Source organism: Allobosea sp. BK604 (assembly GCF_004341515.1).
Lineage (GTDB): Bacteria > Pseudomonadota > Alphaproteobacteria > Rhizobiales > Beijerinckiaceae > Allobosea.
The window spans coordinates 446403-504073 of sequence record NZ_SLZF01000006.1; the positions used below are offsets into that span (position 1 = coordinate 446403).

The following is a 57671-nucleotide window of genomic DNA, read 5'->3' on the forward strand; positions in this document are numbered from 1 at the left end:
GCGGATCGGCCTCAGCTTTGCCGACCACGCCGGGGCTGGAAACGAGGTCATCCCGCTCGATATCGCGCGGCGACTGAAGCATTGCGAGCAGAACAACGCGCAGCTCAAGGCGCGGATCGCGCAGCTGACGCAAGCGGGCTGAATCCAGCCGAAATTCCGCCAGCTTCCTCCCCGACATCGCGCCGAGGAGGAAGCGATGAAACGATTCGCGCTATACGTGCTTATGGCGCTCGGCCTGATTGCCGGGCTCGCGGCCTTCCAGAACAGCTCCGTGCTGGCACCGAAGCTGACCGAACGGCCGGTGTTGCTCGCCCATCGCGGCCTGGCCCAGACCTATTCGGCCGAGGGCATCACGGCCGCGAGCTGCACGGCGGCGCGGATCGACCCGCCGGAGCATCGCTACATCGAGAATACCATCGCCTCGATGGAGGCGGCTTTCGCCGCGGGCGCCGACATCGTCGAGATCGACGTCCACCCGACGCGCGACGGGCAGTTCGCGGTGTTCCACGACTGGACGCTGGAGTGCCGCAGCAATGGCTCCGGCACCACGCGCGACAAGACCATGGCCGAGCTTAAGGCGCTCGATATCGGCTATGGCTACACCGCTGATGGCGGCAAGAGCTTCCCCTTTCGCGGCCAGGGCGCCGGGCTGATGCCCTCGCTCGACGAGGTGCTCGGCCGGTTCCCGGACCAACGCCTCCTGATCCACGTCAAGAGCCGCGACGCGCAGGAAGGGCGCAGCCTCGCGCAGCGGCTTTCGCAGTTGCCGCCGGAGCGGCTCGCCCTGCTGATGGTCTATGGCGGAGAACCGCCGGTCGCCGCCCTGCGCGAGGCCCTGCCCTCGCTCGTCACGATGTCGGCGCAGGCCGAAAAGCGCTGCCTCATGCGCTATCTCGCCATGGGCTGGATCGGAATCACGCCGGATGATTGCGCCGGGCAGTTGCTGCTCATCCCCAGCAACTATACCAATTGGCTCTGGGGCTGGCCCGAGCGCTTCACGGCGCGCATGCGCGCCGTCGGCAGCGTCGTCATCGTCGCCGGACCACTGGTCGGCAGCGAGGTCTCGACCGGGATCGACCGGGCCGACGATCTCGCGGGCCTGGGCCAGCCGCTCCCCGGCATCTGGACGAACCGGATCGACCGGATCGCCCCGCTGGTGAAGGCGGCGAAGCCTTAGGGCATTCTCGAGCGAGGCGAAAATGCTCTATCTATTTGTTTTGACGCATTTTCTTTACGCGAACCGGCATCCACTTCGCTCGAAAATGCTCTAGCGACGCTTCGCCAGCTGCTCCGGCGCGAATGCGGCCTTGCCGGCATAGGATTTCACGATCGCCTCGCGCCTGGCATAGCTCATCACCCGCTCGACATCGTCGAAGCCGTTGGGCGCCAGTTCCTCGATCGCGTCGATGACCCGCTCCGGCCCGCCGACGCGGTTCATCGCCACGATCTCGGCCGTGGCCGGCAGGCGCTCTGCCTCATAGGCGGCGAGCGCCTGGCGCGGATGCTCGGCCCGCACCAGCGCATCGGCAAGGCAGCGCGCGTCGAGGATCGCCTGCGAAGCACCGTTCGAGCCGACCGGATACATCGGATGGGCGGCATCGCCGAGCAAGGTGACGCGGCCATGGGTCCAGCGCGGCAGCGGGTCGCGATCGCACATCGGATAATCCCAGAAGCCGGGCGAGGCCTGGATCAGGGCGAGGATGTCGACGCCGGGAACAGTGAAGCGCCGGGCATAGGGCAGCACGTCCTCGAGCCGGCCGGGCTTCGACCAGGCTTCCTTCGGCGGCGGTTTCGCGGGATCGCCGGTGCGGATATTCACCACCCAGTTGGTCAGGCGCGTGCCGGGCTTCGAGCCGGCCGCGATCGGATAGAGCACCAGCTTGCCGGCCATGCCGCCGGCGATGATCATGCTCTCGCCGTCGAGGAAGCTCGGCCAGTCGCAGGCGCCGCGCCACATCTGCACGCCGTTCCAGCGCGGCGAGCCCTGGTTCGGGAAATAATGGCCGCGCACGGTGGAATGGATGCCGTCGGCGGCGATCAGCACATCGGCGCGCGCCGTCTCGCCGGACTCGCCGCGGCGGGAATCGGCGAAATAGCCGGTGACGCCGCCCTCGTCCTGCATGAAGCCCTGCAGGCGGCGGCCGCAGCGCAGCGCATGCGGTCCCAGTCGTTCGATCACGGCATCGCGGATCACGCCCTGCAGCCGGCCGCGATGGATCGAGAACTGCGGCACCGGCGCGCCGGCATGGAGGCCGCGCGGCTCGCGCCAGACGGTCTGGCCGAAGCGGTTCATGTAGATCAGCTCGCGGGTGCGGATCGCGACCGCGTCGAGCGCCGGCAGCAGGTCGAGCCCGGCCAGTTCCTTGATCGCATGCGGCAAGGTGTTGATGCCGACGCCGACCTCGCGGATCTCGCTCGACTGCTCGTAAACCGTGGCGGCGATGCCGCGCGCATGCAGCATCAGCGCCAGTGTCAGGCCGCCGATACCCCCCCCTACGATGACAACCTTCATCTCGCCTCCGCCCCTATATATTTTAAACTTGAAATAACGGGCAGAGGCTTGTCAATCGCCCGCCGACCGCGCTGGGCACGGCATTTTACTGTTATCTCCGGCGGAACGAAGCGGTTTGCTGTGCGTATCTAGGGCCGGCGCCCTCGATTTTTGCGTAACAGCCATGTCAATCGGCGCTTTCGCGTGTAACGGAGTCGTGACCGCCACCGATTCGTGGCCGGTCGCGCACAGGCTCCGCCCGACGCGAGGCCTGTCCAAACACCGTTCTTCAGGAGAATCACAAATGACCAAGAACGAACTGATCGCCGCCATCGCCGACGAGACCGGCAAGACCAAGACGGACGTCAGCGCTATCCTGGGTTCGCTCGCCACTGTCGTCGCCAAGACGCTGAAGTCGGGCGGCGAGGTCACCCTCGGCGGCGTCGGCAAGCTGGCCGCTGCCAAGCGCGAGGCCCGCGAGGCCCGCAACCCCTCGACCGGCGCGACGATCAAGGTGCCCGCCAAGACCGTCGTCAAGTTCAAGGTCACCAAGGACCTCGCCGACGCGGTCGCGTAAGGCGCCTTCTCAAGCAGCATCTGGCCAAGAGGCGCCACGCCCGCGGCCGATGCTGCTTGACCCCCGCCCCGCCATCCGCAGACTGGGGCGATGTTTCTTCGGCTCTTCACCGACCTGCGCGCCGCCAGGGTTCCCGTCACGTTGCGGGAATATCTGGCCTTGCTCGAAGGCGTCGAGGCCGATCTCGCCGAGCACCGCGTCGACGAGTTCTACTATCTCGCCCGCACCTGCCTGGTGAAGGACGAGCGCCATCTCGACAAGTTCGACCAGGTCTTCGCCCAGGTGTTCAAGGGCATGGAGACGCTCGGGCAGGCGATCGAGCAGGCCGGCATTCCCGAGGAATGGCTGCGCCGGCTCGCCGAGAAATACCTGACCGACGAAGAGAAGGCCCAGATCGAGGCGATGGGCTGGGAGAAGCTCTGGGAGACGCTGAAGCAGCGGCTCGATGAGCAGAAGGGCCGGCATCAGGGCGGCTCGAAATGGATCGGCACGGCCGGCACCTCGCCCTATGGCGCCTATGGCTATAATCCCGAAGGCGTCCGCATCGGCCAGGACAAGAACCGCAATTTCCGGGCGGTGAAAGTCTGGGACAAGCGCGAGTTCAAGGATTTCGACGACACGCGCGAGCTCGGCGTGCGCAACCTGCGCGTCGCGCTGCGGCGCCTGCGCCGCTTCGCCCGCACCGGCGCGGCCGAGGAGCTCGATCTCGACAACACGATCTCCGAGACGGCCAAGCACGGCTATCTCGACGTCAAGCTGCGGCCGGAGCGGCGCAACGCGGTCAAGGTGCTGCTCTTCCTCGATGTCGGCGGCTCGATGGACTGGCATGTCGAGCTGGCCGAGGAGCTGTTCTCGGCGGCGCGGGCCGAGTTCAAGCATTTCGAGCATTTCTACTTCCATAACTGCCCCTATGAGCGGGTCTGGAAGGAGAACCGCCGCCGCCACGACCAGATCATCCCGACCTGGGACGTGCTGCGGACCTACCCCGCCGATTATCGCGTCGTCTTCGTCGGCGACGCCTCGATGAGCCCCTATGAGGTCGCGATGCCCGGCGGCTCGGTCGAGCATTGGAACGAGGAGGCCGGCGAGGTCTGGCTGAAGCGGCTGACGGAGCGCTTCCCGAAATCGGTCTGGCTCAATCCGGTCGAGCAGAAGCTCTGGAGCTACACCCAGTCGATCCGCCAGATCGGCGGGCTGATGGGCGGGCGGATGTTCCCGCTGACGCTGGACGGGCTCGACGGCGCGATGAAGGTGCTGGCGCGCTAGACTAGACCATCGGACCGGCCGGTCCGATGATCTAGATCGCCGCGCGTCCTTTCGGACGCGAAGTGGCGATCTATCCCTTTGATATGGCATCGCATTTACCCGAAAAGTGGATTCCACTTTTCGGTCCGATGCTCTAGCTCCTTGTTTCCGCATCGGCTTCTTCCGAAAGCCGCAAGCCACTTTTCGGGCCGATGCGCCAAGCCAGCGGTCGGGATGCCCGCCTATGAGAACGCCGCCAACCGGTCGAGCGCCTGGTCGCGAGACATCACGTCGTCAGCCGTCACCGGCACCGTCCGGCTGGTGATGTAATCCTGGGCGCCCGTCGTCAGCTTGCCGTTCTGCAGCGTGACCTGTCCGTCCAGTCGCTGAATGTCGTTCGCGCGCGTCAGGAAGCGCGTATTCGCCTCTTGGGTCTCATCATCGTTGCGAGCCGCCTTCTTTTCCCGTGCGAGCGCCTCCAGGGCCTGCTGCGTTGCCTGCAGCGTCCGGTACTCGACGATGGCCCGGAGTTCCTTGGCGTCGGCGTTATCCGCGAAATACTCCTCGATCTTCTTCTTGTAAGGGCCGTCGGCCGTGACGCGGCCGAACTTGTCCACCTTCAGCGATATCGTCTCATCGGCCGGGATCCCGGCACGCTTGAGGACATCGGTCAACTTGCCGGCGAGAGCCTCGGTCCGCTGCTGGATATCCTCTTCCGGAGTCTTGAACAGTTGCGGGGTGACGCCGGCAGTCGCAAGCGCCTTCGCTTGCGCCGAAAGCTCGACGATCACGGCCGAACCGAGCGCAGCAGTTGCCCGGGCAGGCTTGGGAGCCGTGTCGTTCCCCGTCGCGGCATCGGATTTCGCCGAGGCCGCCGTGGACGACGCTCCCTGAAAATCCTTCGACAAACCGGAAATGCTGGCCATGTCGCTCCCCCGACGCAGGTCGCGCTCGAAGCATCCCTGCCTCTCGGAGCGTAGGCTGCAATTGCAAATATTCCTTGCAACGATGGCACGGGAGACAAGGGACGTATGAGCCGCTATGGCTCGGGCATGGACAACGCCGAGGATATCGACACTCCCCCGCCCTATTGGCGCCAGCGGCCGCGACCTGTCGGCTTCGAGATCGTCTATCGCATCAAGGGCGACACGCTGGAGATCGACTCGACCCGCAAGGTCGACACGGTCGCGCTCGCCGCGATCGATCAGGTGCGCTTCATCTATGCCCCCAGCAATATTTCCGGGAAGGGCTTCAAGACGCAGCTCAGGCTCAAGGACGGCAAGAGCGTCAGCTTCGGCAACCTGTCCTGGCGCTCGGTCACCGACATGGTGCGCGACGATGCCGGCTATCGCGCCTTCGTCGAGGCGCTTGCGGCCGGCGTGGCGAAGGCGAACCCGCAGGCTCGCTTCGTCGCCGGCAAGCCGCGCTGGCTCTGGCTGGTGCTGAGCGTGGTCAGCGCGGCGCTGCTGGTGATGGTGGCGCTGTTCACGCTTAGGGCTTTCCAGCAGGGCGCGAACCCGGCCGGCTGGCTCGGTATCGCGCTGGCTGCGGCCTCGGTCTGGCAGGTCTGGCCGATGATCAGGCTCAACCGGCCGCGCGAGCTGCGCAGCGGCGAGGCGCCGGACGATCTGGTGCCGCGGCCGTCGACCTGAGCCTCAGGCCTCTAGAGCATTTCCGCGTTTCTTCGAATCGCGAAAACTCTCTAGTCCTTTGTTTTATCGCATTTTCTTCACGCGAACCGGCGTCCACTTCGCTCGAAAATGCTCTAGGCGCCGCGCACGACCAGCACCGAGCATTTCGCGCGGCGCACGATGGTCGAGGCGTTGGAGCCGATGACATAGGCGAGCATGCCGGGCTCGTGCGAGCCGATCACGATCAGGTCCGTGCCGCTCGCCTCGGCTTCGGCCAGCACCTCGCCATGGATCGAGCCGACCAGCACCTTGGCCGAGACGCGCTCCGGCGGCAGCGCGACGCCGGCGGCGATCTCGGCGAGCTTGGCCTCGGCCTCGCTCTGCTGCTCGGTGTCGAACTCGGCCGGCACGAATTCCATGTAGGTGATCGGCACGAGCGAGCGGACATAGACCAACCGGACGGTGCCGCCGGATGTTTCCGCGAAGGAAATGGCGGCCGTGATGGCGGGTGCTGCGAGGTCGGCCTCGGCGAGATCGACGGGAACCAGAATCGACTTGTACATCGCATCCTCCGGCTATGAGCTCAGTCACATCCTGCTTATTCGCGTCCTATTCTCGGTTCCCGTTGCGCTTGAGCTGATCATATCACGAACCGCGCCGCAGCGCCCGGCTGCATGGGCGCCATGAAACCGCCGGAATTGACGCGGCCGCGCCCGGCTCTAAGAGTGCCCTCAATCCAGCCCAAGATGAAGCCGTAGCGGCGGCTGATGATTTCTCCCGCCCGGTAACCCGATGAGCGCCAACCCGCCTGCTCCGCGCGCCCCTAGAGCGCTGCTGCGTTCTCCTGCTGCCTTCCTGATGGTGCTCGCCTTCGTCAACTGGCTCGGCTTTGCGAGCTGGAACGCGCTGCTCAACAATTTCGCCAAGGAAGCGGCGGGCTTCACCGGCCAGGATATCGGCATCCTGCAATCGGTCCGGGAGATTCCCGGCTTCCTTGCCTTCACGGCCATCATCCTGTTCTGGCTCATCCGCGAGCAGATACTGGCCTATCTCAGCCTGATCACGATGGGGCTCGGCGTCGCCATCACCGGATACTTCCCGAGCCTCGGCGGCCTGCTGCTGACGACGATGATCATGTCGCTGGGCTTCCATTACTACGAGACGGCGCAGCAGGCCCTGCAGCTGCAGCTGTTGCCGAAGGCGCAGGCGCCGCGGCTACTCGGCCGGATCGCCGGCGCCTCCGCCGCCGCGCAGCTCATCGCCTTCGGCTCGATCGCGCTGATCTGGAAGCTGTTCCAGCCCGGCTATGTCACCGTCTTCCTCGTCGCCGGCCTGGTCTCCGTCACCCTGACACTCGTGGCCTGGGCGGTCTTTCCGCGCTTCCAGGGAGCGGTGCCGCAGAACAAGGGCTTCGTGGTTCGCAAGCGCTACTGGCTCTATTATGCGCTGACCTTCATGTCCGGGGCGCGCCGGCAGCTCTTCATGGCCTTCGGCGGCTTCCTGCTGGTCGAGCGTTTCGGCTATGACGTCTCGGCGACAGCGACGCTGCTGCTCGCCACCTATGGCATCAACACCTTCGTCGGGCCGATCCTGGGACAGATGATCGGGCGCGTCGGCGAGCGGTTCACGATCCAGATCGAGAATATCTCGCTGATCGTGGTCTTCGTCGGCTATGCGCTGGCGAGCCATGGCCATTTCGGCGGCTGGGGCGCTTCCGTTGCCGGCGCCCTGTTCATCGTCGACGGCATCTTCTTCACGCTGACCCTGGCTCAGCGCACCTATTTCCAGAAGATTGCCGATCCCGCCGATATCGCGCCGACCTCGGCGGTGGCCTTCACGATCAACCATATCGCGGCCGTGTTCCTGCCGGTCACGTTCGGGCTGATCTGGGTGAGCGACCCGGCGATCGTCTTCTATATCGGCGCGGCGGTGGCGACGGTCTCGCTGAGCCTGGCCTTCCTGGTGCCGCGCCATCCGGAGCCCGGCCAGGAGACGGTGCTGTCGCAGCCCGTGCCGGTCGCGGCCGAGTAAGGCGCCGGCTCAGCCCTGGCGGGCCGGGGTGCGGACCACGAGCCCGTCGAGATCGTCGCGGACCCTGATCTGGCAGGAGAGGCGCGAGGTCGGGCGTACGTCGAAGGCGAAGTCGAGCATGTCCTCTTCCATCGATTCCGGCTCGCCCGTCTTCGCGGCCCAGGCCTCGTCGACATAGACATGGCAGGTGGCGCAGGCGCAGGCGCCGCCGCATTCGGCCTCGATGCCGGGAATACCGTTGCGCACGGCGGTTTCCATCACCGTGGAGCCGGTTTCACCCTCGACGGTGCGGCTTTCTCCCTGGGCGTCGATATAGGTGATCTTCGGCATCATGAGCTCCGGCGGGCGATTATGGCCCCGCTTAGAGGAAGCGCGCGGAAAGGGGAACGCCCTTTCCGTCCGGCCAGGTTCGATTTTATCGAATGAGAGGCCAGTGCCGGCGAGAGTCCAGTTCGCTCCAAAATGCTCCGGGGCTCAGGCCGCCAGCTCGAACTTGGAGATCGCCGCACGCGCCTGGGCGGCGGCGAGCGTCAGGGCGTCCATCGCATCTTCGGTGCGGCCGGCATCGTCGGCGGCGAGCTGACGCTCGATCGCATCCGCCGCCTCGGCCACCTGCCAGGCGCCGATCGCGCGGGCGGCGCCCTTCAGCGTATGGGCAGCGTCCATCCGGGTGCGGGTGTCGGCCCCGGCGTGGATGGTCCGCAAGTGGCGGACGCATTGCTGGGCGAACAGGGCCAGCAACTCACGTTCGAGATCATGGTCGCCGCCGGTCTGACGGGCGAGATGGACGAGATCGATTGCGCTCTGGGGCATGGGCAGACTCGAAATACTAGGGTCGCGCGCCGCCATAAGGGCGGCTCTCCGGCCTCTTACAAGCGTCGTCATGGTGAACGAGGCGTTAACGACGTTTGTGAATCAGCCACTCAAATGGGTTTCCATCACAGAGTCGCTCCACTACCCTTCAAACTGGTAAATGATGGGCGCATTGTCTCCCGTCACGCCGGGGGCCAGAGGCGGCTTGCGGCGCGGCGAGCGACTTCAATGACTGCGTCCCATCACGAGTAGCGTTGCGAGGCGGCATCATGACCCGGCAGAACAAGCTCCAGGATCCAACCGAGGCGGCCATGTCCGCAATCGAAGAGGCTCTGCGGCTCGACCAGCCCAAGCCTGAGGCCGAGGCCTCCCCGCCTCCGGACATCAAGCTGCCGTCCACCACCGAGAACGACCTGAAGCTCGACCTTCCGCGCGTCGAGCAGCCGGCCCCGAAGCCCGAGCCGGAAACGCCGCGCGCTCCCGCGCCCCGGGCGGCGATCGCGCCCGACACCAGCCGCGTCGCCAATGACGACCGCCGCGATTCCAGCTCGCTCGTGCAGGCCTTCTCCGCCCGCCCCTCGGGCCGGCCCTATTGGCTCGCCGCGCTCGCCTCGCTCGCCTGGCTCGGCGGTGCCGGCTTCGTGCTGGTCAGCCGCTTCGGCTCCTTCGTCAACGGCCTGCCGCCGGGCCTCGCCGCCTTCGGCCCCGGCGAATGGACGCTGCTCACCCTCGCGATCGGCGCGCCCATCGTCTTCTTCTTCGTGCTCGCGGCGCTCTATCGCCGCACGCAGGAAATGCGCCTTGTCTCGCGCGCCATGACCGAGGTCGCGCTCCGGCTCGCCGAGCCCGAGGTGGTCGGCGCCGATTCCGTGCTTTCGCTGAGCCAGACCATCCGCCGCGAGGTCGCGGCGATGGGCGACGGTATCGAGCGCGCCGTGGCGCGCGCCGGCGAGCTCGAGACGATCGTGCGCGGCGAGATCGCAACGCTCGAGCGCGCCTATGCCGATAACGAGATCCGGCTGCGCTCGCTGATCGACGAGCTCGTCACCCAGCGCGAATCCGTGGTCGGCAATGCCGAGCGCGTGAAATTCGCGATCAGCGGCGCGCATGAAGGGCTCGCCAAGGATCTCGAGAATGCCAGCCGCTCGATCGCCGAGGCGGTTTCGCAGGCCGGCGACCGCGTCACCGGCTCGCTCGGCGAGAAGGGCGACCAGATCACGATCGCGCTCGGGCGCGCCGGCGAGCGCATGATCGACGAGATCAGCGGCCGCGGCCATGAGCTGGTCGAGCGCCTGCAGGTGACCTCCGGCGAGGTCAGCGAGCGGCTCTCCGGCGCGAGCACCAACCTCTCCACCCTGCTCGACGGGCGCGCGCACGAGATCGCCGCCTCGCTGGAGCAGACCGGCTCCGTGCTGACTCAGGGCCTGACCACCAATGCGCGCGAGGTGACGCGCGCGATCAGCGAGATCGGCTCGCAGGTCGCCGACACGCTGGCGGCGCGGGTCGAGACCGTCAACGATACCCTGCGCATGACCGGCGAGAGCCTCGCCCAGGAGATCTCGGCGCGCGGCGCCAATGTGGCCGAGCGCTTCGAACAGAGCAGCAAGACCATGGTCGAGCTGATCGACGGCCAGGGCGAGACCCTGACCAAGCAGCTCGCCGAGACCGGCGAGACCCTGCGCAAGACCATTTCCGAGGAAGGCGAGAGCGTCACGGTGCGCCTCGCCGAGGTCGGCCGCGGCGTCCACGGCCTGCTCAACCGGCAGAACGAGCTGATCGCCACGCGCCTGCAGGAGGTCGGCGACAATGTGCACGGCCTGATCGGCAGCCAGGGCGACAGCGTTATCGGCCGCCTGACCGAAACGGCGCGGACGGTCGAGGACGTGCTGCGCGAGCGCAGCGACGCGATCGTGGTGCGCTTCGACGAGGCGAGCAAGTCGCTCGGCGACACGGTCAGCCGCCATGGCGAGGACCTGACGACCCGCATCACCGAGGTCGGCGCCAGCGTCCACAGCCTGTTCACCGAGCAGGGCGGCAATCTGGTGAGCCGCCTCTCCGAGACCGGCGAGACGGTGCATGTGCTGCTCGACCAGCAGACCGAGAAGCTGGTTTCGCGCCTCGCGACCGCCGGCAACGACGTCGAGAGCGTGCTCGGCCGCCAGGCCGAGACATTGATGTCGCGCGTGACGCAGACCGGCCAGGAGGTCGAAGGCCTGCTCGGCCGGCAGGGCGACACGCTGGTCAGCCGCCTCGGCCAGACCGGTCAGGAGGTCGAGACCCTGATCGGCCGCCAGGCCGACACGGTGGTCGCGCGCCTCGGCCAGACCGGTCAGGAGGTCGAGACCCTGATCGGCCGCCAGGCCGACTCGGTCGTCGCGCGCCTCGGCCAGACCGGCCAGGAGGTCGAGACCCTGATCGGCCGCCAGGCCGACACGGTCGTCGCACGCCTCGGCCAGACCGGCCAGGAGGTCGAGACCCTGATCGGCCGCCAGGCCGACTCGGTGGTCGCGCGCCTCGGCCAGACCGGCCAGGAGGTCGAGACCCTGATCGGCCGCCAGACCGACACGATGGTCTCCCGCCTCGGCCAGACCGGCAAGGACGTCGAGAACCTCGTCGGACATCAGGCCGATACGCTCGTCGCCCGCCTCGGCCTTGCCGGCCAGGAGGTGCAGAGCCTGATCAGCGAGCAGCGCGAGACGCTGGTCAACGGCCTCTCCGAGACCGGAGCCAAGGTGAGCGCCCTGCTGGAGGAGCAGGCCGGCGCCATGACCGTGAAGGTCTCGCAGGCCGGGCTCGAGATGCAGGATCTGCTCAGCGGCCAGAGCCAGGCGCTGGTGACGCGCGTCGCCGATGTCGGCCGCTCCGTCCACAATCTCCTGGCCGAGCGCGGCAGCGCGCTCATCGCCAAGCTCGACGAGACCAGCGAAGCCGTCCACATCAGGCTCGGCGAACAGGGCGACACGCTCGCCGCACGGGTCAGCCAGAGCGTCGAGGGCGCCCGTACGGCGCTGGAGGAGCAGCAGAGCGGCTTCCTCAGCAAGCTCGGCGAGACCAGCGGCCAGGTTGCCGGCCTGCTCGGCGAGCAGCGCGAGAGCATGATCCGCGATCTCGTTACCGCCGGACGCGAGGTCCACAGCTTGCTGGGCGCGCAGAGCGAGGACCTGGCGCGGCGCATGACCGACGCGACCAAGACCCTCACCGAGACGATCAATGTCGACGGCCGCCATGTCGCCGACCGCGTTTCCGAGGCGACGCTGGGGCTGCGCGAGACCTTCACCACCCATGCCGAGGAGGCGCGCACGATGCTCGCCGGCACCGGCAAGGAGATCGTGCTGGCGCTGACCCAGCAGGGCGGGCGCGTCAACGAGGCGCTTGCCGCCAATGCCGAGTCGATGCTGCGCTCGGTCGAGAGCCGCGCCCAGGCGCTCAATGAAGCGCTGGCCGGCCGCCACGACGCGCTGAACCAGCTCTTCGACACGCAGGGCCGCCAGATCGAGATGACGCTCGGCGACCGGCTCAACGCCCTCACCGGGCTGTTCGACACGCAGGGCCGCGATATCGAGAGCGCGCTCGATGGCCGCCTCATCGCGTTCACGAGCCTGTTCGCGACCCAGGGCCGCGACATCAGCGCCAGCCTCGACGAGCGGCTCGCCGCCTTCACGCAGCTCTTCGACACGCGCGGCGGCGAGATCGGCAGGGGCCTCGACGAGCGCCTGGCCGGTTTCACCCAGCTCTTCGACGCGCATGGCAACGAGATCGGCAGAGGCCTCGACCAGCGCCTGGCAGCTTTCACGCAGCTCTTCGATGCGCGCGGCGGCGAGATCGGCAAGGGTCTCGACGAGCGGCTGGCTGCGTTCACCGCATTGTTCGACACGCAGGGCAGCGGGCTCGGCAGCAGCCTCGACGAGCGGCTCGCCGCCTTCACCACGCTGTTCGAGAATCGCGGCCGCGCCGTCGAGACCGGGCTGGATGAGCGGCTCGCCGCCTTCACCAGCCTGTTCGACCGGCAGGGCCGCGAGATCGAGGGCACTCTCGGGGAGCGTCTCGGCACCTTCACCCAGCTTGTCGAAAGCCATGGGCGCGAGATCGACGGCAACCTCGCCGCACGGCTTGCCGCCTTCACGACCCTGTTCGACACGCAAGGGCGCGAGATCGACACGACGCTCGCGGCGCGGCTTGCCGCCTTCGAGGAGATCGTGGTCCGCCAGGGCGGGTCGCTCACGGCCAAGCTCGCCAATGACGCGCGCAGCTTCACCGATGCGGTCGGCATCCGCCTGACCCAGGTCGAGAAGCTGCTGACCGAGGATGGCCACGCGCTCGCCGAGAAGGTCGGCACGCGCGCCGCCGAGGCGGCCGAGATCCTGGCGTCACGGACGCAGGAAGCGGCTGAGGCGATGGAGAGCCAGATCAAGGTGTTCGAGGAGCGCTCCGGCGCCAAGAGCGCCGAGATCGCGACCTCGCTCGACGGTCTCATCGCCCGTATCGACGGCAATCTCGGCTCGCGCGCCACGGCGCTCAACGAGGCGCTGGTCGAGCGCACGGTCGATATCGCCCGCGTGCTGGCCGAGGGCGGCCGCGAGGTCACCCGCGCGCTCGCGGCCAAGGCCGACGAGATCGGCGAGGTCGTCACCTCCAAGAGCGAGTCGCTCACCCGCACGCTCGGCGAGAAGGCCGACGCCATCAACGCCACGCTGGGCGGCCGCGCCCTGCAGATCGCCGATACGCTCGACCAGAGCGTCGCACGCTTCGAGGAGCGGGTCGTCAACCGGCTCGACACGGTCTCGGGCTCGCTCGACACGCGCGGCCAGCAGATCGCCGATACGCTCCAGCTCAAGTCGGAGGCCATCGCCGAAGCGCTCGGCGTTCGCGCCGAGGAGCTCCGTGCCCTGTTCGACGACAAGGGCGGCGGCATGGTCGCGGCCCTCGGTCAGCGCGGCGAGGCCATCGCCCAGGCGCTCGGCGTCCGCGCCGAGGAGCTGCGCGCCCTGTTCGACGACAGGGGCGGCGGCATGGTCGCGGCGCTGGGCCAGCGCGGCGAGGCCATCGCCAACGAGGTCGCCATGGTCGGCGAGACCGTGGTGCGCGCCATCGAGAGCCGCGGCTCCTCGATCGTCCAGGGCCTGCGCGAGCGCGGCGGCGAGATCACCACGGCGCTCGACGCCTCCTCCGCCGGCCTGCGCGAGACGCTGGAGAGCGGCGCACGCCAGTCGGTCGATTCGCTGGTCGCCACCAACGAGCAGCTGCGCGGCGAGCTCGGCGGCATGCTCGGCCGCCTCGGCGAGGCCAACAAGCTGATGCAGCAGATCGTCAGCGGCGCGAACAAGAACCTCGCCGCGATCGAGAATGGCCTCTCGGCCCGGGTCAACGAGCTGCAGACAGTGCTCCACACCGTCATGGACGAGACCAAGAGCGCCTCGCAGCAGGTCTCGGCCCAGGTCGAGGAGCTCAAGGCCTTCTCCGAGGGCACCTTGCGCCAGACCACGGCGCTGGTCGGCCAGCTCGACGGCCAGGGCGCCTCGCTCGGCGAGGTCACGCAGGCCAGCACGGCGGCGCTGCATGCGGTCGCCTCGCGGCTGGAGCAGGTCGAGGCCCGCGTCGGCAAGGCGCTCAGCGACCGCAAGGACTCGCTCGAGGAGCTGCACGGGCTGATCGCCAACCGCACCGACGACATCGAATCGATCACCCGCTCCTTCGCGGCCCTGATCGACGAATCGCTCAGCTCGGCCGAGGCGCGGGCGCGCCAGATCGGCGGCGTGCTGTCCGACTCGGCCGAGGCGACCACGAACGCGATCTCGCAGCAGTTCGAGACGATCCGCTCCACCACCGGCAAGGAGCGCGAGCGCACCGCCCACGCCCTGCGCTCGGCCTATGAGCAGGTCACCAGCGAGGTCGGCAACGAGCTCGCCAAGGTGATCGAGCGCTTCCAGAACGCGGCGCAGGACATGCGCGGCGTCTCGAGCGAGATCCAGCGCGAGCTGGAGACCACCCGCGCCGAGCTGAAGCGCGGCGTACTCGACCTGCCGCGCGAGACGCAGGAATCGACCGCCGCGATGCGCCGCGTCGTCGCCGAGCAGATCAAGGCGCTGAACGACCTCACCGAGATCGTGACGCGCTCAGGCCGCAGCAACGATATCGCCACCCCGGCCGACACGGGCCGGCGTGCCGCTGCCGCCGCACCTGCCGCACCGGCCTACGCCACCGCAGTGACCCAGGCGCGCGTCTCGCCGCCCCCGGCCGAGCAGCCGCTGCTGCGCCCCTCGCTCGACGCCACGCCTGAGCCGGAACGTCCCGAGCCGCCGCGGACCGAGACCCGGCCCGCCCCTGCCCCGCGTCCCGCCCCCGCGCAGGAGGCCCCGCGCCGCGGCAGCCAGCCGGAGACCACGCCGCCGGCCAAGGCCGGTTGGCTCTCCGACCTGCTCAACCGCGCCTCGCGCGAGGACAGCAAGGTCACGGAAGCGACCAAGCCGACCGCGCATTCGATCGAGCGGCTCGACTCGCTCTCGGTCGACATCGCCCGGATGATCGACCACGACGCCGCGGTCGAGCTCTGGGACCGCTACAAGCGCGGCGAACGCAACGTCTTCACCCGCCGGCTCTACACCCTGCAGGGCCAGCAGACCTTCGACGAGATCCGGCGCAAATACCGCCGCGATGCGGAGTTCAAGGAGACGGTGGACCGCTATATCGACGAGTTCGAGCGCCTGCTCGGCGAGGCGGCCAAGGACGACCGCGACTCGATGGTGGCGAAGACCTATCTCACCTCGGAGACGGGCAAGGTCTACACGATGCTCGCCCATGCGAGCGGGCGCTTCGAATAGGCGCCCGCCGGTTCAGACCGGCGTTGGATGATGCTTACGAAAACGGGCACCGCGAGGCGCCCGTTTCTTCATAGGTGCGGCCTGCGCGCCTATGCCCTCCGTGACGCTCGGCTCGCGCCGCGCCCCACGTCCTGAACACAGCCCTTCACCCGGGAAGACGTGGATGGTCGGGACGGGCCCGGCCATGACGGTGCAAGATCGTCCGGGAAACTTACGCGGGGCGTTCCTCGCCCGTTGCCGCGGCCTCAGGCGGCCCAGCGCACGATCTGGATCAGCACCTGCGACAGCGCCTGGTCGAGCGCCTGCGCCGCGCCGGAACCATCGACCGCACCTGCGGGGACGCGCGCGCTGAAGAGCTTCGCCCGCTGGATATGGCCGGTACGGTCGGTGACCAGCTTGGCGGTGATCTCGACCACCGCGCTGCCCGAAGCGGCATCGATATTGAAGGCGCGGATATCGGTGTTGAGCTGGTAGTCGGGGACGATCCGCTCGCCAGGCCGACTGACCGAGGCGATGCGGCTGCCATTCTCGAAGGTCTGGATCAGCCTGATCTGGACCAGCTTGGGCACCCGGTCCGCCCATTGCGCGCCGCCGAGGAAGGAGAGCGAGCCGCTCGAATCCTTGACGATCATGCGGTCGGAATCGAGCGTCTGCACCGTCGTCGGCTCGTTGACGACGATGGCCGCGCGCGACCCTGTGAGCTTGCCGAAATCGCGCGGCGCCGAAAGATCGAAGGTGGTCGGCGTCGGGCCGCCGCCGCACCCGGCCAAGGCCAGCGAGACGGTCAGGACGAGCGACACGGCAAATGGCGTGGAAGGCAGGAGGCGGGGCGACATCGGCATCTGACTAGCGCGATCCGCTATATTGAGGAAGCGAAGGCTTGGCACCGAGGAGGAATTGCTGCGGATTGCGCTCGATATTGCGCAAGGTGCGGTTGAAATCGCCCAGCGTGCGGCGGCCTTCCGCCGCCAGGTTCTCGATGTCGCGCAGGCCGGGACCGGTGAAGCGGTTGATTCCGGTGGTGATCTCGGCGGTGCGCTTGTCGAGATTGTCAGCCAGCGTGCGGACCGAGCGCGCGGCATTGGCGACCTCGGCGAAGGCGCCCTGCCCGTCCTCGCTGTTGAGGAAGGATTGCGCCGCCTTCAGCACGCCTTCGACCTGGTCGGCCGCGCGGTTGAGCTTGTCCGTGATCGAGGCGACGTCCTTGACGACCTTGCCGACATCGTCGCTGGTGCCGCCCAGCGCCGCGGTGAACTTGTCGACATTGTCGACGATGCTGGCGACCTTGCGCCGGTCGACCGAGCGCACGACCTCGGTGAGCTCCTCGCTGAGCACGCCGAGCTTCTGCGAGAGCGGCGCGATCGTATCGGCGATCTGGCCGAAGCTCGCCAGAACCTTGTCGACATTGCCGGAATTGTCGCCGAGGGCGGCCGAGAATTTCTCGACATTCCTGACCGTGTTGCTGAGCGGGCCGGCATTCTCCTTGACCAGCTGGTCGATATTGCCAAGCACCGTGTCGGCCCGGCTGGCGACGGTGCGCACCGTCTCCAGGATGTCCTGGAATTCCGATTTCTCGGCGATGATCGTCGGCATGGGCTGGCCCGGCTGGGCGGTCAAGACCGGGGAGCTCGGATCGCCGCCGAGGAGCTGGACCGCGACGACGCCGGCCAGGCCCTGGGCCTCGATGCGGGCGCGCGTGTCGACGCGCAGCGGCGTCGTGTTGTCGACCTGGACCACGGCATAGATCCGGCGCGGATCGTCCGGCTGCAGCTCGATGCGCGTGACCTCGCCGACGCGCAGGCCATTGAAGAGCACGCTCGACCCGCGGCCGAGGCCGGTCACGGTGCCGCTGAAGATGATCCGGACATCCTGCTTGCGCCCGGCCCCGCCGCTGTTGAACCAGTAGACGAAACCAAACGCCGCCGCGAGCACGGCAAGCGTGAACAGGCCGACCAGAGCATAGTTGGCGCGCGATTCCATGGTTCTGACGCTAGAGCATCAACTCGGACATTCGAAGCTGTATTCTGGCAACATCCTGCGCCAAACCGCTGGCGAAAAGATGTTTTACCGGCCTGCCAGCAGCTTTTTGCCGACCTGCCGGCAGCCTGTTAATGGCCTGACGGCAGCTTGTTAATGGCCTGACGGCAGCCTGGCCCGGGCACGCTGGCCGCCGAAATAGGCCTTCAGCCAGGGATGGTCCGAGGCCAGCATCGTCTCGAGCGTGCCAACCGCGATGACGCGCTTGTCGGCCAGCGCCGCGATCCTGTCGCAGGCGGAATAGAGGCTGTCGAGGTCGTGCGTGACCATGAAGACGGTGAGGCCGAGCGTGTGCTTCAAGGTCATGATCAGTTCGTCGAACTCGGCGGCGCCGATCGGATCGAGCCCCGAGGTCGGCTCGTCCAGGAAGACGATCTCGGGATCGAGCGCCAGCGCCCGCGCCAGGGCGGCGCGCTTGATCATGCCCCCCGAGAGCTCGGACGGCGCCTTGTCGGCGGCATCCGGCGGCAGCCCGACCATTTCGAGCTTCAGCATCGCCATCTCGTCGAGCAGGGCCGGCGAGAGCTTGAGATACTCGCGCATCGGCACCTGGATGTTCTGCTTGACGCTCAGCGCCGAGAACAGCGCGCCCTGCTGGAACATCACGCCGAAGCGGCGCTCCAGGGTGCGCTTCGCCGCCTGGTCGAGATGGTCGATATCCTCGCCGAAGACCTCGATCGTGCCACGGCTCTTGCGGACGAGCCCGAGGATCGTGCGGGTCAGGACCGATTTGCCCTGGCCCGAGCCGCCGACGAAGCCGAGGATCTCGCCGCGGAACACGTCGAGATTGAGCCCGTCCATGATCACCTTCTCGCCGAAGGCGACCCTGAGATCGCGCACCTTGATGACGGCGTCCGGCTCGTCACTACGATGCTGGCCGCCCGGCCGCTGCTCCAGCTCCGTGCTCATCGCCGCCCTCGCCCTCAGAACTCGATCGAGGCGAAGAACATGGCGAAGAGCCCGTCGACGACGATGACCATGAAGATCGATTTCACCACCGAGGCCGTGACCTGGCGGCCGAGCGATTCGGCCGAGCCCTTGACCGCCAGCCCCTCGATCGAGGCGATCAGCCCGATGACGAAGGCCATGAACGGCGCCTTGATCAAACCGACCGCGAAATGCTTCCAGGTGATCACCGATTGCAGGCGGGCCAGGAATGTATCCATGCCGATACCGCCATAGAGCCAGGCCACGAGCCCGGCGCCGGTGAGGCCCGCCATGGCCGAGATGAAGGTCAGGATCGGCAGCGAGATGATCAGCGCCAGGATGCGCGGTACGACCAGGACCTCGATCGGGTCGAGCCCCATCACGCGCAGCGCGTCGATCTCCTCGCGCATCTTCATCGAGCCGATCTCGGCGGTGAAGGCCGAGCCGGAACGGCCGGCGATCATGATCGAGGTCAGGAGCACCGAGAGTTCGCGCAGGATCAGGATGCCGGTCAGGTTGACGACGAAGACCGTCGCGCCGAATTGCTGGAGCTGGAAAATGCCTTGCTGGGCGACGATGCAGCCGACCAGGAACGAGATCAGCATGATGATCGGCGCGCCATTGAAGGCGATCAGCTCGATCTGATTGACCAGCGAGGGGCCGCGGAACTTGCGCGGCCCGAGCACGACGCCGAGCGAGCCGACCACGACCTCGCCCAGGAACATCGCGCCGCCGACCATGTCGCGGCCGAAGCGCACGACCGCCTTGCCGATATTGACCAGCACGTTGACGATGCCGAAATGCCGCACGGTCGGCACGACCGAGCAGTCATGGACATCGACCTCGGCGAGCAGGACCGTGTGCTCCGGCTTCTGGCTGACGAACTCGATCGCACCGCCCGCCTCGGCGCGCTGCGTCTTCAGGCGGCTGAGGACATAGGCGCCGAGCGTGTCGAGCCGCACCACCGCGGAGAGGTCGAGCGTCGCCCGCGAGACTTTTGCGATGCGCTCGCCGATTTCATGGGCGAGTTCCTCGACCCGCGGCGCGCGGTCGGCGCTCCACGAGCCGGCGAGCACGACGGCCAAGGTGCCGGCATCGTCGCGAAAGACCGCTTGCGGTTCGGCGCTGTCGAGGCTCGCCATGATCCTCAGTGATATCCTCTCGGCGGCCGCGCCGCGGCCCGCCACCTGCAACCTGTATCGCCGTGTGCCCTGGGCTTGGCAAGCACCGGCGCAATCCGTGCCGTTGCGGCAGCAATTCCTTAAGCACTCCCGCGGCACGATTTCGAATCACCACCGCGATTGATAGCGTGCTGCATCCGGCGAGCTATCGGAACAGGTTCGTCATGAGCGACGCGCGTTCGCTGACACCGCTGAGCGAAACCGACTACGAGGCGATCGCCTCGGCAGTGATGGAGACCGCGCGCGGACGCTGGTTCATGGCCGAATATGCCAAGCGCAACCGGCAGGCGGACACGGGGCAGGTTCTGGCCGCGATCAACAAGTTGCAGCGCGTGCTGCACGCCGCCCCTGTCGAGCAGCCGGTCGGCGGCGCGAATCTGCGCGATGCGATCGCGCTGATCATGGATCTGCGCACCGATCTCGAGCGGATCGGCGGCGGGCCGGGCGAGCCATCCTCGCGCCTGGCTGCGCGGATCGAGACTGCGGCGAGCAGCATCATCGGCGCCACCGAAAGCATCCAGGAGGCCGCCTGGGGCCTGCGCGAAGCCGGCGCCAGCGATGCGCTCTGCGACACGCTCGACCGGCGCGCGACCGAGATCTACGGCGCCACCGCCGTCGTCGAAGGCACGGCGCAGCAACTCGGCAAGATCGCCGATACGGTCGCGATGCTGGACAGCAGCCTGCGCGCCTTCGCCGAGGGGGCGCATGACACGTTCAACCTCGACGTCCCCGCCGCCGTGCCGCCGCGGCCGGCCTCCACGAGCTTCGAGCTGCGCGAGGCCGCGCCGCTCTCGAGCTACGACGATATCGAGATCGTCGAGATCGAAGATAATCGCTCGGTGATCGACAATCCGAGCCGCATCCGGACCGAGCCTGCCAAGCACCGGCGCTTCAGCTCGATGCAGGTGCTCGACGAGGATCTCGTCTTCGCCGAGACCGGTGAGGACAAGGCAGCGCGGACTCCGTCAGGCACCTCGGAAGAGGATCTGCGCGCCATCGACGCGCTGCCGGCCAGCGGCAAGCTCGCCTATTTCGCCTAGGCTCCGTCATTGCGAGCGTAGCGAAGCAATCCAGGGCCGCCGTGCGCTACGTCCCCTGGATTGCTTCGTCGGCTACACCTCCTCGCAATAACGTTTTGCGTCAGCGCTTCGCGACGAAGCTCGCCATCTTGCCGGGGTTGAGCAGGCCGTAGGGATCGACCTCGTGCTTGAAGCCAAGCTGGTCGGCATCGGCGCGCTTGTGGCGGCTGCCACCTTCCAGCGAGACCACGTGCGGATTGGCGATCATCACGCCGGCCTCTTCGTGCATGGCGATGAGCTCGTTCAGCCGCTCGGGCGTCGTATAGCGCAGGATCGGCAAGGCGCTCGCCGTGACGCGGCCACCGAAGCGGATGAACTCGTGATGCGCCAGCACCTCGTCGGGGAAGCGCGCGATCATCTCCTTCACGCTCGCCATCAGCCGGTCATGCGGGAAAAGGCACTGCAAATAGGTGATCGAGCGGTCGCTCTTCAGCCATTGCAGCGTCGTGTGGTTCCAGGTGTATTCGTAGAGCGGCACCGTGCCCGGCCCCTCCTCCGAGGGAGCCTCATAGGTCACCGTGCCGCGCGAGCCGATGATCGCCTTGAACGGGCCGAGCGAAGCTTCCGCGATCATGCAGATCAGGATGCTCTTGCCCTCCGGGCAATGCTTCTTCAGCGCGCCGAAATAGGGCGTGATCGGCGCCGAGACCGGCGTCACCAGCTTCTTGACGATACCGTCGGCCAGCGCGACCTCGTAGCCGGCCTGGAAGGCGTCCACGTAATCGTCGAAGGCGACGATGACGTCGATCCAGGGCCAGGCCGGGGCGAGCGGCATCTCCAGCGCGGTGATGATCCCGGTCGTGCCATAGGCGCGGTTGACCTTCTGGGCGGCGTCGTCACGCAGTTCGAGGATGCGCGGCTCCTCCTCGACCGTGACGATGCGGGCGGCGAGGATGTTGCCGGGCTCGCGCAGGCCGCCATAGGTCACCGAGCCGACGCCGCCGGAGCCGCCGGCGACGAAGCCGCCGATCGTGGCGGTGCGCTTGGTCGAGGGGTGCATGCGCAGCTCGTAGCCGGAGGGCCGGATCGCCATGTCGATATCGACCATCCTGGCACCGGGACCGACGCGGATCGCGCCGGGCTTCTGCCATTCGGTGGCGGAGAGCGCGGTGATGTCGAGCAGCACGCCGCCTTCGAGCGGCACTGCCTGGCCGTAATTGCCGGTCGCCCCGGCACGCACGGTCAGCGGGATGCGGCGCCTGGCGCAGGCGGCGGCGACGCGCACAACCTCGGCCTCGTCGCGCGGGCTGACGAGGATATCGGCCGACTTGTCCGCCAGTTCCTTGTTGAGGATCGGCGAGTACCAGAAGAAGTCGCGCGAGCGCTTGCGCACGACCTGCGCCTCCGCGATCACCGGCACGCCGTCGATATCGGCGAGAAGGCCGGCAATGTCGTAACGGGAGGGCTGGGACTTGCGGTCAGGTACTGCGCTCATGTCACACCATGCTCTTTGCCGCTCCACCGTCATGCTCGCCCTTGTGGCGAGCATCCACGTCTTGGCCACGGTCCTCGAACAGCGAAGACGTGGATGGACGGGACAAGCCCGACCATGACGTGGCGTTTTGCGACCCCGGGTTGTTTCGTCGTCACGCTCCTCGCAATGACGACGAGGTTCAATTCTCCCGCTTCAGCGCGCTCTCGTGCCAGCGGCGAAGCAGCAGATGCGAGATCCAGCTCGTCGCCAGGAAGATCGCGATGCCCGAGAGCGAGATCATCAGCAGCGCAGCGAAGACGCGCGGGATCTTGAGCTGGTAACCCGCCTCCAGGATGCGGTAGGCGAGCCCGGACTCGGTGCCGCCGGTGCCAGCGACGAATTCGGCCACTACAGCGCCGATCAGCGCGAGGCCGCCCGAAATCTTCAGGCCGGCGAGGAAATAGGGCAGCGCCGCCGGCAGCTTGAGATAGCGCATCGTCTGCCAGCGCGTCGCGCCGTAAAGCTGGAAGAAATTGATCAGGTTGTGATCGGCCGAGTTCAGCCCGAGGATCGTGTTCGACAGGATCGGGAAGAAGGCGACGATCCAGGCGCAGATCAGCAGCGAGAGATTGATGTCGCCGGCCCAGATAATGATCAGCGGCGCGATCGCGACGATCGGCGTCACCTGCAGGATGACCGCATAGGGCAGGAGCGACATCTCCAGCCATTTCGACTGGGTGAAGAGCACGGCGAGCGCGACGCCGACGACGACGGCGGCCGTCAGCGCCATGAAGGTGATGCGCAAGGTGATCAGCAGCGAGCCGGAGAGCGTGCCCCAGTCGGCGATCAGCGTCTGGCCGATCAGCAGCGGGCCGGGCAGGATATAGGGCGGAATCCCTTTCCAGCGGACGACGAACTCCCAGAGCGCCAGCGCCAACGCCCCGATGGCGAGCGGGGCCAGAATGCGCGGCCAGGCGCTTGCCGGCAGGCCGAGGATGCGCTGCTCGGTCAGGAAGACCGGGCGGGCCTCGGCGTCGGTTCCGTCATGGGCGGGATGCGCGGTGTCGAGCGAGGAGCTCATGAGCCGATCGCCTCCTTGAGCTTGCCGGAGACGACACGGCAGAGATGGGCGTAATCCGAGGAGGTGCGGAACAGCTCGTCGCGCGGATAGGGCGCCTCGACGTCGAGATCCGCCATCACGCGGCCGGGCCGGGCCGCCATCACCACGATGCGCTTGGAGAGATAGACCGACTCGAAGACGGAATGGGTGACGAAGACGGCGGTGAACTTTGTCTTCCACCAGAGCTCGAGCAGGTCGTCGTTGAGGCGGTGGCGGGTGATCTCGTCGAGGGCGGCGAAGGGCTCGTCCATCAGCAGGATCTTCGGCCGCATCACCAGCGCACGCGCGATCGAGACGCGCATCTTCATGCCGCCGGACAGCTCGCGCGGATAGGATTTCTCGAAGCCCTTGAGCCCGACAAGCTCGAGCATCTCGGCGCTGCGCGCTTCCGCCTCGCGCTTGGGCACGTGCTTCAGGATGAGCGGCATCATCACGTTGGCCAGGGCGTTCGCCCAGGGCATCAGCGTCGGGTCCTGGAAGACGAAGCCGAGATCGCGCTCGGGCTTGCCGGCGGCGTCATGACTCGTGGTCGGCCACTCGATCGTGCCGGTCGAGGGCGCGCCCAGGCCGGCGATCATGCGCAGCAATGTCGACTTGCCGCAGCCGGAGGGGCCGAGCAGGCTGATGAACTGGCCGGTGCCGAGGTCGAGATTGACGTCGCGCACGGCAATGGTGCCGTTGGCGAACTGCTTGGAGACATGGCGGATGGAGACAAGCGGCTTGCCGCCTCCAGCCCGCTCCTCATGGGGTCTGCTCAGATAGGCCGTGTCCAAAGCCTGATGATCCGTTCTCGTCTTCAGCCGCAACGGTAGACGTCATCCCGGCCGAAGCGCCGGGATCCATCGTAACGTGCGGCGTCCTACGATGGACCCCGGAGCGGCGCGGCTTCGCCGCTTGTCCGGGATGACGGCGGGTCGGCCTTAAGCCTTGCCGACGCCCTTGTTGATGAATTCGAGGCTATAGGCCTTCTTGATGTCGATGCCAGCCGGGAAAACGCCTGCCTCGGTCATCTGCTTGTAGAATTCGTTCCAGCGCGCGTCGGTCATGGCGCCGATGCCGAGCGTCAGCGCATCGCCGGAGAGCACGATGCCCTTCTCGTTCATGACCTTGTGGGCGTAGTCGAGCTTGGCCTGATCCATGTCCGGATTGTCCTTGAGGATCAGCTTGTTGGCCGCCTCGATCGCCGGGCCGCCCTTCATGTATTCGGCCCAGCCCTCGAGCGTCGCGGTGACGAAGCGCTGCACCACGTCCTTCTTCTCGGCGACCATCTTCTGGGAGATGTTGATCGTGGTGTTGTAGTTGGCGAAGCCGGCATCGGCGAGGAGATGCACGACCGGGTTCACGCCGGCCTGCTGGATCGCGAAGGGCTCGGAGGAGAGGAAGCCCTGCTGCGAGATGTTCTTGTCGGCCAGGAACGGCGCCATGTTGAAGGTGTAGGGCCGGATCTGCTCGTCGGTGAAGCCGAACTTGGCCTTGAGGAAGGGCCAGTAGCTGGTGCGGCCGCCGGCGCCGACCAGGATCGGCTTGCCCTTCAGCGCCGGGAGCGAGTCGTTGCCGACGCCCGGATGCGAGATCAGGACCTGCGGGTCCTTCTGGAAGATCGAGGCGATGCAGAGGAAGGGCAGGCCTTCCTGGGCGTAGCGGATGGCCTCGAAGGAGTTCGACATGACCATGTCGACGCGGCCGCCGAGCAGGAGCTGGGACGGGTTCTGCTGCGGACCGCCCATGCGGATATCGGCGTCGATGCCGTGCTTCTTGTAGATGCCGTTGGCGACCGCGAGATAGAAGCCGCCATGCTCGGCCTGGGCGCGCCAGTTGGTCTGGTAGCTGACCTTGTCGAGCGTCTGCGCGCTCACGCGAGCGCCGGGAACGGTGATGAGGGCCGAGGCGGCCGAGCCGCCGATCAGGCCGAGCGCGGCACGACGGCTCACGCGATATTTCATCGACGACATGGACGAGATCTCCCTGGGACGGCGCTGGCCGGCGGCATCCGGCGCCGCGCGTTGCCCACCTGCGAGCAACATATATGCCATGCGGGGCGAAGTCGTGGAAATGCCGCGCAACCCGTTTACGCACAGGGATCAGGCAATTGCCTCAATTGCAGGCAGATGCCTCGACGGCGGGCAATCCCCTGTGATCTTGCCGCGGCGCTTGGGCTTTGACGCTTCGGGGCGCTATGCAGTTCGAACGCTTCCGCATCCGGCGCGTCCGGATATGCTGCAGCCGACGAAAAGATCTGGAAAACGCATGACCCGCCCTGCCCTCGCCGCCTTGCGCGCCGAACTCGCCGACCTGACCATCTATGACGACGCGGCGTCGCTCAGGATGCATAGCCGCGACTTCTTCTGGTTCTCGCCGGTGCTGAAGCCCGATCTCGAGGGCAAGCAGGCGGAGCTGATCATCCTGCCCAAGACCAAGGACGAGGTCCGGCGCGTCGCGTCCGCCTGCGCGCGCCATCGCGTGCCGCTGACCGTGCGCGGCGGCGGCACCGGCAATTACGGCCAGGCCGTGCCGCTGGAGGGCGGCGTGGTGCTCAACCTGACGCGGCTCAACCGCGTGGTCTCGACCACGCTGGGAGCGGGTCGGTTCGAGGCCGGCGCCAATCTGCTCGACATCGACAAGGCGCTCTGGCCCCTCGGCCAGGAGTTGCGCATGCACCCCTCGACGCGGGCGCAGGCGACGATCGGCGGCTTCGTCGCCGGCGGCGCGGCAGGCGCGGGCTCCTGCACCTGGGGCCAGATCGACAATCTCGGCGCCGTCATCGCGCTGGAGGTGATGACCGTCGAGCCCGAGCCACGGCTGATCGAGCTGCGCGGCAAGGAGATCCTCAAGGTGATGCACGCCTATGGCGTCAACGGCATCATCACCGAGGTCGAGGTGCCTCTGGCCCCGGCCCATGCCTGGGCCGAGCGGATCGCGACCTTCGATACGCTCAAGCAGGCGGCCGCCTTCGGCCAGGCCTTCACCGAATGCGACGGCATCGCCAAGAAGCTGGTCAGCATCCATGACCCGCGCATCGCGCCCTATCTGCGCCGGCTCGGCCCCTATCTCGGCGAGAACAAGGCCTTCGCCATCCTGATGGTCTCGGAGCCGCAGGGCGACGAAATCGACCGGCTGATCGCCGAGATGGGCGGCAGCGTCACCTTCTCGCGCGGCGCCGAGGCCGCTCGGCTCGCGGCCTTCGGCGAGCATCGCGAGAAGGGCGCCCCCGGCCCGCTCTACGAATACACCTGGAACCACACGACCCTGCATGCGCTGAAGGTCGATCCGACCATCACCTATCTGCAGCTGCGCTTCCCACCTGTCCGGAATCTCGAACTTCTCGACTGGGCCGAGCGCGAGTTCAATGACGATGTGCTGTTCCACATCGAGTTCCAGCGCCGGCAGGGCAAGGTCTACCATTCCAGCCTGCCGCTGGTGCGCTACAGCACGGCCGAGCGGCTGCAGGAGATCATGGCCAAGGCCGAGGAAGCCGGCATCCAGGCCTCGAACCCGCATACCTGGGTGCTGAACAATGCCGGCTGGAAGCGCACCGACGCGCCGCAGCCGGAGTTCAAGCGCCTCGCCGATCCGCTCGGCCTGATGAATCCCGGCAAGCTGCTGAACTGGCAGGCCGAGGCCGCGGAAGCGGCGGAATAGCAGCTCCTCCGCGGAGGACACGCCGATGAGGGTCCTGATCTTCGGTGCGACCGGCATGGTCGGGCAAGGCGCCTTGCGCGAGTGCCTGCTCGATGATGGCGTGAGCGAGGTCGTCACGCTCGGCCGTTCGGCCACCGGGCAGCGCCACCCGAAGCTGCGCGAGATCGTCCATGCCGATCTGCTGGACTACAGCACGATCGAGGGAGAACTCGCCGGCTTCGATGCCTGCTTCTTCTGCCTCGGCGTCGCTTCGGCGGGGATGAGCGAGGCGGATTACAGCGGCATCACCTATGACATCCCGCTCGCGGCAGCGCAGGCGCTGCTGCCGCTCAATCCTGGCATGACGTTCGTCCACGTATCCGGCGCCAGCGCCGATAGCAGCGAGCAGGGCCGCGTCATGTGGGCGAGGGTCAAGGGCAGGACGGAGAACGCGCTGCTGCGCCTGCCCTTCAGGGCGGTCTATGTCATGCGACCCGGCGCGATCCGGCCTCTGCATGGCATCAAGTCACGGACCATGGCCTACCGAGTGCTCTATGGCGCGCTGGCGCCGATCCTCCCGGCGCTGCAACAATGGCTGCCGCGCTGGGTGACCTCGACCGAGCAGATCGGCAAGGCGATGCTGGCGCTGGTCCGCAAGGGCTGGCCGAAACGCATCGTCGAATGCGACGACATCAACCGACTCTAGCGCATCTCCGCGTTCTCCGAATCGCGAAAATTCTCTATCTCTTTGTATTGACGCATTTTCTTCACGCGAACCGGTCTCCACTTCGCTCGAAAATGCTCTAAGTTTCTGTTTTATCGCATTTTCTTGACGCGAACCGGTCTCCACTTCGCTCGGAAATGCTCTAGAGCCCCTGGGGCACTGCGACCACGACGACAACAAGGACTGATGATATGACCGCGCGTTTCTGGGGCGATCTCAAGACCACCGAATTCGAGGGCCTCTCGGCCGAGAAGACCGTCGCGGTGCTGCCGCTGGCGGCGATCGAGCAGCACGGCCCGCATCTGCCCGTCTCGGTCGACACCACCATCATGAACGCTATGCTCGGCCTGGCGATGCCGCTGGTGCCGGCCGATCTCGACGTGCTGGTGCTGCCGACGCTCGCGATCTGCAAATCGAACGAGCACCTGCACTCGCCGGGCACGCTGACGCTCTCCTGGGAAAGCGCGACGCAGAGCTGGATCGAGATCGGCGAGAGCGTGCTGCGCGCCGGCCTGCGCAAGCTCGTCATCATCACCTCGCATGGCGGCAATATCGACCCGATGAAGGTGGTCTCGCGTGAATTGCGCGTCCGCCACGGCATGCTGGCGGTGACCACGGCCTGGCGCGCCTTCGGTCTGCCGCAGGGCCTGTTCGCCGATCTCGACGCCAATCATGGCATCCATGCCGGCGATATCGAGACCTCGCTGATGCTGCATTTCCGGCCGGATCTCGTCGACATGAGCAAGGCCGGGCGCTTCGAGCCGTCGACAGTCGCGATGGCCGCCGAGGGCTACAAGTGGCTGCGGCCGACCGGGCTGCACGCCCATGCCTGGATGGCGCAGGATGTCCATTCCTCGGGCGCCGCCGGCGATGCCAGCCTCGCCACCGCCGAAAAGGGCAAGGCGACGGCGGCCTTCCAGGCCAAGGGTTTTGCCGAGCTGCTGGCGGATGTGGCGAAGTTTCCGCTGGCGAAACTGCACAAGGCGGGCTGACGAGAGCAACTCCCGGTCTTGCCTTTGGCAAGCCCGGGTACAGGCTGACGCGAAGGCGCATGCCGGCGTTTCACCCGGTCCTCCTGGATTGCTTCGTCGCTGCGCTCCTCGCAATGACGGCTCCGGGGGCTCGATACGGCGCTCAATCCGGATCGAGCAGGCGCGGCCCCGGCCCCTGCTCGCCGAGCTGATCCCAGGGATTGTGCAGCGGGCAGCTCGTCACCGAGAGGCAGCCGCAGCCGATGCAGTCCTCCATATGGTCGCGCAGGCGCGTCAGCCGGTCGATGCGCCGCTCCAGCTCGGCCTTCCATGAGGCCGAGAGCTTGCGCCAATCGGCGACGGTCGGCGTGCGCTCGGCCGGCAACGCCTTGAAGGCCTCGCGGATCGTCTTCAGCGGGATGCCGGTGCGCTGCGCCACCTTGATAATCGCGACACGCCTGAGCACCTCGCGCGGATAGCGCCGCTGGTTGCCGGCGCTTCGGCCGGCACGGATCAATCCCTTCGCCTCGTAGAAATGAATCGCCGAGACGGCGAGGCCGCTGCGCCGCGCGACTTCGCCGACACTCAACTCTCCGCCCAGGCCCGCTCGAACCGTCTCGCTCACTGCCCTTGACCTTAACTATGGTTGAGGTTCTATACAGCCTGCTCCCGATTTGGCCAAATGGCAGGAGCGCCTTCATGCATCGCAAGCTCGACCCCAGGATCAACCTCGCCGTGATCTATGGCAGCACGCGCGAAGGCCGGCTCTGCGAGACGATCGCGGCCTGGACAATCGCGCAGATCGAGGGCGATGGGCCGTTCGCCGTCGATGCGATCGACCCGGCAGAGCTCGGCTCGCCGACGCGGCATCCGCCGCGCGACGACGCCGCCCTGCTCGCGCTCAAGGAGCGTATCGCCCTGGCCGACGGCTTCATCGTAGTGACGCCGGAATATAATCGCGGCTATCCGGCGCCGCTGAAGCTGCTGATCGACTCGGTCGGCAGGGAATGGCGCGGCAAGCCCGTGGCCTTCGTCTCCTATGGCGGCATTTCGGGCGGCCTGCGCGCCGTCGAGCAGCTGCGGCTGGTCTTTGCCGAACTCCATGCCGCGACGATCCGCGACGGCGTCGCCTTCACCAATGCCTGGGATCAGTTCGACGCGTCCGGCCAGCTCGTCGACGCCGACCGGGCCGAGCGGGCCATGGCGACGATGCTGGCGCAGCTGCACTGGTGGGCGAGCGCACTGCGCAATGCACGCGACAGCGTGCCATACGGACAATTCGCCGCGTAATTCCAGCTATTTAGCTCGGATATCGGAGGGGTCATCAAATGGCCCCTTTCGCATGATTATTTATAAGACGGCTAATGAAATTCGGCCTAAGATCGCCGCTTTCGCAGCCCCCTCCCCCAAGCCCGGAGTCTCCCCAGCGGAATGAACGCAGCCGACAGCACCACCTCGATCCTGATCCATCTCGCCGGCGCGGTGGCGCTGCTGATCTGGGCGGTACGGCTGGTCCGGACCGGCGCCACGCGGGCATTCGGTCCCTCGCTGCGCCAGGCGCTCGGACGCTTCACCCGTAACCGCCTCTCGGCCATGGCGAGCGGCACGGTGGTGACGCTGATCCTGCAGAGCTCGACGGCGACGACGCTGCTGATCTCCTCCTTCGCCGGACAGGCCATGATCGCGCTGCCGATGGCGTTCGCGGTTCTGCTCGGCGCCAATATCGGCACGGCTCTTGCCGCCTTCATCGTCTCGCTCGATCTCGGCTGGCTCTGGGGCCTGCTCCTCGCCGTCGGCGTCGCGCTCTATCTCGCCAACGAGGCGATGGACAAGGCGCGCAATATCGGGCGGCTGCTGGTCGGGATCGGGCTCATCCTGCTCTCGCTGGTCGAGCTGAAGACGGCATCGGAGCCGTTGGCGCAATCGCCGACCTTCCGCATCGTGCTCGAGGCCCTGGCGGGCGAGCCGGTCATCGCTGTCGCGGTCGCTGTGGCGGCGACTTGGCTGACCCATTCCAGCCTCGCCATCGTGCTGCTGATCGCCTCCTTCTGGTCGGGCGGGCTGCTCTCGCCGGCCATGGCGCTGACGCTGATCGTCGGCGCCAATCTCGGCAATGCGCTGGTGCCGGTCGTCGACCAGCTCGCCGCGCCGGTGGCGCAGCGGCGCGTCGCTGTCGCCAACCTCATCACACGCGCCGTCATCACGCTCGCGGTGCTGCCTTTCGCCAAGCCGCTGGCGGGCTGGATCGCGACCCTGTCGAGCGATCACGGCCGGCTCGCGGTCGAGATCCATCTCGGCCTCAACATCCTCGGGGGGCTCGTCTTCCTGCCCTTCGTGACGCCGATCGCCAATCTGGTGGTGCGCCTCATGCCCGCCGCGCCGGCGACCGAGCGGGTGACGCGGCCGCTCTATCTCGACCCCGGCGTGCTCGACAGCCCCTCGGAAGCATTGGCCTGCGCCATGCGCGAGACCCTGCATCTCGGCGACCGCGTCGGCGAGATGCTGAAGGATTCGCTGACCCTGCTCGATGGCGACAAGCTCAAGCTCTCGCGCGAGATCGCCCAGGCCGATGACGGCGTCGACGCGATCCACGAGGCGATCAAGCTCTATCTGGTCAAGCTGTCGCGCTCGGAACTCAGCGAGGAGGAAGGCAAGCGCCTCGTCGAGATCATCACGCTCAACACCAATCTCGAGCATATCGGCGACATCATCGACAAGAACCTGCGGGAGCTCGCCGAGAAGAAGATCCGCAGGGGCTATCGCTTCTCGCCGGAAGGGCTCGCCGAGATCAGCGCGCTGCACGGCAAGGTGATGCACAGCCTACGCCTGGCGCTCAACGTGCTCGCCACCCGTGACATCGCGCTGGCGCGCCAGCTCTTCGACGAAAAGCCGGCGATGCGTTCGGCCGAGCGGCAGGCGACAGAGAACCATTACGAGCGGCTGCGCAGCGGCGTGCCCGAGTCGATCGAGACCTCCTCGATCCATCTCGACGTCCTGCGCGACCTGAAGCGCATCCACGGCCACATCACCTCGATCGCCTATCCGATCCTGGAGGCGGCGGACGAGCTCAGGGAGACCCGGCTGAAGCAGGCGGAAGCGCCGGCGCAGGAGGCGAATTTCAACCTGGCGCTGCCGCAATCGAAGGCCTGAATCCTGAGCCGGCAGGCAACGCGGCGGTTATGGCCTCCTTCACAAACCGGCATTGGTCGCTAGCGCCCGGGCGCGGCATGATCGGCACCCGATCAAGCCAGAGAATTTCCGCGCTTCTCCGAAGCGCGAAAATTCTCTACCCCTTTGTTTTGACGCATTTTCTTCACGCGAACCGGTATCCACTTCGCTCGAAAATGCTCCAGCGTCCGGGTTATCCCATGCAGCTCCAGCTCCTGCGCAACGCCTTGCTCAAGCTCGTCTATGGCGGGCGCACGTTGCTGATCGACCCCGATCTGGGGCCGAAGCACAGCCGGCGTTCCTTCACCGGGCGCTCGGAAAATCCGATGGTCGGCCTGCCGGAGCCGATCGAGACCATCCTTGCGGGCGTCGACCAGGTCATCGTCTCGCATCTGCATGCCGATCATTTCGACGAGACCGCCAAGGCGCGACTCTCCAAGGACCTGCCGCTCATCTGCCAGCCGGGAGACGAGGAGACGATCGCGGCCGCGGGCTTCGCCGCGGTGACGCCGTTGCAGAATTTCCTGCGGCTGGGCTCGATCGTGCTCAACCGGCACCCGGCCCAGCACGGCACCGGCGCGGTGGTGGAGAAGATGGGCCAGGTCATGGGCTTCAGCCTGGAGGCGCCCGGCGAGCCGGTGCTCTACTGGTGCGGCGACAGCGTACTCTACCCGCCGCTGCTCGACGCGGTCGCGGCAACGAAGCCGGACGTGATCGTGACGCATTCCTGCGGCGCGAAATGGGACGACACGCTGATCGTGATGGATGCCGAGCAGACGCTCGATCTCTGCGAGGCCGCGCCCGGCGCGACCGTGATCGCCACGCATATGGAGGCGCTCGACCACGCCACCGTGAGCCGGGCCGCACTGCGCGCAGCGGCGGAGGCGCGCGGCATTGGGCCGGACCGGCTGCTGATCCCCGCCGATGGCGAGACGATCGACCTCAGGCTACCGGAGCGGGCCTGAGGGCTGGAGCATTTTCGAGCGAAATGGATACCGGTTCGCGTGACGAAAATGCTCTATTCCGCCCGCTTCGCTTCGAGGCCGAACGAGCGGATCGTGTCCTTGTCGACGATGGTGACGGTCGAGCTCGAGCTCATCGAGCCGAACGCCCCGGTGCTCAGCCGCTCGATGACGCATTGGTCGGCATTGTCCCCGGGCTTCGCCGACCATTTGCCGGAGGCGGTCTGCGTCTCCCACTTGCCTTCGAGGTTGACGAAGCGCCGGATCGCCTTGAACGAGCCATCGGCGTCGTAGCTGTCGCGATTATCGACCTTCACCTTGATGAAGCCCGCATTGACGTCGCCCTGCGTGACCCATTGCCCGGCCAAGGTCGCGGCGCAGTCGGCCGCGATTGACGGGCCGGCGGCGCAAGCGAGCCCGGCGGCGGCAAGGCGGGCGAGACGGCGGTTCATGGGCGGCACCTTTCGGCAGTGATCGGAGCGGGCGGCTCGTGCCGCCTGCCTGCATCATCGCCCCCCGGCCCGCCGATCGCGTCCTTCCTCTGCAGGACGATTGCCTCTGCAGGACGATTGCCTCTGCAGGACGAGCGGCTACTCGCCGGCCTTCATCGCCTTGGCGTAGATGTCGCGATACTGGTCGCGCAACAGGTTCTTCTGGACCTTGCCCATGGTGTTGCGCGGCAGATCGTCGACGATGAAGACCTGCTTGGGCAGCTTGAACTTGGCGAGGCGCTGGTCGAGTGCCTGCGAGATCGAGGCGGCACTGATCTGCGCGCCCGGCTTGACCACGACGACCGCGGTGACGCCCTCGCCGAAATCGGGATGCGGACAGCCGATGACCGCGCTCTCGATCACGCCGGGCATCTCGTCGATCTCGGTCTCGACCTCCTTCGGGTAGACATTGTAGCCGCCGGTGATGATCAGGTCCTTGCCGCGCCCGACGATATGGACGTAGCCGGCCGCGTCGATCTTGCCGAGATCGCCGGTGATGAAGAAGCCGTCGTCGCGGAACTCGGCCTTGGTCTTCTCCGGGTTGCGCCAATAGCCCTTGAACACGTTGGGGCCCTTGACCTCGATCATGCCGATCTCGTCGCGGCCGAGTTCCGCGCCCGACTCGGGATTCGCGACGCGGGCCGAGACGCCGGGCAGCGGGAAGCCGACCGTGCCGGCGACACGATCGCCGTCATAGGGGTTCGAGGTGTTCATGTTGGTCTCGGTCATGCCGTAGCGCTCGAGAATGGCGTGGCCGGTCCGCTCGCGCCATTCGCGGTGGGTCTCAGCCAGCAGCGGCGCCGAGCCGGAGACGAAGAGGCGCATATGGGACGTCGACTCCTTGCTGAGGCGCGCATCCTGGAGCAGGCGGACATAGAAGGTCGGCACGCCCATCATCGAGGTCGCCTGAGGCAGGTGCTTGAAGACCTGCTCGGGATCGAATTTGGGCAGGAAGATCATCGCGGCGCCGGCCAGGAGGATCGTGTTGGTGGCGACGAAGAGCCCGTGCGTATGGAAGATCGGCAGCGCGTGCAGCAGGCGGTCGGCACTGGTGAAGCGCCAGTAATCGACCAGTGCGAGCGCGTTCGAGGCCAGGTTGTCATGGCTCAGCATCGCGCCCTTGGAGCGGCCCGTCGTGCCGGAGGTGTAGAGGATCGCGGCGAGATCGTCCGGACCACGCTCGGCGTCGGCGAACTCGGTCGAGGCGGCGAGCGCGGCGTCGGCCAGCGTGCCGGCCGAGACCTCATGCGAGCGCCAGACGCCCAGCGTCTCAAGCTTGGCGCCGGCCTTCTCGGCATAGGGCCGCAGCGCATCGGCCTTGGCCGGGTCGCAGACGAAGACGGCGGGCTCGGCATCACCGAGGAAATATTCGATCTCGGCCGGGGTATAGGCCGTGTTGAGCGGCAGGAAGATCGCGCCGGCGCGGACGGTGCCGAGATAGAGCATCACCGCCTCGATGCTCTTCTCGACCTGGACCGCGACGCGGTCGCCCGGCTTCACGCCGAGCGCGACGAGCGCATTGGCGAAGCGGGCGGAGATGCCGAGCATGTCGGAATAGAGATAGGTGCGGCCGTCATCGAGCAGCGCGAAGGGAGCGTCGGGCGCCGGAACACGCGCCTTGATGAGGTCGAACAGATGATTGGCCATATTAACGTCTTGGTCCTTCAGGCGTTTGCTTGAGCCGGAGCATATACCGATCCGAAAGGCGCTTCGCACCTTTCGGCGTCGCGCTCCAGAACTATGTCGCGGCCGGACGCAACAGCTTACGCGCGGCGGATGAGGCGACCACCGTGTTGCGACTGGCGAAAGCTTCGTGATTCTCCTCGATATCGGCAAGGTCGTAACGGTAATTCACCATCACCCCGTGCGACTCGCGCAGGCCCCGGGCCGAGAGATTGCCGCCGACATTGATGCGCTCGAGCCTGGCGCCATTGCCAAGATGGAAGCGCGCCACCGGGTCGATGACGCGGCCGGATCCGGTGCGGGCGCGCAGCAGATATTGCGCCGCCATCTGGCCGAGCAGCTTGTCGCGGCGGGCGCGGGCTGCATCCTCGAGCGAGATCGTCTCGCCGAAGGGCCGCGACAGCTCCGAGATCTCCTCGTTGGTCAGGCCGAGCTCGGCCGGCTCGGCCAGAGTGGTTTCGAGCCAGCGCGCGAAGCCCGGCAGCGGCGAGAGCGTGACGAAGGTGTCGAGCCCCGGCAATTCGCGCTTCAGGTCCTCGGCCACCTGCTTGATCAGGAAATTGCCGAAGGAGATGCCGCGCAGCCCCTCCTGGCAGTTCGAGATCGAGTAGAACACCGCCGTCGTCGCCTTCTGCGCCGGCAGGACGTCGCGATCCTCGCTGAGGACGTCGTTGATGGCGCGCGGGATCTCCCTGGTCAGCGCCACCTCGACGAAGATCAGCGGCTCGTCGACGAGCTGCGGATGGAAGAAGGCGAAGCAGCGCCGGTCGGCCGGCTCCAGGCGGCGGCGCAGATCGTCCCAGCCCTGGATCTCGTGCACCGCCTCGTAGCGGATGATCTTCTCCAGCACGTTGGCGGGCGTGCGCCAGTCGATGCGGCGCAGCACCAGGAAGCCGCGGTTGAACCACGAGCCGAACAGGTGCCGGAAATCGCTGTCGACCACGGCGAGGTCGGGTTCCTTGGCCAAAGCCTCGAACAACGCCTCGCGCATGCGCACCAGCACATGCGTGCCGCCGGGCGCGAGGTTGAGCCGGCGGAAGAGCTCCTGCCGGCGCGGCTCGGATGCGAGATGCAGCGCCGCGATCGAGGCCGGGCGGGGATCCTCGCGATAATGCGCCAGCGCCTTGTCGAGCCGCTCGGCATCGGGGCCGAAGCGATCCTGCAGCATGCGGAAGAAGGTCAGGCGCCCGGCTGCGTCGAGCCCTTCCCAGGCATCGAGCACGGCCTGCGCCAGCGCCATGCCGGAGGCCTCGCCACGGCCGGACAGCAGATCCTCGCAGAGTCGGTCGAGCGGGCGGCTACGGCCGTTGCCAAAGCGCTCGAGCCCGATCAGCGCGCGGCCGCGATCGGCCACGCTGGTCAGGAGCTCGCCGAGAAACGCCATGTCCATATCCGCCCCTTCCGCTGGTCGAGACCGATCCTATACGAGTTTTCGTGGATCGGAACGGAGCCGGCGTCAGCGCAGGAGGTTCCATGCCTTCAGGAAGAAGTCGGGAGCGCCGAAATTGCCCGATTTCAAGGCAATCACCATGTCCGGCCCATCGACGACGCGGGTCCAGGGCACGCCGGGGTCGATTTCCGGGCCGATTTCCAGCGTGCGGATGCCCAGCCCCTGGACGACCGCGCCCGAGGTTTCGCCACCGGCGACGAGCAGGCGCGTGACGCCGCCCTCCGAGAGCAGCCGGGCGACCTGGGAAAAGGCCTGCTCGACGATCTCGCCGGCCTTGTCGCGCCCGAGCTTGCCCTGGACGGCCGCGACTTCGGCCGGGTCGTCGCTGGAATAGAGCAGGAAGGGCCGCTCGCCCCTCTGCGCCAGGGCCCAGGCCGCAAGCTCGGCGGCGTTCTGGCTGCCATCGGCAAGCGCCATCGGGTCGACCTTCAGCGCCGGGCAGCCCGCGTCGAGCGCCGCCTTGATCTGCCCGCGGGTCGCGGTCGAGCAGCTGCCCGAGATGATGCCGGCGCGGCCTTGCGGCGCGCTCAGATGCGCGGCGATCTCGCGCTCGGGCAGCAGTCCCGCCTTGCGGAAATTCTGCGGCAGGCCCATCGCGATGCCCGAGCCGCCGGTGAGCAGCACCTGGCCATCGAGCGCCTCGCCCAGCACCATGAGATCCTGGTTGGTGAGCGCATCGGTGACGGCATAGGGCACGCCCTGCGCCACGAGTTCCTCGATGCGCGCCTTCACCGCCGCAGCGCCTTCGAGCACGGTGGCATAGGGCACGAGGCCGACCTTGGCCTCGGTCTGCGCGCCCATCAGGCGCATCAGGTTGGAATCCCGCATCGGCGTCAGCGGGTGGTCCTTCATCGAGCTCTCATGCAGCGGCACCGCGCCGACGAAGAGATAGCCTTGGTAGATCGAGCGGCCATTCGCCGGAAAGGCCGGGCAGACGATGGCGCTCTGCGCGCCGAGCCGGCGCATCAGCGCATCCGCGACCGGGCCGATATTGCCATGCGGCGTCGAGTCGAAGGTCGAGCAGTACTTGAAGAGGATCTGGCGCGCGCCGGCAGCGAGCAGCGCCTCGCAGGCGGCGAGCGATTGCGCCACGGCTTCCGAGACCGGGTTCGTGCGCGATTTCAGCGCCACGACCACCGCGTCCGCCTCCGGCAGCACGGCATTCGCGGCAGGTGCGCCGATGACCTGGACTGTGCGCATCCCGGCGCGATTGAGCATCAGGGCGACATCGGTCGCACCCGTCATATCGTCGGCGATCACACCCAGCAGCATTCATTCCATCCCTGTTCGCGGCGCACGGCAATGGTGCGCGAACCCCGTCTGCATTGGCTCGATATCGTTGAGTGGCGCCCTGACTAGCAGAGATTGTCACTGAAGCGACAGGGCGCAAGGCATGCCCGCCCCGGTTTCACGCAGCCCGCTTGGCCGTCAACTTGCATGCGGGAGGCATCTGGAATGCCAGCGAAAAAGATGCCAGAAATCAAACGAAGGGACCATCGACGGCGGCGGGAACTTGCGCCAACTTAGTACCGGGTGGGACCAAGTCAGGCATTAGCCTTGCATGCCAGCGGCCATGCGAGAGCGGCGCCAGCACCGAGCAACATAGGAAGCGGATCGCCGGATATCGCAATTCCAGGTCACAACGCGCATCATCTCGTTCAAACACAAAAGAGGGGAATACAGATGAAGCTCTTCGCCGCGCTGGCTTCGGCCACGCTCCTTTCGCTTGCCGCCCTGCCCTCCGTGGCGCAGGCACAGGCGCCCTCGACGCTGCGCATCGGCCTGCAGGAAGATCCTGATGTGCTCGACCCGCACAAGGCCCGCACCTTCGTCGGCCGCATCGTCTTCATGGGCCTGTGCGACAAGCTGCTCGACATCGATCCGAACCTGAAGATCATCCCGCAGCTCGCGACCGAGTGGTCGTTCTCGCAGGACGGCCTGACGCTGACGATGAAGCTGCGCAGCGACGCCAAGTTCCATGACGGCGAGCCCTTCAACGCCGAGGCCGCCAAGGCCAATCTCGAACGCGCGATGACCCTGCCGGATTCGCTGCGCAAGTCGGAGCTCGCCTCCGTCGCGAGCGTCGAGACGCCGGACGCGACGACGCTGGTCTTCAAGCTGAAGCGCCAGGATGCGACGCTGCTCTCGCAGCTCACCGACCGCGCCGGCATGATGCTGGCCCCGAAGACTCTGGCGAGCGATATCGGAGCCAAGCCGGTCTGCTCAGGCCCCTACAAGTTCGTCGAGCGCGTGCAGAACGACCGCATCGTGCTGGAGAAATTCAAGGACTATTGGGACGCGAAGAACTATCATTTCGACCGGATCCTGTACCGAACCATCCCCGACACGACCGTGCGCCTCGCCAATCTGCGCTCGGGCGAGCTCGACATGCTCGAGCGGCTTGCGCCGAGCGACGTGAAGTCGGCCCAGGCCGACAAGACGCTGAAGGTCGAAAGCACCGCCAATCTTGGCTACCAGGGCATCACCATCAACACCAATAATGGCGAGATGGCCAACAACCCGATGGGCAAGGACAAGCGTGTGCGCCAGGCGCTCTCGCTGGCCATCGACCGCAAGGTGCTGAGCCAGGTGGTGTTCGAAGGGCTCTACGAGCCGATGATCCAGCCGTTCAACCCGAAGAGCCCCTTCACCAGCGCCGAATTCCCGGTGCCGGAGCGCGACGTCGCCAAGGCCAAGGCGCTGCTCAAGGAGGCCGGCGTCTCCAAGCTCAGCGTCGAGCTCTTCGTCACCAACAACCCGGTCGACACCCAACTCGGCCAGGTGATCCAGGCCATGGCGCAGGAGGTCGGCATCGACGTCCAGCTGCGCTCGACCGAATTCGCCAGCCAGTTGCGCGACCAGCAGGCCGGCAAGTTCCAGATGAGCCGCATCGGCTGGTCCGGCCGTATCGATCCGGACGGCAACATCCACCAGTTCATCACCACCAAGGGCAGCCAGAACGACGGCAAGTACAGCAATGCCGAGGTCGACAAGCTGCTCGACGAGGCGCGCACCGTGTACGATGTCGAGGCGCGCAAGAAGCTCTACGACGCGGCGCAGCGCATCCTCCAGGACGAACGGCCGCAGATCTATCTCTACAACCAGACCGTCTTCTTCGCCCTGCGCTCGAACATCCAGGGCTTCGTGATCAATCCCGACGGGATGATCCGTCTGACGGGGATGAAGCGTCAGTGATCGCTTCGCTCAGCGACCCGATGCCCGCCTGTGGCGGGCATCCACCCACAGCGGGAGCTGCGCCATGCTCTCGCTGATCGGCCGGCGCATCCTGATCGCCATCCCGACGCTGTTCCTGGTGTCGCTCTTCGTCTTCGCCCTGCAGCGCGCGCTGCCGGGCGACCCCTTCCTCGTCATTGCCGGCGAGGAGCGCGACCCGGAGGTGATCGCAAGGCTGCGCGAGATCTACCGGATGGACGACCCGATCGTCGTGCAGTTCTTCGCCTGGCTCGGCCAGGTCGTGCAGGGCGATTTCGGCCGCTCGCTGCGGACCGGCGAGCCCGTGCTGCACCTCATCCTGCAGAAGCTGCCGGTGACCTTCCAGCTCGCCACGGCCTCGATCATCGTCGCGATCGGCATCGGCGTGCCGATGGGCATCATCGCCGCGCGGCGCAAGGGCACGGTGACCGACTACACCGCCAGCGCACTCGCGCTCTCAGGACTTTCCATCCCGAATTTCTGGCTCGGCATCATGCTGATCCTCGTCGTCTCCGTGCAGTGGAAGCTGCTCCCGGCCTCGGGCTATGAACCGATCTTCAAGGACCCGGTCGGCGCGATCCAGCGGCTGATCATGCCCGCCTTCGTGCTCGGTGGCGGCCTCTCGGCCGTGCTGATGCGCCATACCCGTTCGGCCATGCTCGAAGTGATGCGCTCCGACTATGTCCGCACCGCCCGCGCCAAGGGGCTCGACGAGAACACGGTGGTGAACCGGCATGCGCTGCGCAACGCGCTCGTGCCGATCATCACGCTCTCGACCTTGCTCTTCGGCGAATTGCTCGCGGGCGCGGTGCTGACCGAGCAGGTCTTCACCATTCCCGGCTTCGGCAAGCTCATCGTCGACGCCGTGTTCAACCGCGATTACGGCGTGGTGCAGGGCGTCGTACTGTGCACCGCGATCGGCTTCATCCTGCTCAACCTGATGGCCGACGTGCTCTACGTGCTCGTCAACCCACGCCTGAGGGCCGGCTGATGACGACGCTGCCTCTCAGCAAGGACACTACGGACACAACGATGCCGGAGGCCAAGCGCCGCGGCACCTTCGGCAAGCTGATCCGCAATCGCTCGGCCCTGATCGGCGGCACGATCGTCCTCATCTTCGTGCTGATGGCGCTGCTGGCGCCGATCCTGCCGCTCGCCGACCCGCTGAAGTCGAACTTCCTGGCCGTGCGCAAGCCGCCCTCCGCGCTCTACTGGTTCGGCACGGATGAGCTCGGCCGCGACCAGGTCTCGCGCCTTTTCTACGGGGCGCAGACCTCGCTGCTCGCCGGCATCGCCTCGGTCACGATCGCGCTCGGCATCGGCATCCCGTTCGGGCTGATCGCGGGCTGGTATGGCGGCTGGATCGATGCGGTGATCTCGCGCATTACCGAGGCGCTGCTCGCCTGCCCGTTCCTGATCCTGGCCATCGCCTTCGCCGCCGTGCTAGGGCCATCCCTGACCAACGCGATGATCGCGATCGGTCTCTCGGCGGTGCCGATCTTCATCAGGCTGGTGCGCGGACAGGTGATCAACGTCAAGGCCGAGGATTTCGTCGAAGGAGCCCGCTCGGTCGGCGTACCGGAATGGCTGATCCTGTTCCGCCATGTCGCGCCGAACACGCTCTCGCCGATCATCGTGCAGGCGACCCTGTTCATGGCGCAGGCCATCATCCTCGAGGCCGCGCTCTCCTTCCTCGGCCTCGGCCAGCAACCCCCCTCCCCATCCTGGGGCCAGATGCTCAATGTCGCCAAAAACTTCATGGAGCAGGCCCCGTGGATGTCGGTCGCGCCCGGCATCGCCATCTTCCTGGCGGTGCTCGGCTTCAACCTCCTGGGCGACGGCCTGCGCGACGCGCTCGACCCCAAAGAATCCTGACCGCCTAAGGACCTGACTATGTTCACCACCCGCCCGGAAATCCTCGGCACCTTCGGTGTCGTCACGACGACGCATTGGCTGGCGACGGCCACCGGCATGGCCATGCTGGAAAAGGGCGGAAACGCCTTCGATGCCTGTGCCGCCGCGGCCTTCGTGCTGCAGGTGGTGGAGCCGCATCTGGTCGGCCCGGCCGGCGACATGCCGGCCGTGTTCTATTCGGCGAAGACCAAGAAGGTCGAGGTGCTCTGCGCCCAGGGGCCCGCGCCCGAGGCCGCAACGATCGAGGCCTACAGAAAGCTCGGGCTCGACCTGATCCCCGGCTCGGGCCTGCTCTCGACCGTGGTGCCCGGCGCCTTCGGCGGCTGGATGACCCTGCTGCGCGACCACGGCTCCCTGCCGCTGCGCGAGGTGCTGGAGCCGGCGATCGGCTATTTCGAGAATGGCCATCCGATGCTGCCACGCGTCTCGGATACGATCGGCACGCTGACCGACCTGTTTACCAATGAATGGCCGACCTCCGGGGCGGTCTACCTGCCGGGCGGCGAGGTGCCGAAGGGCAAGGAGCTCTTCCGCAACAAGGCGGCGGCCGAGACCTACAAGCGCATCCTGGCCGAAGCCGAGGCTGCCGGCGGCTCGCGCGAGAAGCAGATCCAGGCGGCTTATGATGCCTGGTACAAGGGCTTCGTCGCCGAGGCGATGGACAAGTTCTGCCGCACGACCGAGGCGATGGATTCCTCCGGCCGGCGCCACAAGGGCCTGCTCACCTCCGGCGACATGGCCCGCTGGACGCCGACCTACGAGGCGCCCGCCAGCGTGACCTATCACGGCTGGGAGGTCTTCAAGATCGGCCCCTGGGGCCAGGGCCCGGTCTTCCTGCAGACGCTGAAGATCCTCGAGGGCTTCGACCTCGCCGCGATGGGTCCGGACAGCCCCGAGTTCATCCACCACGTCGTCGAGGCGATGAAGCTCGCCTTCGCCGATCGCGAGGCCTATTACGGCGACCCCGATTTCGTGAAAGTGCCGCTGGCGACGTTGCTCTCGGACGATTATGCCGCCGGCCGCCGCAAGCTGATCAGCGAGAAGGCCTCGCACGAGCTGCGTCCGGGCATGATCCCCGGCTTCGAGGAGCAGGTCGGCAAGATGCTGGCTACACTGCGCATCGCCGGCCAGACCGGCACGGCGGGCGGGGCGACCGTCGGCGAGCCGACGCTCGCCTCGATGGTCGCGTCCTCGCGGCGCGGCGACACGGTGCATATCGACGTGATCGACAAATGGGGCAACATGGTCGCCGCGACCCCGTCGGGCGGCTGGCTGCAATCCTCGCCCGTGATCCCGGAGCTCGGCTTCCCTCTCAACTCGCGCGCCCAGGCCTTCTATCTCGACGAGAGCTCGCCATCCGCGCTCGCGCCGCTGAAGCGCCCGCGCACGACGCTGACGCCGACCATCGCCTTCGAGAATGGCGAGCCGCGCCTCGCCTTCGGCACGCCGGGCGGCGACCAGCAGGAGCAGTGGCAGCTCGGCCTGTTCCTGCGCCGCGTCCATCACGGCCTCAACCTGCAGGAGGCGATCGACCTGCCGCTGTTCCACACCCAGCATTTCCCCTCGACCTTCTATCCGCGCGAGGCCCGGCCGGGCCATCTCACGGTCGAGGAGACCGTGGGCAAGGCGGCGATCGACGATCTCAAGCGTCGCGGCCATGCGCTGGAGGAAGCTCCGGCCTGGACGGTCGGGCGACTGACCGCTGCCGAAAAGAGCAGCAACGGCCTCTTGCGCGCCGCGGCGACCCCGCGTCTGATGCAGGCCTACGCCGCCGGCCGCTAGAGCCGGATGATTTCAGGTCGGGTCGACCTGAAATCTGAATCCGCCTCTCTACCAAGGAGTTAGATGATGATGTCGTCCGAAAACCGGTTCCCACTTTTCGGCATCATGATCTAGGAGACCGCGCCCATGACATGGTCCATCGTCGCCCGCGATGCGGCGACCGGCGCCTATGGCGTCGCGGTCTCGACCTGCGCCTTCGCCGTAGGGGCACGCGTGCCCTATGGCGGCGGACGCATCGGCGCGATCGCGACCCAGGCCTTCGTCAATCCGCTCTACGGCGTCGATGGGCTGAAGCTCCTGCAGGAAGGCCGCTCGGCCGTCGAGATCATCGCGACGCTGACCGCGGCCGATGAGGGACGCGCGCATCGCCAGCTCCATGTCATCGACCGCGACGGCAAGATCGCGGCCTATACCGGCAAGGCCTGCATCGACTGGTGCGGGGCTGTCGACGGGCCGCAGGTCTCGGTCGCCGGCAACATGCTGGCCGGGCCGGAGGTCGTCCAGGAGACGCTGAAGGCCTATATCGCCGCCTCGGCACTCGATTTCGACGAAAGGCTGCTGGTCGCGCTCGAAGCGGGCGAAAGGGCCGGCGGCGACAAGCGCGGCAAGCAATCGGCCGCGATCCGGATCTGGTCGGGCGAGCCGATGCCCTCCTTCGATATCCGCGTCGACGACCATGCCGAGCCGCTGGTCGAGCTGCGCCGGATCTGGCGCATCGCGCATCAGCGCTACGTGCCGTTCCAGGCGGCCTCGCCCTCGCGGGCCCGGCCCGCCGGCGTCACCGACCGCGAGGAGCTCGACAGGCTCTGCGTGGACTATGCCGCCGCATGGAATGCCCGGCATCCGGAGGGGTGAGCCCCTTCCCCCCGGGAGAGAGGGGCAGCGCGTAGGGCTGGCGGATGAAGGGAGAGCCTCATCCGAATGCAAGAAAGGGCCGCTGACGCGACGCGACCCTTCCCTCATCCGTCTGCTTCGCAGCCACCTTCTCCCCCGAGGGGAGAAGGAAACATCAGGTCAGCTTGCCGCGCGCTGCCACCGGCAATTCGCCGATCAGCTTGTCGCCGCGCACCGTGATCAACCGGTCGACCATGTTCACGACGACGCAGACATGGTTCGGGATGATCCTGACGACCTCGCCGACCTTCGGCCGGTCATTGCTGGCGGAGAGATCAAGGAAGCCGTGCTCCTCCGCGAATTTGGCGATCTTCGCCGCCGGGTATTCGAGGATGTAGCCGTGGCCCTCGAGCCCGCCAGTGTCGCTGGTCAGCGTCTTCGAGCCTGAATCGAGGATGCCGCGCTCCGGGCCGGCGCGGCTGACCACCGTCGCGTAGACCGAGAGTGCGCAATCATCGAGCGTCGCCACGCCGGCTGCGACCTGCATGCGGTCGTTGAAGATCGAGGTGCCGGAGCGGTGCTCGGTCGAGCCCTTGAGCTTGCCCATATTGGGGATATTGGGCGAGCCGCCGGTCGAGACCATGCCCGGCGCCTCCAGCCCGGCATCGCGCAGCCCGGCATTGGCGGTGTCGAGGAAGCGCTGCGTGCGCTCCCAGCCATCCTCGGGCGGGTACATCATGAAGCCGGCGAAGGTCAGGCCCTTCGAGCCGGCGATCATCTTCGCCAGTTCGACGGCCTCAGCCGGCGTCTCGACGCCGGCGCGCTGGCGGCCGGTGTCGCATTCGACCACGACCTCGAGATTGCGCCCGGCGATCTCGGCGGCCTTGGGCAGGCCCGAGATCGTGACCGGATTGTCGGCGGCGACGATCATGCGGACGCGGCGCTGCAGCGCGCCGAGCCGGCCGAGCTTCTCCTCGCCGAGGATGTTGTAGCTGATCAGGATGTCGTCGAGCCCGCCATCGGCCATGACCTCGGCCTCGCCGAGCTTCTGGCAGGTGATGCCACGCGCGCCGGCCTCGCGCTGGAGCCGGGCCAGCTCGGGCGACTTATGCGTCTTGATATGCGGGCGGTTGGCGATGCCGGCCGCATCGCAGGCGGCCTGGAGCCGGGCGATATTGGCCTCGACCTTGTCGAGATCGATGACGACGGCGGGCGTGCCGTAGGTGCGGGCGATTTCCTCGGCGAGAGCGGTCATGGCAGGATCCTGACGATGGCTTCGATCTCGACCGTCATGTTGTTGGGCAGCGAGCCCATGCCGACGGCGGAGCGGGCGTGGCGGCCATTCTCGCCGAGCACGGCGACGAAGAGGTCCGAGCAGCCATTGATGACCTTGGGATGATCGGCGAATTCGGGGGCGGCATTGACCATGCCCAGGAGCTTCACGACCTCGACCTTGTCGAGCGAGCCCGCGCCCTTGCGCATCGCCGCGAGCAGCCCGAGCCCGGTCTGCTTGGCGTGCTCATAGGCTTCCTCGATCGAGACGCCGGCGCCGACCTTGCCGGTCGGATAGGTGCCATCGGCGCGCTTCGGCCCCTGGCCGGAGAGATAGAGCATGTCGCCGACCTTCTTGAAGCTGACATAGGTCGCAACCGGCGTCGGCACCTCCGGCAGGCTGAGCCCGAGTTCCTTGAGTTTCTGTTCGGCGCTCATGTGCGCTCCCTTCTGGTCGTCTTGATTATCGATCTGCGGCAACGCCCTCGAGCGTGCGGGTCATGTAGCGGGCGGCATCGTCGTAGCTGGCCAGCTTGCGATCAAGCGCTACGTCATGCGTCTCGCGAAAGCCATGGCGCTGCCAGAAGCCGACCGAGCGGTTGACCGCGACGAGCGCGATGGCCGCAAAGCCGGAAGCGCGGGCCTGATCGGCGAGGCGGTCGACGATCTCCGAAGCCGCGCCCGTGCCGCGCGTGCGCGGCAGCAGCGCGAGATCATGGACGTAGTAGGCGCTCGCACCGGCCGGGATCGCGCCCAGCAAGGCGTTGAGCGCGGGAATGTCGTAAAGCCGCCAGGGATGGCTCAGCACATAGCCAGCCACGCCCTGCGAATCGGCCAGGCAAAGACAGCCGGCCGGATGGAGCGTCAGCCGCTCGGCGAAGATAGCGGCATCCTCGGGATAATCGGGATGCACCTCCTCGGCGACGGCCATGACCGCCGGCAAATCAGCCGGCGTCATGGGGAGCCAGAACGCGGCGCCCTGCCCGTTCGCTTCCGTCACGGCCCGGATTTCGCTCAGCCCTTCACGGGCGCGAATTTCTTCGAGCGCTTCGGGTGCCACCATTTGCCCTTCAGCACGACGCCCTCGGAGGCGATCTTCTGGTTGCCGATCAGGTGCTCGCCGGTGACGTCGACATAGTCGAACTTGCCTTCCTTCACCGTCAGGATGGTGGCGTCGCCGAGCGAGCCGACCTTGAGCGAGCCGTATTCGGGCCGCTTCAGCGCCATGCCGGCATTGAGCGTCGAGGCCGCGATGACATCGTTCAGCTTCACGCCCATGCAAAGGAATTTCGACATGGTGGTGACCTGGTCGAAGGCCGGGCCGTCGATGCAGAGCTTGTGCACGTCGGAGGAGATCGTGTCCGGCATGAAGCCGTTGGCGAGCATGGCGCGGGTCGTCTTGAACGAGAACGAGCCCTTGCCGTGGCCGATATCGAAGAGCACGCCGCGCTTGCGGGCGGCGAGCACCTCGGGCTTCACCGTGCCCTGCGCGGTGGCCGGCGAGTTCGGGAAGGGGCGGAAAGCGTGGGTCAGCACGTCGCCGGGCCGCAGCATGTCGATGACCTCCTCATAGGACGGAGGCGGATGGTCGATATGGCACATCAGCGGCATGCCGACCTCGTTGGCGACCTGCAGCGCGATGTTGAGCGGCACCGCACCGGAAGAGCCGGAGGCGTGCAGGCCGACGCGGACCTTGATGCCGACGATCAAGTCGCGGTTCTTGTCGGCGACCTCGACCGCATCGATCGGGTTCATCATGCGCAGGTCGCCGCTCTCGCCGACCATGACGCGATGATCGAAGCCGTAGATGCCGGCATGCGAGACGTGGAGATAGGCGAGGATGCGCGCCTGGCTCTTCTCGATGACGTGCTTGCGGAAACCGGCCCAGTTGCCGGGACCGGCGCTGCCGGTATCGACCGACGTGGTGACGCCGGAGAGCCGGCAGAACTCGTCGGCATCGATGCCGAGCGAGGTGCCGCCCCAGTAGACATGGGTGTGCAGGTCGATCAGCCCGGGCGAGACGATATAGCCGGAGACGTCGCGGATCTCAGTTTCGGAGCCGCCCTTCAGATCCTTGCCGAAGCCCGAGACCTTGCCGTCGGTGAAGGCGACGTCGAGCACGCCGTCATGGTTCTGCGAGGGGTCGATGACCCGGCCGCCCTTCAGGATGAGATCATGGGACATGACGGTGTGCTTCTCTCAGGCTGCGTTTCGACAAAGATGATCATGCGGTGGCCGGTGGTGAAACCCAATTCTCGGCACGCAGGCCGGGCATGCGGGCTAGTATCCGTACCCTAGGGGGCAACCGCGCCCTTGCGCTCGACGATCAGGCCGTAGGCCTGCGGCTCGCGATGCTTGGCGAAGTTGAAGGTCGAGTTCTTGTAGCTCTTGCCGAGATCCATGTCGCAGCGCGCGACGATGAGCTCGTCGCCCTCGGTCACGGCCTGGGCGACGATCTCGCCGGTCGGGGCGATGATGCAGGAGCCGCCGATCTGGTCGACGCCGGCCTCCAGCCCCGCCTTGGCGACGCCGACGACCCAGGTGGCGTTCTGGTAGGCACCGGCCTGCATCACGAGCTGGTTGTGGAAATTGCCGAGCCGGTCATGCTGCGGCGCCGGCGGATTGTGCTTGGGCGTGTTGTAGCCGAGCACGATCAGCTCGACATCCTGCAGGCCCATCGAGCGGTAGCTCTCGGGCCAGCGCCGGTCGTTGCAGATCATCATGCCGATATTGGCGTCCATGGTGCGCCAGACCGGCCAGCCGAGATTGCCGGTCTCGAAATAGCGCTTTTCCAGGTTCTGGAAGGGGTTCTCCGGCTTGTGGTCGGGATGCCCCGGCAAATGGATCTTGCGGTACTTGCCGACGATGCCGCCGGCCTTGTCGACCAGGATCGCGGTGTTGAAGCGGCGCTTGCGGCCCTCCTCATGGGCGAGCTCGCAGAAGCCGAGATGGAAGCCGATGCCGAGCCTGGCCGCCTCCTCGAAGAGCGGCGCGGTCTCGTTCGAGGGCATGGCCGTCTCGAAATAGGCGTCGATCTCGTCCTCGTCCTCCATCCACCAATGCGGGAAGAAGGCGGTCAGCGCCGCTTCCGGGAAGACGACGAGATCGCAGCCATGGCCCTTGGCCTGGCGCATCAGCGCGATCATCCGGGCGACGGCCGAAGCGCGGCTCTCGTCGCGCTGGATCGGCCCGAGCTGGGCAGCGCCCACGGTCAGGATACGGCTCATGGCTCGACCTCCTCGGCGCTGCGGCCGACAATGCTGCGATAGACGTCCGGATCGGTCGCGCCTTCCGTGCCATAGCAAAGCACGCGGGATGAGGATCCCAGCCCCAGCGCGGCCCGCAGGGCCGGATCACGCGCCGCCTTGATCAGGCCGGCGAGCCCGGCGACGCCGGATTCGCCGCCGACCACGCCGCGTGTCGCGAGCAGGCGCATCGCATCGCCGGCGGCAGTGTCGGCGATGGTCATGAAGGCATCGGCGCCCTGCTCGAGGAGGCGCCAGGCGAGGATGGAAGGCTCTCCGCAGGCGAGCCCGGCCATGATCGTGTCGAGGTCACCGCCCACCGCGGTCAAGATCCCGGCCCTGGCGGATGCGAGCAGGCAGGCCGCATTCTCCGGCTCGACGACGACGAGGATCGGCCGCTCGGCGCCATGCTTTTCCCAGGCATGGGAGAGCACGCCTGCGGCGAGCCCGCCGACGCCGCCCTGGACGAAGACATGGCTCGGCCGCGCGCCCTGCTCTTCCGCCTCCATGGCGAGCAGCGCATAGCCCTGCATCACATCCTTCGGCACGTCCTCATAGCCCGGCCAGGACGTGTCGGAGACGATCTGCCAGCCATTGGCGGCGGCGGCCTCGGTGCAGGCTCGGACGCTGTCGTCATAAGTCCGGCCCTCGCGCACCACCGTCGCGCCAAAGCCCCGGATCGCTTCGGCCCGGCCCGCGCTGACCGTCTCATGGACATAGATCACGGCCTCGATGCCGGCGCGCTGCGCGCCCCAGGCGACCGAGCGGCCGTGATTGCCATCGGTGGCGCAGGCGACCGTCAGCCCGGCCTTGCCCGTTTGGGCGACCAGCCGGTCGACCGCATAGGCGCCGCCAAGCGCCTTGAAGCTCTTCAGGCCGAAGCGCTTGCCTTCGTCCTTGTAGAGCACCTGCGCGATGCCGAGCGTCTCGGCGATGGCCGGGAGGTCGCGCAGCGGCGTCGGGGCATAGCCCTCCCAGCCCGTGACCGCGGCCCGCGCCTCCTCCGCCCGCTCGAGCGACAGGATCGCGCGCAGGTCGCCGCCATAGGCCAACCCGCGGTCTAATCGCGGGTTGGAAACAAAACCGGGCGTGACATCTGTGGGCATGGCGGTCGTCGGCTCAGCAGCCGCAAGTCCTCACGGCATCGACCTCACAGGCTCTTGGCGATACGGGGATCGAGCGAGTCGCGCAGGCCGTCGCCGAGCAGGTTCACCGCGAGCACGGTGAGCGACAGGAAAATCGCCGGGAACATCACGATATGCGGCCTGACCTGCCAGAGCGCCCGGCCCTCGGCCATGATGTTGCCCCAGGATGGCGTCGCCGGCGGAATGCCGGCGCCGATGAAGGACAGGATCGCCTCGATGATCATGGCGCTGGCGCAGATATAGGTCGCCTGCACCATCATCGGGGCCATCGTGTTCGGCAGGATGTGCCTGATGATGATGCGCGGCGTGCGGGCACCGAGCGCCACCGCCGCCTCGACATAGGGCTGCTCGCGCAGCGAGAGAACGACACCGCGCACGAGGCGGGCGACGCGCGGGATCTCGGCGAGCGTGATGGCGATGATGACGTTGCCGACCGAACCGCGGGTCAGCGCCATCAGCGCGATGGCGAGCAGGATCGGCGGGATCGACATCATGCCGTCGATGGCGCGCATGATGATGCCGTCGGCCCAGCGCACGAAGCCGGAGAGCAGGCCGATCGCCAGCCCGACCACCGAGGAGAGCAGCGCCACGGTGAAGCCGACGACGAGCGAGACGCGGGCGCCATAGACAACGCGCGAATAGATGTCGCGGCCGAGCATGTCGGTGCCGAACCAGTATTGCTCGGACGGCATGCGCGTGCGCCGGGCCGGCGAGATCGCAGTCGGATCGACGGTCCAGAGCAGCGGCGCGAAGACGCCGATCAGGATCATGATCAGGAGCAGGCCGCCGCCGACGGCGACCGAGGGGTGGCGGCGCAAGTAGCGCAGGAAGCGGCGCAGCCGCGTCGGCTCGGCGGGATCGCGGGCGGCAGTGATCGCGCCCGTCGCGTTTTCGGTCTGGGCGGTCAATAGCGTATCCTCGGGTCGACGAGCGTGTAGGCGAGGTCGATGAGCAGGTTCACCAGCACGTAGACGAAGCTGAACATCAGGACGACGCCCTGGATGACCGGGTAGTCGCGGCGCAGGATCGCATCGACCGTGAGACGGCCGAGGCCAGGAATGGCGAAGACGCTCTCGGTGACGACGGCGCCGCCGATCAGGAGCGCGATGCCGATGCCGATGATGGTGATCACCGGCACCGCGGCATTCTTCAGCGCGTGCAGGAAGAGGATGCTGCGCTGGCCGAGCCCCTTGGAGCGGGCGGTGCGGATATAGTCCTGCTGCAGCACCTCGAGCATGGTGGCGCGGGTGATGCGGGCGATCAGCGCGATATAGACGAAGCCGAGCGTGACGGCGGGCAGGATCAGGTTGCGCAGCCAGGGCCAGAAGCCCTGCGAAAGCGGCGTGTAGCCCTGCACCGGCAGCCAGTCGAGCTTCAGCGCGAACGTATAGGCGAGCAGGTAGCCGACGACGAAGACCGGCACGGAGAAGCCGAGCACGGCGAAGGCCATCGCGAACTTGTCGATCCAGGTCCCGGCCTTCCAGGCGGCGATGACGCCCATCGGCACCGCGATCACGATGGCGAAGATCAGCGTCAGCACCATCAGCGAGAGAGTCGGCTCGATGCGCTGGCCGATGAGCTGCGTCACCGGCAGCGAGGTGAAGATCGAGGTGCCGAGGTCGCCCTGCAGCACCCGGAAGAGCCATTCGCCGAAGCGGACGAGATAGGCCCGGTCGAGCCCGAGGCTCGCCCGGATCCTCTCGACATCCGCCGGCGACGCCTGGTCGCCGGCGATGACAGCAGCCGGGTCACCCGGCGCGATATAGAGCAGCGAGAAGACAAACAGCGCCACGAAGGCCATCACCGGGATGGTCGTGATGATGCGTCTGATAACGAAAGCCAGCATTGCGACGCTGTATCCCTAGTCGTTGCGGATCAGGCCTTCGACACCCCCCAGGAGAAGGGCAGCGGGCCACTGACGACACCCGAGACGTTCTTCCGCCAGGCCTGGTAGCCGAGATAGAAGCCGGTCGGGACGTAGACGACGTTCTCGACCGCAGCCTTGTTGATGGCGTCGATCGCGCTCTTTTCCTGGGCCTCGTCCTTGGCGCTGAACCAGTCGGTGACCCCGGTCTCGACCGAGGGCACGTCCGGCCAGCCGAACCAGGCCTTGTCGCCATTGGCGCGGATCGCGGTGTAGGAGGCCGGGTTGATGCAGTCCGCACCAGCATGCCAGGTGTGGAACATGCTCCAGCCGCCCTGGCCGGGAGGCGTTTTCTGGGCGCGGCGGGCGCCGACCGTGCCCCAGTCCGTGGCGACGAAATCGACGTTCATGCCGATGCTCTTCAGGAGCTCGGCAGTGACGTCGCCCATCGACTTGGTGGCGGACATGTCCTGCGCGACGACGCAGACCACGGGCTCGCCCTTGTAGCCGGACTCGGCCAGCAGCTTCTTCGCCGCCGCGACGTTCTTCATCTTCATCATCTCGCCGCCGGCCTCGGTGTAACCGGGGGTGCCGGGGGTGAAGAAGCCCGGCAGCGGCTTCCAGAGCTTGTCGTCGTCGCCGACGATGGAGCGCATGTAGTCTTCCTGGTTCAGCGCGGTCATCACCGCCTGGCGCACCTTCAGATTGTTGAAGGGCGGGAAGAGATGGTTCATGCGGAACGCGCCGATATTGCCGAGCGGATCGCCGATATCGACGTTGATGTCCTTGTGCTTCTTCAGCACCGGCACGAGATCGGCGAGCGGGGTCTCCCACCAGTCGACCTCGCCGTTCTGCAGCGCGGCGGCAGCCGTCGCCGGGTCGGGCATGATCACCCATTCGATGCGGTCGACCAGCATCTTCTTGCCGCCGGCGAGCCAGGAGGCGGGTTCGGACCGCGGCACGTAATCGGCGAATTTCTCGAAGACGGCCTTGGCTCCGGGCACCCATTCGCTGCGGGCGAATTTCATCGGGCCGGAGCCGATATATTCGGTGATCTGGGTGAACGGGTCGGTCTTGGCGATGCGCTCCGGCATGATGAAGGAGCAGGGCGCGTTGTTCTTGGCGAGCGCCAGCAACATCTTGGGATAGGGCTGCTTCAGCGACCATTTCCAGGTGCGGTCGTCGACCGCGACGATCTCGTTCTGGATGCCACGGATCATCAGGCCCATCGGATCGCGGGCCGACCAGCGGATCAGGCTCTGGACCACGTCCTTGGCGAGAACCGGCTCGCCGTCATGGAACTTGAGGCCGGGGCGCAGCTTGAAGGTCCAGGTCAGGCCGTCGGAGGAAACTTCCTCGCTCTCGACCATCTGGCGCTGCGGCTGGAACTTCTCGTCGATGCCATAGAGCGTATCCCAGACCAGGGCCGCCGCGTTGCGCACGACATATTGCGTGCCCCAGATCGGATCGAAATTGGCGAGATTGGCCTGCGGCACGAAGCGCAGGGTCTTGGCCGCAGCCCCTTGCGACAAGGCCGGCATGGCGATGCCACCCGTGGCGGCAAGCGTGCCGGCACCGGCGGCGGATTTCAGAAACGTCCTGCGGTCCATCACTCACTCCCCTAAGTGTCAGCCTCTGAACGGGCGACTGACGGGGAGTGTGTGGGAGAAAAACCTCCCTGACAACACGCCTGTACCGCCGGTTTCCGTCGGCGCCTGGCTTGCAGAACCCGTGCCAGACGGAACCGATGGCGGCGCCAACGGCAATCTTTGCCGGCATCAAGGCGAGGAAAGCAGGAAAATTGCGCGAGACCAGCCTAAATCGATTTGATCGGCGCATCGACCCGGGCGAATGGTCGCAATGCCTCGAATGCGGCCGCGGCGCGCAGCACGAGCGCATCCTGTGCGAAGGCGCCGACGATCTGCAACCCGGCCGGCAATCCCCCGCCGGTGAGCCCGCAGGGCAGCGAAATCGCCGGTTGCTGGGTGATGTTGAAGGGGTAGGTGAAGGGCGTCCAGCGCGTCCAGTCCTCACCATAGCCGCCATGGGCGGGCGTGTTGCGACCGGTCTCGAAGGCCGGCAACGGCAGGGTCGGCGTCAGCAGCAAGTCGAAACGTGCATGAAATTGCGCCATCTGGTGAGCGAGCGCGTTGCGCTGGTTCAGGAGGGCATCGACATAAGTCGAACCCGGAACCTGCTCGCCCGCCTCGGCGACCGCGACGAGGCCGGGATCCATCCGGGTGCGCCCGTCCGGGCCGATGCTGCGCAGCGCCAAGGCCGCGCCTGCCGACCAGAGCACCATCAGCGTCTCGATGGGATCGGCAAAGCCGGGATCGACCTCCTCGACGCTCGCGCCGAGCTCGCGGAAGGACAGAGCCGCCTCGCGGGCGAGCCTGGCGACATCGGCATCGACCGGGACATCGCCGCCGAGCCCGGCGGAGTAAGCGATGCGCAGGCCCTTCACGCCCCCGCTCAGCGCCGCGACATAGTCGATCGGGTCGGCGATGATCGCGGTCATGTCGCGCTCGTCGGGGCGGGCGATCGCGTTCATCGCCAGCGCCGTGTCGGTGACCGTGCGGGTCAGCGGGCCGAGATGGGCGAGGAAGCCCATGGTCGAGACCGGCCAGGCCGGCACGCGGCCATAGCTGGGTTTGAGGCCGACGACACCGGTGAAGGCGGCGGGGATGCGGACCGAGCCGGCACCATCCGTGCCGAGATGAATGCAGCCGAGATTGAGCGCGGCGCAGGAGGCCGCACCGGCGGAGGAGCCGCCCGGCCCGGTGCCGATATTCCAGGGATTGCGGGTGATGCCGGAGAGCGGCGAATCGCCGACGCCCTTCCAGCCATATTCCGGCATGGTCGTCTTGCCGAGGAAGACGCAGCCCGCTTCGCGCAGCCTGGCCGTCGCGGGCGCATCCTCCGTCCAGGGCGCATCGGACGCGACGGCCGAGCCACGCTTCATCGGCCAGCCGGCGACGGCGATATTGTCCTTGATCGTCACGGGCACGCCGTCGAGCGGACCGAGCGCCTCGCCTTTCAGCCAGCGCGTCCCGGCCGCCTCGGCCATGGCGAGCGTGGTCGCCTCGTCGCGGACGACGAAGGCATTGATCTCCGGTTCGAAGCGCTCGATGCGATCGAGCGCGTCCCTGGCGACCTCGACGGGGGAGAGTTCGCGCGCGGCATAGAGCGCGCCGAGCTCGGCGGCGGACAGGGAGGCGATGGCGGTCATGGCGGGTCCCTGATCAGGCGTTGGCGACGCGCCAGGCGGCGCTGAGCAGGACATTGGCGCCCTTCACCATGTCCTCGTCGGTGCTGAACTCGGCCGGGTTGTGCGAGAGCCCGCCGATCGAGGGAATGAAGACCATCGCCGTTGGGCAGAGGCGCGACATCATCTGCGCGTCATGGCCGGCGCCTGAGATCATCCGCCGGATCGGCAGGCCAAGCTCCGTGGCGCTCGCCTCGACGCCGGCGATGAGCTCCTCGGCAAAGGGCGTCGCCGGGAAGCGGGCGAGATCGCGGAAGCCGATCTCGATGCCGTCGCGGGCGGAGAGTTCAACACAGAACTTGCGCAAAGCGGCCTCCGCTTCGGCGAGCGGAGCATCCTTCGGATTGCGCAGGTCGAGCGACATCACCACGCGCTCGGGCACGACATTGACGTTGCCGGGCTCGACCCGGATGACGCCGGAATTCGCAAGCTGGCCGGGAATGGTCTTGGTCAGCTCGTTGGCGAAGATATTGATGCGCGCGGCGGCGAGGCCCGGGTCCTTGCGATAGGCCATCGGCGTCGTGCCGGCATGGCTGGGCCGGCCCTTCAGCGTCAGCTCGAGCCAGGTGATCGCCTGGATGCCGGTGACGGCGCCCAAACCCCCGCCCTCGCCTTCCAGCACCGGGCCCTGCTCGATATGGAGCTCGAGATAGGCATGAGCCTTGAGGAAGCCCGGCTGCTCCGGGCCGTGATAGCCGATGCGGTCCAGCTCCGCGCCGAGCCCGACGCCCTCCGAATCGACCTCTGCGTGGGCCGCCTCGACGCTCATCCCGCCGGCCCAGACATAGGAGCCGAGCATGTCGGGATGGAAGCGGGCGCCTTCCTCGTTGGTGAAGGCGATCACGGCCATGTCGCGCTTCGGCGTGAGGCCGGCATCGCGCAGGGCCGCCAGCACCTCGACGCCGGCGATGACGCCGAGCGCGCCGTCGAAGCGCCCACCCGTGCCGACCGTATCGATATGCGAGCCGAGGACGACCGCCGGCCCCGCCTGCTGGCCTTTCAGGATGCCGACGATATTGCCGATCGAATCGACCTTCACATCGAGCCCGAGCGCCTGTATCTGGCCGACCAGCCAGTCGCGCCCCTCCTTGTCCTCGTCGCTGAGCGCGAGCCGGCGGCAGCCGCCCTCCGGCGTCGCGCCGATCTTCGACAGCGCTTCCAGCCGCGAGACCAGCCTCGGGCCGTCGATCCGCAGGTTCGTGCTCATTCGTCAGCTCTCCGGTCAGGCATGGGCATCGTGTGCCGTCAAAGCACGAACGATGCCGTCCGCTCAGCCGGCAAGCAAGGCCGGCTTGCGCTTCTCAACCCAGCCGGTCGCGTCCTCATAGGCCTGGGCGAGCTCGAGCAGCAGACGCTCGGACTGGTTCGGCCCCCAGAGCTGCATGCCCATCGGCAGGCCCGCCGCGTTGAAGCCGACCGGGACGCTGAGCGCCGGACAGCCCGACATCGTCACCGGAACCACCACCTCCATCCAGCGATGGTAGGTATCCATGGCGCGGCCCGCGATCTCCCCGGGCCAATGCTGCTCGACCGCGAAGGGGAAGACCTGCGCGCTCGGCAGCACCAGGACATCGTAGCGCCCGAACAGGCCATGGACATGCTGGTACCAGGCCGAGCGGATGTTCGAGGCCTTCATCACGTCGAAGGCCGAGAGCGTCAGCCCCTGCTCGACCTCCCAGCGCGCCTCGGGCTTGAGGAAGCCGCGCCGCGCCTCGTCTTCGTAGATCGGCCTGAGATTGGCGCCGACTTGCCAGGCGCGCAGCTTCGTCCAGGCCTGCCAGATGGTCTCGGGATCGAAGCCGAGCGCGGCGTCCTCGACCTGCGCGCCCATATCCTCGAAAGCCGTCAATGCCGTACGGCAAAGCGCGAGGATGCCGTCCTCGATCGGCAGGTGGCCACCGAGATCGCCGAGCCAGCCGATGCGCAGGCCGGCGATGTCGCGGTTGAGATTGCCGAGGAAGATGGCCGGCTCGTCGCGAAGCGAGAGCGGCACGCGCGGATCATAGCCGGACTGGACCGCAAGCAGCGCCGCGAGATCGCGGACCTTTCGCGCCATCGGACCGGCGACGCCCATTTGCGGAATGAAGACCTCCTCCGTGCCGGAGGGTACGCGGCCATAGGCCGGACGCAGGCCGAGCACATTGTTGAAGGCCGCCGGGTTGCGCAGCGAGCCGGCATGGTCCGAGCCGTCGGCGACCGGCAGCATGCGCAGGGCGAGCGCCACCGCCGCACCGCCGCTCGAACCGCCGGAGGTGCGCGACTGGTCATAGGCATTGCGGGTCGGCCCGAAGACCGGGTTGTAGGTCTGCGAGCCGAGGCCGAATTCCGGTGTGTTGCTCTTGCCGATGATGATCGCGCCGGCCGCTTTCATGCGTGCGACGAAGATCGCGTCCGCCTCGGCGATCTGGTCCTTGAACAGCGGCGAGCCCTGCGTGGTGGCAAAGCCCTTGGCGGCGGCGAGATCCTTGATCGCCTGCGGGAAGCCGTGCATCCAGCCACGCGAGCGGCCGGCCGCGAGCTCGCGGTCGAGCTCCTCCGCTTCCTTGATCAGGTCGGCGCGATCGCGCAGGGCGACGAGCGCGTTGACGACGGGGTTCAGGTGCTCGATCTGGTCGAGATGGGCGGCCATCACCTCCGCGCAGGACAGGCTGCGGGCATGGATGGCGTGAGACAGGGCTACTGCATCCAGCGCGACGATCGCGCTTC

At 67.1% G+C, this 57671-nt stretch carries 49 protein-coding genes (2 of these 49 cut by a window edge); 19 read left to right on the forward strand and 30 right to left on the reverse strand.

Annotation, left to right across the window (positions count from 1 at the left end; all coding sequences use genetic code 11):
- Together EV560_RS20760 and EV560_RS20765 are read left to right on the forward strand one after the other, a co-directional pair.
- Nucleotides 1-142, forward strand: the 3' portion of a protein-coding gene (locus EV560_RS20760; protein ID WP_131857696.1) for a PilZ domain-containing protein. 224 nt of this gene lie to the left of the window's left edge; 142 of the gene's 366 nt are visible here — the last part of the coding sequence; the start codon falls outside the window, past its left edge; it ends in the stop codon at nt 140-142.
- A gap of 54 nt (nt 143-196) precedes the next feature.
- A complete protein-coding gene (locus tag EV560_RS20765; protein ID WP_131857697.1) occupies nt 197-1177 on the forward strand; it encodes a glycerophosphodiester phosphodiesterase family protein in 981 nt (326 codons plus the stop codon).
- 90 nt (nt 1178-1267) lie between these two features.
- Here the strand turns inward: EV560_RS20765 and EV560_RS20770 are convergent, their stop codons facing one another.
- Nucleotides 1268-2512: a flavin-dependent oxidoreductase gene (locus EV560_RS20770; protein ID WP_131857698.1), complete on the reverse strand. Its 1245-nt coding sequence runs from the start codon at nt 2510-2512 to the stop codon at nt 1268-1270.
- Between the two features lie 283 nt (nt 2513-2795).
- On the opposite strand from EV560_RS20770, the gene EV560_RS20775 reads away from it, so the two are divergent.
- Nucleotides 2796-3068, forward strand: coding sequence for an HU family DNA-binding protein (locus EV560_RS20775; protein ID WP_114830663.1), 273 nt, complete (start codon nt 2796-2798; stop codon nt 3066-3068).
- 90 nt (nt 3069-3158) lie between these two features.
- A complete protein-coding gene (locus tag EV560_RS20780; protein ID WP_131857699.1) occupies nt 3159-4334 on the forward strand; it encodes a vWA domain-containing protein in 1176 nt (391 codons plus the stop codon).
- Nucleotides 4335-4555: 221 nt separating this feature from the next.
- On the opposite strand, the gene EV560_RS20785 is transcribed toward EV560_RS20780, so the two are convergent.
- Nucleotides 4556-5239 (reverse strand): hypothetical protein, encoded by a 684-nt coding sequence (locus EV560_RS20785; RefSeq protein ID WP_131857700.1) that lies wholly within the window; start codon nt 5237-5239, stop codon nt 4556-4558.
- Nucleotides 5240-5344: 105 nt separating this feature from the next.
- Here EV560_RS20785 and EV560_RS20790 point away from each other — a divergent pair, with 105 nt between their 5' ends.
- A complete protein-coding gene (locus EV560_RS20790) occupies nt 5345-5965 on the forward strand; it encodes a hypothetical protein (RefSeq protein WP_131857701.1) in 621 nt (206 codons plus the stop codon).
- Between the two features lie 113 nt (nt 5966-6078).
- On the opposite strand, the gene EV560_RS20795 is transcribed toward EV560_RS20790, so the two are convergent.
- Nucleotides 6079-6507, reverse strand: a complete 429-nt coding sequence (locus EV560_RS20795; protein WP_131857702.1) for a universal stress protein — start codon at nt 6505-6507, stop codon at nt 6079-6081.
- Between the two features lie 229 nt (nt 6508-6736).
- Between EV560_RS20795 and EV560_RS20800 the strand changes: the two genes are divergently transcribed.
- On the forward strand, nt 6737-7975 hold the full coding sequence (locus EV560_RS20800) for an MFS transporter (RefSeq protein WP_131857703.1): 1239 nt from the start codon (nt 6737-6739) through the stop codon (nt 7973-7975).
- Nucleotides 7976-7984: 9 nt separating this feature from the next.
- Here EV560_RS20800 and EV560_RS20805 read toward each other — a convergent pair whose 3' ends face one another.
- Both EV560_RS20805 and EV560_RS20810 read right to left on the reverse strand, forming a co-directional pair.
- Nucleotides 7985-8305, reverse strand: coding sequence for a 2Fe-2S iron-sulfur cluster-binding protein (locus EV560_RS20805; RefSeq protein ID WP_131857704.1), 321 nt, complete (start codon nt 8303-8305; stop codon nt 7985-7987).
- Nucleotides 8306-8449: 144 nt separating this feature from the next.
- Nucleotides 8450-8788, reverse strand: a complete 339-nt coding sequence (locus tag EV560_RS20810; RefSeq protein WP_131857705.1) for an Hpt domain-containing protein — start codon at nt 8786-8788, stop codon at nt 8450-8452.
- Nucleotides 8789-9099: 311 nt separating this feature from the next.
- On the opposite strand from EV560_RS20810, the gene EV560_RS20815 reads away from it, so the two are divergent.
- Nucleotides 9100-15606 carry an apolipoprotein A-IV repeat region-like domain-containing protein gene (locus EV560_RS20815; protein WP_131857706.1) on the forward strand — a complete coding sequence of 2169 codons (6507 nt, stop codon included), beginning with the start codon at nt 9100-9102 and terminating at the stop codon, nt 15604-15606.
- Nucleotides 15607-15851: 245 nt separating this feature from the next.
- Here EV560_RS20815 and EV560_RS20820 read toward each other — a convergent pair whose 3' ends face one another.
- From EV560_RS20820 to EV560_RS20835, 4 genes are all read right to left on the reverse strand, one after another.
- Nucleotides 15852-16442, reverse strand: a complete 591-nt coding sequence (locus EV560_RS20820) for an ABC-type transport auxiliary lipoprotein family protein (protein ID WP_131857707.1) — start codon at nt 16440-16442, stop codon at nt 15852-15854.
- Between the two features lie 10 nt (nt 16443-16452).
- Nucleotides 16453-17586, reverse strand: a complete 1134-nt coding sequence (locus EV560_RS20825) for an MlaD family protein (protein WP_131857708.1) — start codon at nt 17584-17586, stop codon at nt 16453-16455.
- 150 nt (nt 17587-17736) lie between these two features.
- Complete coding sequence (locus EV560_RS20830; protein WP_131857709.1) at nt 17737-18552, reverse strand: ABC transporter ATP-binding protein; 816 nt, start codon at nt 18550-18552, stop codon at nt 17737-17739.
- 14 nt (nt 18553-18566) lie between these two features.
- Nucleotides 18567-19712 (reverse strand): ABC transporter permease, encoded by a 1146-nt coding sequence (locus EV560_RS20835; RefSeq protein ID WP_131857710.1) that lies wholly within the window; start codon nt 19710-19712, stop codon nt 18567-18569.
- A 203-nt stretch (nt 19713-19915) separates the two neighbouring features.
- Between EV560_RS20835 and EV560_RS20840 the strand changes: the two genes are divergently transcribed.
- Nucleotides 19916-20791 carry a hypothetical protein gene (locus tag EV560_RS20840; RefSeq protein WP_131857711.1) on the forward strand — a complete coding sequence of 292 codons (876 nt, stop codon included), beginning with the start codon at nt 19916-19918 and terminating at the stop codon, nt 20789-20791.
- Between the two features lie 100 nt (nt 20792-20891).
- On the opposite strand, the gene EV560_RS20845 is transcribed toward EV560_RS20840, so the two are convergent.
- From EV560_RS20845 to EV560_RS20860, 4 genes are all read right to left on the reverse strand, one after another.
- A complete protein-coding gene (locus EV560_RS20845) occupies nt 20892-22265 on the reverse strand; it encodes an FAD-binding oxidoreductase (protein WP_131857712.1) in 1374 nt (457 codons plus the stop codon).
- 178 nt (nt 22266-22443) lie between these two features.
- Nucleotides 22444-23325: an ABC transporter permease gene (locus EV560_RS20850; RefSeq protein WP_131857713.1), complete on the reverse strand. Its 882-nt coding sequence runs from the start codon at nt 23323-23325 to the stop codon at nt 22444-22446.
- A complete protein-coding gene (locus EV560_RS20855; RefSeq protein WP_248312144.1) occupies nt 23322-24137 on the reverse strand; it encodes an ABC transporter ATP-binding protein in 816 nt (271 codons plus the stop codon). Before EV560_RS20855 ends, EV560_RS20850 begins: the two co-directional genes overlap by 4 nt.
- A 147-nt stretch (nt 24138-24284) precedes the next feature.
- Nucleotides 24285-25316, reverse strand: coding sequence for an ABC transporter substrate-binding protein (locus tag EV560_RS20860; RefSeq protein WP_131857714.1), 1032 nt, complete (start codon nt 25314-25316; stop codon nt 24285-24287).
- Nucleotides 25317-25611: 295 nt separating this feature from the next.
- Here EV560_RS20860 and EV560_RS20865 point away from each other — a divergent pair, with 295 nt between their 5' ends.
- From EV560_RS20865 to EV560_RS20875, 3 genes are all read left to right on the forward strand, one after another.
- Nucleotides 25612-27003, forward strand: coding sequence for an FAD-binding oxidoreductase (locus EV560_RS20865; protein WP_131857715.1), 1392 nt, complete (start codon nt 25612-25614; stop codon nt 27001-27003).
- Nucleotides 27004-27028: 25 nt separating this feature from the next.
- The gene (locus EV560_RS20870) at nt 27029-27688 is read left to right on the forward strand and encodes an NAD-dependent epimerase/dehydratase family protein (RefSeq protein ID WP_131857716.1); all 660 of its coding nucleotides are present in this window, start codon (nt 27029-27031) and stop codon (nt 27686-27688) included.
- 209 nt (nt 27689-27897) lie between these two features.
- The gene (locus EV560_RS20875; protein ID WP_131857717.1) at nt 27898-28698 is read left to right on the forward strand and encodes a creatininase family protein; all 801 of its coding nucleotides are present in this window, start codon (nt 27898-27900) and stop codon (nt 28696-28698) included.
- Between the two features lie 142 nt (nt 28699-28840).
- On the opposite strand, the gene soxR is transcribed toward EV560_RS20875, so the two are convergent.
- Nucleotides 28841-29302: a redox-sensitive transcriptional activator SoxR gene (gene soxR / locus EV560_RS20880; protein WP_207908075.1), complete on the reverse strand. Its 462-nt coding sequence runs from the start codon at nt 29300-29302 to the stop codon at nt 28841-28843.
- Nucleotides 29303-29376: 74 nt separating this feature from the next.
- On the opposite strand from soxR, the gene EV560_RS20885 reads away from it, so the two are divergent.
- The 3 genes from EV560_RS20885 to EV560_RS20895 all read left to right on the forward strand — a co-directional run bounded on the left by EV560_RS20885 (nt 29377) and on the right by EV560_RS20895 (nt 32810).
- Entirely contained in the window at nt 29377-29967 is a 591-nt protein-coding gene (locus tag EV560_RS20885; protein ID WP_131857719.1) for an NADPH-dependent FMN reductase, read from the forward strand.
- A gap of 141 nt (nt 29968-30108) precedes the next feature.
- Nucleotides 30109-31827, forward strand: coding sequence for a Na/Pi cotransporter family protein (locus tag EV560_RS20890; protein ID WP_131857720.1), 1719 nt, complete (start codon nt 30109-30111; stop codon nt 31825-31827).
- Between the two features lie 218 nt (nt 31828-32045).
- Nucleotides 32046-32810, forward strand: coding sequence for an MBL fold metallo-hydrolase (locus EV560_RS20895; RefSeq protein WP_131857721.1), 765 nt, complete (start codon nt 32046-32048; stop codon nt 32808-32810).
- A 53-nt stretch (nt 32811-32863) separates the two neighbouring features.
- On the opposite strand, the gene EV560_RS20900 is transcribed toward EV560_RS20895, so the two are convergent.
- From EV560_RS20900 to otnK, 4 genes are all read right to left on the reverse strand, one after another.
- Complete coding sequence (locus tag EV560_RS20900; RefSeq protein ID WP_131857722.1) at nt 32864-33259, reverse strand: hypothetical protein; 396 nt, start codon at nt 33257-33259, stop codon at nt 32864-32866.
- Nucleotides 33260-33397: 138 nt separating this feature from the next.
- On the reverse strand, nt 33398-34945 hold the full coding sequence (locus tag EV560_RS20905) for a malonate--CoA ligase (RefSeq protein ID WP_131857723.1): 1548 nt from the start codon (nt 34943-34945) through the stop codon (nt 33398-33400).
- Nucleotides 34946-35036: 91 nt separating this feature from the next.
- Entirely contained in the window at nt 35037-36371 is a 1335-nt protein-coding gene (locus EV560_RS20910; RefSeq protein WP_131857724.1) for a malonyl-CoA decarboxylase, read from the reverse strand.
- A 66-nt stretch (nt 36372-36437) separates the two neighbouring features.
- Nucleotides 36438-37703 carry a 3-oxo-tetronate kinase gene (gene otnK / locus EV560_RS20915; RefSeq protein WP_131857725.1) on the reverse strand — a complete coding sequence of 422 codons (1266 nt, stop codon included), beginning with the start codon at nt 37701-37703 and terminating at the stop codon, nt 36438-36440.
- A gap of 411 nt (nt 37704-38114) precedes the next feature.
- Between otnK and EV560_RS20920 the strand changes: the two genes are divergently transcribed.
- The 5 genes from EV560_RS20920 to EV560_RS20940 all read left to right on the forward strand — a co-directional run bounded on the left by EV560_RS20920 (nt 38115) and on the right by EV560_RS20940 (nt 44195).
- Entirely contained in the window at nt 38115-39626 is a 1512-nt protein-coding gene (locus tag EV560_RS20920; RefSeq protein WP_131857726.1) for an ABC transporter substrate-binding protein, read from the forward strand.
- Between the two features lie 64 nt (nt 39627-39690).
- Complete coding sequence (locus EV560_RS20925) at nt 39691-40635, forward strand: ABC transporter permease (protein ID WP_131857727.1); 945 nt, start codon at nt 39691-39693, stop codon at nt 40633-40635.
- Nucleotides 40636-40676: 41 nt separating this feature from the next.
- Entirely contained in the window at nt 40677-41519 is an 843-nt protein-coding gene (locus EV560_RS20930) for an ABC transporter permease (protein WP_131857791.1), read from the forward strand.
- Nucleotides 41520-41531: 12 nt separating this feature from the next.
- Nucleotides 41532-43340, forward strand: a complete 1809-nt coding sequence (locus EV560_RS20935; protein ID WP_207908082.1) for a gamma-glutamyltransferase family protein — start codon at nt 41532-41534, stop codon at nt 43338-43340.
- Between the two features lie 126 nt (nt 43341-43466).
- The gene (locus tag EV560_RS20940) at nt 43467-44195 is read left to right on the forward strand and encodes a DUF1028 domain-containing protein (protein WP_131857729.1); all 729 of its coding nucleotides are present in this window, start codon (nt 43467-43469) and stop codon (nt 44193-44195) included.
- A gap of 154 nt (nt 44196-44349) precedes the next feature.
- On the opposite strand, the gene EV560_RS20945 is transcribed toward EV560_RS20940, so the two are convergent.
- The 12 genes from EV560_RS20945 to EV560_RS21000 all read right to left on the reverse strand — a co-directional run.
- Nucleotides 44350-45429: a D-TA family PLP-dependent enzyme gene (locus tag EV560_RS20945; RefSeq protein WP_131857730.1), complete on the reverse strand. Its 1080-nt coding sequence runs from the start codon at nt 45427-45429 to the stop codon at nt 44350-44352.
- The gene (locus EV560_RS20950) at nt 45426-45884 is read right to left on the reverse strand and encodes a RidA family protein (protein WP_131857731.1); all 459 of its coding nucleotides are present in this window, start codon (nt 45882-45884) and stop codon (nt 45426-45428) included. Before EV560_RS20950 ends, EV560_RS20945 begins: the two co-directional genes overlap by 4 nt.
- Nucleotides 45885-45909: 25 nt before the next feature.
- Nucleotides 45910-46446, reverse strand: coding sequence for a GNAT family N-acetyltransferase (locus tag EV560_RS20955; protein WP_248312145.1), 537 nt, complete (start codon nt 46444-46446; stop codon nt 45910-45912).
- 14 nt (nt 46447-46460) lie between these two features.
- Nucleotides 46461-47630, reverse strand: a complete 1170-nt coding sequence (locus EV560_RS20960) for an amidohydrolase/deacetylase family metallohydrolase (protein ID WP_131857732.1) — start codon at nt 47628-47630, stop codon at nt 46461-46463.
- A gap of 110 nt (nt 47631-47740) precedes the next feature.
- The gene (locus EV560_RS20965; RefSeq protein WP_131857733.1) at nt 47741-48673 is read right to left on the reverse strand and encodes an N-carbamoyl-D-amino-acid hydrolase; all 933 of its coding nucleotides are present in this window, start codon (nt 48671-48673) and stop codon (nt 47741-47743) included.
- Nucleotides 48670-49797, reverse strand: a complete 1128-nt coding sequence (locus EV560_RS20970; RefSeq protein WP_131857734.1) for a diaminopropionate ammonia-lyase — start codon at nt 49795-49797, stop codon at nt 48670-48672. The genes EV560_RS20965 and EV560_RS20970 overlap by 4 nt, the downstream gene beginning before the upstream one ends.
- Before the next feature lie 44 nt (nt 49798-49841).
- Complete coding sequence (locus EV560_RS20975) at nt 49842-50744, reverse strand: ABC transporter permease (RefSeq protein WP_131857735.1); 903 nt, start codon at nt 50742-50744, stop codon at nt 49842-49844.
- Complete coding sequence (locus EV560_RS20980) at nt 50741-51682, reverse strand: ABC transporter permease (protein WP_131857736.1); 942 nt, start codon at nt 51680-51682, stop codon at nt 50741-50743. Before EV560_RS20980 ends, EV560_RS20975 begins: the two co-directional genes overlap by 4 nt.
- Before the next feature lie 29 nt (nt 51683-51711).
- On the reverse strand, nt 51712-53310 hold the full coding sequence (locus tag EV560_RS20985) for an ABC transporter substrate-binding protein (protein WP_131857737.1): 1599 nt from the start codon (nt 53308-53310) through the stop codon (nt 51712-51714).
- Nucleotides 53311-53516: 206 nt separating this feature from the next.
- Nucleotides 53517-54929, reverse strand: coding sequence for an amidase (locus EV560_RS20990; RefSeq protein WP_131857738.1), 1413 nt, complete (start codon nt 54927-54929; stop codon nt 53517-53519).
- Between the two features lie 13 nt (nt 54930-54942).
- Nucleotides 54943-56172: a M20 family metallo-hydrolase gene (locus tag EV560_RS20995; protein ID WP_131857739.1), complete on the reverse strand. Its 1230-nt coding sequence runs from the start codon at nt 56170-56172 to the stop codon at nt 54943-54945.
- 63 nt (nt 56173-56235) lie between these two features.
- On the reverse strand, nt 56236-57671 hold the 3' portion of the coding sequence (locus tag EV560_RS21000) for an amidase (RefSeq protein WP_131857740.1). The gene runs 28 nt beyond the window's last position; only the last 1436 of its 1464 coding nucleotides appear in the window; its start codon lies off the right edge, out of view — the gene reads right to left on this strand; it ends in the stop codon at nt 56236-56238.

Bases quoted from the DNA above. Each gene is read 5' to 3' on its own strand.
- EV560_RS20765 (WP_131857697.1), top strand. From the start codon at position 197: ATGAAACGATTCGCGCTATACGTGCTTATGGCGCTCGGCCTGATTGCC.
- EV560_RS20770 (WP_131857698.1), bottom strand. From the start codon at position 2,512: ATGAAGGTTGTCATCGTAGGGGGGGGTATCGGCGGCCTGACACTGGCG.
- EV560_RS20775 (WP_114830663.1), top strand. From the start codon at position 2,796: ATGACCAAGAACGAACTGATCGCCGCCATCGCCGACGAGACCGGCAAG.
- EV560_RS20780 (WP_131857699.1), top strand. From the start codon at position 3,159: ATGTTTCTTCGGCTCTTCACCGACCTGCGCGCCGCCAGGGTTCCCGTC.
- EV560_RS20785 (WP_131857700.1), bottom strand. From the start codon at position 5,239: ATGGCCAGCATTTCCGGTTTGTCGAAGGATTTTCAGGGAGCGTCGTCC.
- EV560_RS20790 (WP_131857701.1), top strand. From the start codon at position 5,345: ATGAGCCGCTATGGCTCGGGCATGGACAACGCCGAGGATATCGACACT.
- EV560_RS20795 (WP_131857702.1), bottom strand. From the start codon at position 6,507: ATGTACAAGTCGATTCTGGTTCCCGTCGATCTCGCCGAGGCCGACCTC.
- EV560_RS20800 (WP_131857703.1), top strand. From the start codon at position 6,737: ATGAGCGCCAACCCGCCTGCTCCGCGCGCCCCTAGAGCGCTGCTGCGT.
- EV560_RS20805 (WP_131857704.1), bottom strand. From the start codon at position 8,305: ATGCCGAAGATCACCTATATCGACGCCCAGGGAGAAAGCCGCACCGTC.
- EV560_RS20810 (WP_131857705.1), bottom strand. From the start codon at position 8,788: ATGCCCCAGAGCGCAATCGATCTCGTCCATCTCGCCCGTCAGACCGGC.
- EV560_RS20815 (WP_131857706.1), top strand. From the start codon at position 9,100: ATGTCCGCAATCGAAGAGGCTCTGCGGCTCGACCAGCCCAAGCCTGAG.
- EV560_RS20820 (WP_131857707.1), bottom strand. From the start codon at position 16,442: ATGTCGCCCCGCCTCCTGCCTTCCACGCCATTTGCCGTGTCGCTCGTC.
- EV560_RS20825 (WP_131857708.1), bottom strand. From the start codon at position 17,586: ATGGAATCGCGCGCCAACTATGCTCTGGTCGGCCTGTTCACGCTTGCC.
- EV560_RS20830 (WP_131857709.1), bottom strand. From the start codon at position 18,552: ATGAGCACGGAGCTGGAGCAGCGGCCGGGCGGCCAGCATCGTAGTGAC.
- EV560_RS20835 (WP_131857710.1), bottom strand. From the start codon at position 19,712: ATGGCGAGCCTCGACAGCGCCGAACCGCAAGCGGTCTTTCGCGACGAT.
- EV560_RS20840 (WP_131857711.1), top strand. From the start codon at position 19,916: ATGAGCGACGCGCGTTCGCTGACACCGCTGAGCGAAACCGACTACGAG.
- EV560_RS20845 (WP_131857712.1), bottom strand. From the start codon at position 22,265: ATGAGCGCAGTACCTGACCGCAAGTCCCAGCCCTCCCGTTACGACATT.
- EV560_RS20850 (WP_131857713.1), bottom strand. From the start codon at position 23,325: ATGAGCTCCTCGCTCGACACCGCGCATCCCGCCCATGACGGAACCGAC.
- EV560_RS20860 (WP_131857714.1), bottom strand. From the start codon at position 25,316: ATGTCGTCGATGAAATATCGCGTGAGCCGTCGTGCCGCGCTCGGCCTG.
- EV560_RS20865 (WP_131857715.1), top strand. From the start codon at position 25,612: ATGACCCGCCCTGCCCTCGCCGCCTTGCGCGCCGAACTCGCCGACCTG.
- EV560_RS20870 (WP_131857716.1), top strand. From the start codon at position 27,029: ATGAGGGTCCTGATCTTCGGTGCGACCGGCATGGTCGGGCAAGGCGCC.
- EV560_RS20875 (WP_131857717.1), top strand. From the start codon at position 27,898: ATGACCGCGCGTTTCTGGGGCGATCTCAAGACCACCGAATTCGAGGGC.
- EV560_RS20885 (WP_131857719.1), top strand. From the start codon at position 29,377: ATGCATCGCAAGCTCGACCCCAGGATCAACCTCGCCGTGATCTATGGC.
- EV560_RS20890 (WP_131857720.1), top strand. From the start codon at position 30,109: ATGAACGCAGCCGACAGCACCACCTCGATCCTGATCCATCTCGCCGGC.
- EV560_RS20895 (WP_131857721.1), top strand. From the start codon at position 32,046: ATGCAGCTCCAGCTCCTGCGCAACGCCTTGCTCAAGCTCGTCTATGGC.
- EV560_RS20900 (WP_131857722.1), bottom strand. From the start codon at position 33,259: ATGAACCGCCGTCTCGCCCGCCTTGCCGCCGCCGGGCTCGCTTGCGCC.
- EV560_RS20905 (WP_131857723.1), bottom strand. From the start codon at position 34,945: ATGGCCAATCATCTGTTCGACCTCATCAAGGCGCGTGTTCCGGCGCCC.
- EV560_RS20910 (WP_131857724.1), bottom strand. From the start codon at position 36,371: ATGGACATGGCGTTTCTCGGCGAGCTCCTGACCAGCGTGGCCGATCGC.
- otnK (WP_131857725.1), bottom strand. From the start codon at position 37,703: ATGCTGCTGGGTGTGATCGCCGACGATATGACGGGTGCGACCGATGTC.
- EV560_RS20920 (WP_131857726.1), top strand. From the start codon at position 38,115: ATGAAGCTCTTCGCCGCGCTGGCTTCGGCCACGCTCCTTTCGCTTGCC.
- EV560_RS20925 (WP_131857727.1), top strand. From the start codon at position 39,691: ATGCTCTCGCTGATCGGCCGGCGCATCCTGATCGCCATCCCGACGCTG.
- EV560_RS20930 (WP_131857791.1), top strand. From the start codon at position 40,677: ATGCCGGAGGCCAAGCGCCGCGGCACCTTCGGCAAGCTGATCCGCAAT.
- EV560_RS20940 (WP_131857729.1), top strand. From the start codon at position 43,467: ATGACATGGTCCATCGTCGCCCGCGATGCGGCGACCGGCGCCTATGGC.
- EV560_RS20945 (WP_131857730.1), bottom strand. From the start codon at position 45,429: ATGACCGCTCTCGCCGAGGAAATCGCCCGCACCTACGGCACGCCCGCC.
- EV560_RS20950 (WP_131857731.1), bottom strand. From the start codon at position 45,884: ATGAGCGCCGAACAGAAACTCAAGGAACTCGGGCTCAGCCTGCCGGAG.
- EV560_RS20960 (WP_131857732.1), bottom strand. From the start codon at position 47,630: ATGTCCCATGATCTCATCCTGAAGGGCGGCCGGGTCATCGACCCCTCG.
- EV560_RS20965 (WP_131857733.1), bottom strand. From the start codon at position 48,673: ATGAGCCGTATCCTGACCGTGGGCGCTGCCCAGCTCGGGCCGATCCAG.
- EV560_RS20970 (WP_131857734.1), bottom strand. From the start codon at position 49,797: ATGCCCACAGATGTCACGCCCGGTTTTGTTTCCAACCCGCGATTAGAC.
- EV560_RS20980 (WP_131857736.1), bottom strand. From the start codon at position 51,682: ATGCTGGCTTTCGTTATCAGACGCATCATCACGACCATCCCGGTGATG.
- EV560_RS20985 (WP_131857737.1), bottom strand. From the start codon at position 53,310: ATGGACCGCAGGACGTTTCTGAAATCCGCCGCCGGTGCCGGCACGCTT.
- EV560_RS20990 (WP_131857738.1), bottom strand. From the start codon at position 54,929: ATGACCGCCATCGCCTCCCTGTCCGCCGCCGAGCTCGGCGCGCTCTAT.
- EV560_RS20995 (WP_131857739.1), bottom strand. From the start codon at position 56,172: ATGAGCACGAACCTGCGGATCGACGGCCCGAGGCTGGTCTCGCGGCTG.